Origin of the sequence: Novosphingobium sp. TCA1 (genome assembly GCF_009811895.1) — a bacterium.
Lineage (GTDB): Bacteria > Pseudomonadota > Alphaproteobacteria > Sphingomonadales > Sphingomonadaceae > Novosphingobium > Novosphingobium panipatense_A.
This window is the reverse complement of record NZ_BLJH01000017.1, coordinates 57,672-115,342: the sequence shown is the minus strand read 5'-3', so window position 1 is coordinate 115,342 and position 57,671 is coordinate 57,672. Positions and strand designations below refer to the sequence as shown.

At 65.2% G+C, this 57,671-nt stretch carries 39 protein-coding genes (2 of these 39 cut by a window edge); 23 read left to right on the top strand and 16 right to left on the bottom strand.

The window, feature by feature from the left end:
• Positions 1–901, bottom strand: partial view of a glycogen/starch/alpha-glucan phosphorylase gene (locus tag NTCA1_RS18425; protein ID WP_201282541.1) — the 5' end (the start) only. The gene continues 1,481 nt to the left of window position 1, outside the view; 901 of the gene's 2,382 nt are visible here — the first part of the coding sequence; its start codon is at positions 899–901; the stop codon falls past the left edge of the window.
• 277 nt (positions 902–1,178) lie between these two features.
• Between NTCA1_RS18425 and NTCA1_RS18420 the strand changes: the two genes are divergently transcribed.
• Both NTCA1_RS18420 and NTCA1_RS18415 read left to right on the top strand, forming a co-directional pair.
• The gene (locus NTCA1_RS18420; RefSeq protein WP_159831331.1) at positions 1,179–2,834 is read left to right on the top strand and encodes an alpha-amylase family glycosyl hydrolase; all 1,656 of its coding nucleotides are present in this window, start codon (positions 1,179–1,181) and stop codon (positions 2,832–2,834) included.
• A 50-nt stretch (positions 2,835–2,884) separates the two neighbouring features.
• Entirely contained in the window at positions 2,885–3,430 is a 546-nt protein-coding gene (locus NTCA1_RS18415) for a nucleoside 2-deoxyribosyltransferase domain-containing protein (RefSeq protein WP_159831330.1), read from the top strand.
• 91 nt (positions 3,431–3,521) lie between these two features.
• Here the strand turns inward: NTCA1_RS18415 and NTCA1_RS18410 are convergent, their stop codons facing one another.
• Positions 3,522–5,081 carry a carbon-nitrogen hydrolase family protein gene (locus tag NTCA1_RS18410; RefSeq protein WP_159831329.1) on the bottom strand — a complete coding sequence of 520 codons (1,560 nt, stop codon included), beginning with the start codon at positions 5,079–5,081 and terminating at the stop codon, positions 3,522–3,524.
• Positions 5,082–5,197: 116 nt separating this feature from the next.
• Between NTCA1_RS18410 and NTCA1_RS18405 the strand changes: the two genes are divergently transcribed.
• Positions 5,198–5,464: a hypothetical protein gene (locus NTCA1_RS18405; RefSeq protein WP_159831328.1), complete on the top strand. Its 267-nt coding sequence runs from the start codon at positions 5,198–5,200 to the stop codon at positions 5,462–5,464.
• 120 nt (positions 5,465–5,584) lie between these two features.
• On the opposite strand, the gene queF is transcribed toward NTCA1_RS18405, so the two are convergent.
• Positions 5,585–6,046, bottom strand: a complete 462-nt coding sequence (gene queF, locus NTCA1_RS18400) for a preQ(1) synthase (protein WP_201282538.1) — start codon at positions 6,044–6,046, stop codon at positions 5,585–5,587.
• 194 nt (positions 6,047–6,240) lie between these two features.
• On the opposite strand from queF, the gene NTCA1_RS18395 reads away from it, so the two are divergent.
• The 3 genes from NTCA1_RS18395 (at position 6,241) to NTCA1_RS18385 (ending at position 10,034) form a co-directional block, all read left to right on the top strand.
• A complete protein-coding gene (locus tag NTCA1_RS18395; protein ID WP_159831327.1) occupies positions 6,241–7,614 on the top strand; it encodes a hypothetical protein in 1,374 nt (457 codons plus the stop codon).
• 111 nt (positions 7,615–7,725) lie between these two features.
• Entirely contained in the window at positions 7,726–8,940 is a 1,215-nt protein-coding gene (metC, locus tag NTCA1_RS18390; protein ID WP_159831326.1) for a cystathionine beta-lyase, read from the top strand.
• 8 nt (positions 8,941–8,948) lie between these two features.
• Complete coding sequence (locus NTCA1_RS18385; protein ID WP_159831325.1) at positions 8,949–10,034, top strand: mechanosensitive ion channel family protein; 1,086 nt, start codon at positions 8,949–8,951, stop codon at positions 10,032–10,034.
• A 182-nt stretch (positions 10,035–10,216) separates the two neighbouring features.
• On the opposite strand, the gene NTCA1_RS18380 is transcribed toward NTCA1_RS18385, so the two are convergent.
• Together NTCA1_RS18380 and NTCA1_RS18375 are read right to left on the bottom strand one after the other, a co-directional pair.
• Positions 10,217–11,791, bottom strand: coding sequence for an amidase (locus NTCA1_RS18380; protein WP_236549442.1), 1,575 nt, complete (start codon positions 11,789–11,791; stop codon positions 10,217–10,219).
• A gap of 108 nt (positions 11,792–11,899) precedes the next feature.
• Positions 11,900–12,946, bottom strand: coding sequence for an ornithine cyclodeaminase (locus NTCA1_RS18375; protein WP_159831324.1), 1,047 nt, complete (start codon positions 12,944–12,946; stop codon positions 11,900–11,902).
• Between the two features lie 147 nt (positions 12,947–13,093).
• On the opposite strand from NTCA1_RS18375, the gene NTCA1_RS18370 reads away from it, so the two are divergent.
• Both NTCA1_RS18370 and NTCA1_RS18365 read left to right on the top strand, forming a co-directional pair.
• Positions 13,094–13,534: an Lrp/AsnC family transcriptional regulator gene (locus tag NTCA1_RS18370; protein ID WP_159831323.1), complete on the top strand. Its 441-nt coding sequence runs from the start codon at positions 13,094–13,096 to the stop codon at positions 13,532–13,534.
• 118 nt (positions 13,535–13,652) lie between these two features.
• A complete protein-coding gene (locus NTCA1_RS18365) occupies positions 13,653–16,934 on the top strand; it encodes an amidohydrolase family protein (RefSeq protein ID WP_236549441.1) in 3,282 nt (1,093 codons plus the stop codon).
• Between the two features lie 85 nt (positions 16,935–17,019).
• Here the strand turns inward: NTCA1_RS18365 and NTCA1_RS18360 are convergent, their stop codons facing one another.
• Entirely contained in the window at positions 17,020–19,710 is a 2,691-nt protein-coding gene (locus NTCA1_RS18360) for a TonB-dependent receptor domain-containing protein (protein ID WP_159831322.1), read from the bottom strand.
• 270 nt (positions 19,711–19,980) lie between these two features.
• Here NTCA1_RS18360 and NTCA1_RS18355 point away from each other — a divergent pair, with 270 nt between their 5' ends.
• Both NTCA1_RS18355 and NTCA1_RS18350 read left to right on the top strand, forming a co-directional pair.
• Positions 19,981–21,669: an amidohydrolase gene (locus NTCA1_RS18355; RefSeq protein ID WP_159831321.1), complete on the top strand. Its 1,689-nt coding sequence runs from the start codon at positions 19,981–19,983 to the stop codon at positions 21,667–21,669.
• On the top strand, positions 21,666–22,259 hold the full coding sequence (locus tag NTCA1_RS18350; protein WP_159831320.1) for an FMN-binding negative transcriptional regulator: 594 nt from the start codon (positions 21,666–21,668) through the stop codon (positions 22,257–22,259). Before NTCA1_RS18355 ends, NTCA1_RS18350 begins: the two co-directional genes overlap by 4 nt.
• 166 nt (positions 22,260–22,425) lie before the next feature.
• Here NTCA1_RS18350 and NTCA1_RS18345 read toward each other — a convergent pair whose 3' ends face one another.
• Entirely contained in the window at positions 22,426–23,961 is a 1,536-nt protein-coding gene (locus tag NTCA1_RS18345; protein ID WP_159831319.1) for a CehA/McbA family metallohydrolase, read from the bottom strand.
• An 82-nt stretch (positions 23,962–24,043) separates the two neighbouring features.
• Positions 24,044–26,521 carry a TonB-dependent receptor gene (locus NTCA1_RS18340; protein WP_159831318.1) on the bottom strand — a complete coding sequence of 826 codons (2,478 nt, stop codon included), beginning with the start codon at positions 26,519–26,521 and terminating at the stop codon, positions 24,044–24,046.
• A 97-nt stretch (positions 26,522–26,618) separates the two neighbouring features.
• Here NTCA1_RS18340 and NTCA1_RS18335 point away from each other — a divergent pair, with 97 nt between their 5' ends.
• Positions 26,619–27,251 carry a TetR/AcrR family transcriptional regulator gene (locus tag NTCA1_RS18335; RefSeq protein WP_236549440.1) on the top strand — a complete coding sequence of 211 codons (633 nt, stop codon included), beginning with the start codon at positions 26,619–26,621 and terminating at the stop codon, positions 27,249–27,251.
• Positions 27,252–27,256: 5 nt separating this feature from the next.
• On the opposite strand, the gene NTCA1_RS18330 is transcribed toward NTCA1_RS18335, so the two are convergent.
• Positions 27,257–27,868, bottom strand: a complete 612-nt coding sequence (locus NTCA1_RS18330; protein WP_159831317.1) for a YceI family protein — start codon at positions 27,866–27,868, stop codon at positions 27,257–27,259.
• A 349-nt stretch (positions 27,869–28,217) separates the two neighbouring features.
• On the opposite strand from NTCA1_RS18330, the gene NTCA1_RS18325 reads away from it, so the two are divergent.
• The 5 genes from NTCA1_RS18325 to NTCA1_RS18305 all read left to right on the top strand — a co-directional run bounded on the left by NTCA1_RS18325 (position 28,218) and on the right by NTCA1_RS18305 (position 38,708).
• Positions 28,218–30,944, top strand: coding sequence for a TonB-dependent receptor (locus NTCA1_RS18325; RefSeq protein WP_159831316.1), 2,727 nt, complete (start codon positions 28,218–28,220; stop codon positions 30,942–30,944).
• A gap of 55 nt (positions 30,945–30,999) precedes the next feature.
• Entirely contained in the window at positions 31,000–33,957 is a 2,958-nt protein-coding gene (locus NTCA1_RS18320) for a glycosyl hydrolase 115 family protein (RefSeq protein WP_159831315.1), read from the top strand.
• A 53-nt stretch (positions 33,958–34,010) separates the two neighbouring features.
• Entirely contained in the window at positions 34,011–35,981 is a 1,971-nt protein-coding gene (locus tag NTCA1_RS18315) for a glycoside hydrolase family 2 protein (RefSeq protein WP_201282537.1), read from the top strand.
• Positions 35,982–36,356: 375 nt separating this feature from the next.
• Positions 36,357–37,493 carry a cellulase family glycosylhydrolase gene (locus tag NTCA1_RS18310; RefSeq protein WP_086489905.1) on the top strand — a complete coding sequence of 379 codons (1,137 nt, stop codon included), beginning with the start codon at positions 36,357–36,359 and terminating at the stop codon, positions 37,491–37,493.
• 42 nt (positions 37,494–37,535) lie between these two features.
• Positions 37,536–38,708: an SGNH/GDSL hydrolase family protein gene (locus NTCA1_RS18305; RefSeq protein WP_159831314.1), complete on the top strand. Its 1,173-nt coding sequence runs from the start codon at positions 37,536–37,538 to the stop codon at positions 38,706–38,708.
• Between the two features lie 51 nt (positions 38,709–38,759).
• Here the strand turns inward: NTCA1_RS18305 and NTCA1_RS18300 are convergent, their stop codons facing one another.
• The 3 genes from NTCA1_RS18300 to NTCA1_RS18290 are packed head-to-tail and all read right to left on the bottom strand — an operon-like array spanning position 38,760 to position 41,271.
• Positions 38,760–39,776: a family 43 glycosylhydrolase gene (locus tag NTCA1_RS18300; protein WP_159831313.1), complete on the bottom strand. Its 1,017-nt coding sequence runs from the start codon at positions 39,774–39,776 to the stop codon at positions 38,760–38,762.
• Positions 39,773–40,408: a 2-dehydro-3-deoxy-6-phosphogalactonate aldolase gene (locus NTCA1_RS18295; RefSeq protein WP_159831312.1), complete on the bottom strand. Its 636-nt coding sequence runs from the start codon at positions 40,406–40,408 to the stop codon at positions 39,773–39,775. Before NTCA1_RS18295 ends, NTCA1_RS18300 begins: the two co-directional genes overlap by 4 nt.
• Complete coding sequence (locus NTCA1_RS18290; protein ID WP_159831311.1) at positions 40,405–41,271, bottom strand: 2-dehydro-3-deoxygalactonokinase; 867 nt, start codon at positions 41,269–41,271, stop codon at positions 40,405–40,407. The genes NTCA1_RS18295 and NTCA1_RS18290 overlap by 4 nt, the downstream gene beginning before the upstream one ends.
• Before the next feature lie 416 nt (positions 41,272–41,687).
• Between NTCA1_RS18290 and NTCA1_RS18285 the strand changes: the two genes are divergently transcribed.
• The 4 genes from NTCA1_RS18285 (at position 41,688) to NTCA1_RS18270 (ending at position 47,990) form a co-directional block, all read left to right on the top strand.
• Entirely contained in the window at positions 41,688–42,425 is a 738-nt protein-coding gene (locus NTCA1_RS18285) for a FadR/GntR family transcriptional regulator (RefSeq protein WP_086490006.1), read from the top strand.
• A gap of 71 nt (positions 42,426–42,496) precedes the next feature.
• Positions 42,497–44,056, top strand: a complete 1,560-nt coding sequence (locus tag NTCA1_RS18280) for a glycoside hydrolase family 32 protein (RefSeq protein ID WP_236549439.1) — start codon at positions 42,497–42,499, stop codon at positions 44,054–44,056.
• A 254-nt stretch (positions 44,057–44,310) separates the two neighbouring features.
• Positions 44,311–47,025 carry a TonB-dependent receptor gene (locus NTCA1_RS18275; RefSeq protein WP_159831310.1) on the top strand — a complete coding sequence of 905 codons (2,715 nt, stop codon included), beginning with the start codon at positions 44,311–44,313 and terminating at the stop codon, positions 47,023–47,025.
• Positions 47,025–47,990, top strand: coding sequence for a family 43 glycosylhydrolase (locus NTCA1_RS18270; protein WP_236549438.1), 966 nt, complete (start codon positions 47,025–47,027; stop codon positions 47,988–47,990). The genes NTCA1_RS18275 and NTCA1_RS18270 overlap by 1 nt, the downstream gene beginning before the upstream one ends.
• Positions 47,991–48,047: 57 nt before the next feature.
• Here NTCA1_RS18270 and NTCA1_RS18265 read toward each other — a convergent pair whose 3' ends face one another.
• Genes NTCA1_RS18265 through NTCA1_RS18255 form a run of 3 tightly spaced genes read right to left on the bottom strand, consistent with a single transcriptional unit; the run spans position 48,048 to position 51,946 of the window.
• Positions 48,048–50,447 (bottom strand): TonB-dependent receptor, encoded by a 2,400-nt coding sequence (locus tag NTCA1_RS18265; protein WP_159831309.1) that lies wholly within the window; start codon positions 50,445–50,447, stop codon positions 48,048–48,050.
• Entirely contained in the window at positions 50,428–51,390 is a 963-nt protein-coding gene (locus tag NTCA1_RS18260; RefSeq protein WP_159831308.1) for a FecR domain-containing protein, read from the bottom strand. Before NTCA1_RS18260 ends, NTCA1_RS18265 begins: the two co-directional genes overlap by 20 nt.
• Positions 51,380–51,946 (bottom strand): RNA polymerase sigma factor, encoded by a 567-nt coding sequence (locus NTCA1_RS18255; protein WP_159831307.1) that lies wholly within the window; start codon positions 51,944–51,946, stop codon positions 51,380–51,382. Before NTCA1_RS18255 ends, NTCA1_RS18260 begins: the two co-directional genes overlap by 11 nt.
• 207 nt (positions 51,947–52,153) lie before the next feature.
• Between NTCA1_RS18255 and NTCA1_RS18250 the strand changes: the two genes are divergently transcribed.
• Complete coding sequence (locus NTCA1_RS18250) at positions 52,154–52,948, top strand: MipA/OmpV family protein (RefSeq protein ID WP_159831306.1); 795 nt, start codon at positions 52,154–52,156, stop codon at positions 52,946–52,948.
• Positions 52,949–53,178: 230 nt separating this feature from the next.
• On the opposite strand, the gene NTCA1_RS18245 is transcribed toward NTCA1_RS18250, so the two are convergent.
• Positions 53,179–54,537: an MFS transporter gene (locus NTCA1_RS18245; RefSeq protein ID WP_159831305.1), complete on the bottom strand. Its 1,359-nt coding sequence runs from the start codon at positions 54,535–54,537 to the stop codon at positions 53,179–53,181.
• Between the two features lie 64 nt (positions 54,538–54,601).
• Between NTCA1_RS18245 and NTCA1_RS18240 the strand changes: the two genes are divergently transcribed.
• Together NTCA1_RS18240 and NTCA1_RS18235 are read left to right on the top strand one after the other, a co-directional pair.
• The gene (locus tag NTCA1_RS18240; RefSeq protein WP_159831304.1) at positions 54,602–55,762 is read left to right on the top strand and encodes an ROK family transcriptional regulator; all 1,161 of its coding nucleotides are present in this window, start codon (positions 54,602–54,604) and stop codon (positions 55,760–55,762) included.
• 76 nt (positions 55,763–55,838) lie between these two features.
• On the top strand, positions 55,839–57,671 hold the 5' portion of the coding sequence (locus NTCA1_RS18235) for a TonB-dependent receptor (RefSeq protein WP_201282536.1). The gene runs 657 nt beyond the window's last position; the window shows 1,833 of its 2,490 coding nt (coding positions 1–1,833); it begins with the start codon at positions 55,839–55,841; the stop codon falls past the right edge of the window.

Here is a 57,671-nt window from a genome sequence, read left to right as displayed (position 1 = left end):
TCGCCGCCTTGTCCGGCAGGGTGCGGATATCGCCTTCGTACTGGACGTGGCGGCGCACGATGTCCTGGATCGAGGCGGCGGTGAAGAAGTACTCCTGCCGCAGCCGCAGTTCCTGCCCGGCGGGGCTGGAATCGGCGGGATAGAGCACGCGCACCAGGCTGTCCGCCCGCACCTGCCCCGCCAGCGCGCCGAAATGGTCGCCCGCGTTGAAGGCGTCCAGCCGAAGCGGGTCGATCGGGCTCGCCGTCCAGAGGCGCAGCGTGTTCACCCGCTTGCCGCGCCAGCCCACCACCGGCGTATCCATCGCGGTTGCGTCGACTTGCTCGGCCGGATGCCAGAACACCCCGTCGCCCTCGGCCACGACCTCTCCGCCGAAACCGATGCGATAGGTGCTTTCCAGGCGCTCGAATTCCCACGGATTGCCATGGGCGAGCCAGGTTTCGGGCAGTTCCACCTGCCAGCCGTCATCGATGCGCTGGCGGAACATGCCGTTCACGTAGCGGATGCCGTAACCGTAGGCCGGGATGTCGAGCGTCGCGAGGCTTTCCATGAAGCAGGCCGCAAGCCGCCCAAGGCCACCGTTGCCCAGCGCGGCGTCGGGTTCCAGTTCCTCCAGCGCGGCAAGATCCAGACCATGGGCGCGCAAGGCCGCCTCGAACTCGCGGGTCATGCCCATGTTCGAAAGGGCATCGCGCAGCAGGCGGCCTATCAGGAACTCCATCGAGAGGTAATAGACCCGCTTGCCACCGGAATCGTAAGTGCGACGGGTGGAATCGATCCACTTCTCGATGATCTCGTCGCGCAGGGCGAGGATCGAGGCGGTGTACCAGTCATGCTGCTTGGCCGCGCGTTCGTCCTTGCCGACGCGCTGGCGCAGCACCCGCACGATATGCTTGTCCATTTCCGAGGGAACCGCAGCCGTGCTGCTGGAAACAGGATCGCTAGCCACGGGCACACTCCTGGTCTTGCCGCCGCCTGTACCTTGGAAAAAAGCCGAGCGATCAGCGTAGTTTAGAGCCGGGACAGTGCGAAGCGGGCTTCGTGCTTTCCCGTGCTTGGCCATCATGGCTAGCACAGCATCGCCTTGCGGCAAGCACCATTGTGCAGCGCCGCAAAAAATTCGCGCGGCGACCACGGCAATGGTATGCATGGGTCGAACCGCTTCGCAGAAGGTACGCATGAGCCTGACCGAAACCCAAGACGGCCCGCTTCCCTCCACATCGTTTGCAGGCGCTTCCGGCGAATGCGGCACGCCCTGGTGGAAGGGCGCCGCGATCTACCAGATCTATCCGCGCAGCTTTCAGGACAGCAATGGCGACGGCGTGGGCGATCTCGCCGGAATCACCCGCCGCCTGCATCATGTGGCGCGTCTCGGCGTGGACGCGATCTGGATATCGCCCTTCTTCACCTCGCCGATGCGCGATTTCGGCTACGATGTGGCCGACTACTGCGGGGTGGACCCGATATTCGGCACTCTGGCGGACTTCGACGCGCTGGTGGCCCATGCCCATGCCCTGGGCCTCAAGGTCATCATCGACCAGGTCTACGCCCATACCTCGGACCTTCACCCCTGGTTCGCGGAAAGCCGCTCCGATCGCGGCAATCCCAGGGCGGACTGGTATGTCTGGCACGATCCCAAGGAAGACGGCACGCCGCCCTGCAACTGGCAATCGGTATTCGGCGGCCCGGCATGGACCTGGGACGCCCGCCGCCGCCAGTACTACATGCATACGTTCCTGAAAGAGCAGCCGCAGCTCAACATGCACAATCCCGCCGTGCAGGACGCGGTGCTCGGCGCGGCACGGTTCTGGCTGGAGCGCGGGGTGGACGGCTTCCGCCTCGATGCGCTCAACCATGCCATGCACGATCCCCTGCTGCGCGACAATCCGCCCGCCCCCGCCGACGGCCGGGTCCGCACCCGGCCGTTCGATTTCCAGCTCAAGACCTACAGCCAGTCCCACCCGGACATGACCGGCTTCGTCGAACGGCTGCGCACGCTTTGCGACCAGTTCGGCGCCGTCCATACCGTGGCCGAGATCGGCGGCGATCATCCGCAGGCAGACCGCCGGGCCTATACCGCCGGAGACCACCGCCTGAACAGCGCCTACGGCTTCGACTTTCTCTACGCCCCCGCCCTCACCGCCGACTTCGTGGCCGGGACGCTCCAGCGCTGGGAACTCGCGCCGCATGAGACCGGAGGCTGGCCGAGCTGGGCCTTCGAGAACCACGACGCCCCGCGCGCCGTCTCACGCTGGGGCCCGTCCGATCCCCGGCAGCGCGACCTTTTCGCGCGCGTGAAGATGGCCCTGCTCATGGCCCTGCGCGGTAATGTGATCCTCTTTCAGGGCGAGGAACTCGGCCTCGGCCAGGACGAGATCCCTTTCGAACAGCTGCAGGACCCCGAAGCGATTGCCAACTGGCCGCTCACGCTCTCTCGCGACGGTGCCCGCACGCCCCTGCCGTGGGACGACGCGCCCCTTGGCGGTTTTACCGCAGGCACGCCCTGGCTGCCGCTTTCGTCCGGGAATCTTGCCCGCGCCGTAGCAGTCCAGGAGAGCGATCCCGCCTCGCTGCTCCATTTCACGCGGGAACTGCTGGCCATGCGCAAGGGCCATCCGGCCCTTCGTCATGGCCCACTCACGGACTGCAAGGCCGAAGGCGCCCTGCTGTCCTTCGAGCGCGCGCAAGGCGGTCAGCGCCTGCGCTGCCTGTTCAACCTCTCGCCCGATCCGATTGCTCTTTCCGAGCCGCTCACAGGTGAGGTATTGCTGGCAGTCAATGGCGCGACGCCCTCCACCTTGCCCACCTATGGCGCGCTCTGGATTTCGCTTTGACGCAGCGTTTTTGCTGGCCGCGGGCGACCGATGGTGGCTAGAGGCGCGCCATGAACCGTGCTTTCGCTCTTGCCGCCTCCCTCGGAGCCGCCCTGCTCCCCGCCTCTGCCCTGGCCGACGCGCGCGTCGTCACCTCACCCGAGGCGCTTCCTTCAGGTCACGAGCGCCCGCGCGTATTCCTGGGCGGCAGCATCGACATGGGCTCGGCTCCCGACTGGCAGAAGCAGGTGATCGAGGCGCTGCACAGTGAAGAAGTCGTCCTGCTCAACCCCCGCCGCGCCGACTGGAATCCCGCCTGGAAGCCGGAAGCGAACGAGCCGGAATTTCGCCGCCAGGTCGAATGGGAACTGGCCGCGCTCGATAGCGCCGACGTCATCGTCCTGTACCTGGCGCCCGGTTCGCAAAGCCCGGTGAGCCTGCTTGAACTCGGCCTTCACGCCCGCTCCGGCAAAGTCGTGCTGCTCTGCCCGCCCGGCTTCTGGCGCAAGGGCAATGTCGACATCACCGGCGAACGCTACGGCGTGAAGCAGGTCCGCAGCCTCGACGAACTGATCGCGGAGACGCGGCGGCGCGTCGCAAACCTCGCCCGAAAGTAACCTTCACAACGCCGCTCAGCCTGAGCTTGTCGAAGGCCGCTCAGGATGAGCGGGCCTTGAGAGGCTTGAAACGGGCGGGACGGCGGAACTCCTACTGCTGCGTCCATTCCACCCGGTAGAGGTCGAAGCGCCGGTCCTTGAGGTTCTGCACCGCGCCGGACTGGCGCGCCGTCAGCAGGGCGTCCAGGCTGAGGTCGGCAATCGCGATTGTCTCGGTATTGGGCGCGGTGTCTGCCGCCACGCCGTCGCGCGCGAAGGGGAAATCGGAAGGCGTCAGGATCGCGCTTTCGGCATAGTGGACGTCCATGTTCTCGACGTTCGGCAGGTTGCCCACCACGCCAGAGGTCACCACGTAGCACTGGTTCTCCACCGCGCGGGCCTGGCAACAATAGCGCACGCGCAGGAACCCGCGCCGCTCGTCGGTGCAGAACGGCACGAACAGCATCAGCGCCCCCTGGTTGACGAGATGGCGCGAGAGTTCGGGGAACTCGCTGTCATAACAGATCATCACCCCGATCGGTCCGCAATCGGTGGGGATGACATTGGCACCGTAGCCGCCCTTGATGTTCCACCAGCGCCGCTCGGAAGGCGTGGGGTGGAGCTTCTGCGTCTCGTGAACGGCGCCGTCGCGCAGGAAAGTATAGGCGATGTTGCGGATCTCGCTCTTGCCGCCGCCCAGCTTCACGCGCGTGGGGTGCGAACCGCCGATGATGTTGATGTTGTAGCTCACCGCCATGCGCTGCATGAATTCCACGAAGCGCTCGGCATAGTCCGCGATCTTCTCGATGGCGGCGGCAGGCTCCAGCTTGGTCTCCTCGATCGAGAGCAGTTCCAGCGTGAACAGCTCGGGGAAAACCACGAAGTCGCTTTCGTAATCGGCCGCCACGTCGATCCAGTATTCGACCTGCTCCTCGAACTGGTCGATCTTCTCGATCTTGCGCATCATGAACTGGACGGTGGCGACGCGCACGTTCGAGGGCACGCGTTCCTTGAAGCCCGGCACCGCCTTGCCCGTATCGCGCGGGGCGAGCGGGTTGGTCCAGTACATCAAGACCGCATTGCCACCGCTTTCCTTGTCGTTGGGGATGTAGTCGGGCAGGATCTCGCGCGGTTCGTATCCCTCGTTCATCTGGAACTGGATCACCTGATCGCGGACCTTCTTGTCGCGCACCGCCTGGAGATAGTCCGCCGGATCGGGATACTGGCGCCTGCGGCGTGAATAGCCGGGCATCCGTCCCGCGAAGGCGATCCCCTTCAGTTCGAAATACTGGCAGACTTCCTTGCGCTTGCGATAGAGTCGCTGGCCGATCCGCAGGCGCCGATAGTCCGGGTCCACGCAGACCTCGAACCCATAGAGCACGTCGCCGTCGTCGGCGGGAGGACGGCCATAGCCGCCATTGCTGATTTCTTCCCAGGTATGGGGCCGGAAGGCCTGGCCGGCGGTGACGATCATCGTCGCGCAGTGCCCCACGACCTTGCCGTCGTACTCGGCGACGAATTGCCCTTCCGGGAAATTGATGATCTGCCCCCGGATCTCGGCACGGGTGAAAGCATCGGCCTTGCCGTAGACCTTCACCGAAAGACGCGCGATGGCCGGCGCATCGGCGACGACGGCGGGGCGGATGATGAGCTTGGCTTTGGTCTGGTCCATGAGGCAGATTTACGCATGGCGCGGCCAAGGGTTCCAGCCCTGAAAATGACTCTTTTCCGCCGCTTGCGGGATATTTTCGGCAAGGCGCTCGTTATCTCCCTTGAAAGGAGAGAAGAATGAGCGCCACACTCATCGCCCTCGCCCTGTTTGGTTGCAGCGACGATGGATCAGCCTGCGAAAGGCTGTCCGCGCCCGTCCAGACCTATGAATCCCGCGCGGCCTGCACGGCTCGCCTCGAAGATGCCCTGAGCACCGAGGCGGCGATGAAGGCGGAAGCGCCGACGGTCTACGCACAGTGCCTTTCGAACCGCCAGCTTGCCTCGCTCGGCAAGGGCACGGTCGACCTCAGGCGTGTGAACGGCATCCAGTTAGCGGCGAATTGACGAGATACGTATCCCGGCACGGACTTCGGGAAAGCGGGTTTCGCGCCTGCCATCGCCTGAAGGAAAGTCCGGGGGCACAGGGGCGTCGGCACAAACCGGCGCCCCTGCTTATGGAAGCGATCAGCCGCGGCCGCGGTAGCCCTGGACGCCCTGGTCAGGGACCCAGAGGCCTTCCGGTGCGGCGCCGGACTGCCAAAACACGTCGATGGGGATACCGCCGCGCGGATACCAGTAGCCGCCGATGCGCAGCCAGTGCGGCTTCATCTCGTCGAACAGGCGCTGGCCGATGCCGACGGTAACGTCTTCGTGGAAGCCATTATGATTGCGGAAGGAACCGAGAAAGAGCTTGAGGCTCTTCGATTCCACGATCGTCTCGCCGGGCGCATAGTCGATCACCAGATGCGCGAAGTCGGGCTGGCCGGTAACCGGGCAGAGCGAGGTGAATTCCGGCGCGGCGAAACGCACGAGATAGAGGCTGCCCTGGCGCGGATTGGGAACGTAGTCCAGCACGGCAGCTTCAGGCGAAGCCGGCAGGGCGCTGTTCTGGCCGAGATGCAGCGGAGTCATGGAAGTGTCAGTCATGACCGCCTTGATAGGTGGCCGAGGTTCAAGCTTCAAGCAAAGAGGCTGCTCGTCCTGCGGGAAAGCGGCTGCGGCGACATTGCCCGAAGGGCATGATTTCGGCTATGATCGCCCACGTCTCGCCGCGCGGACCTTCGGCATTAACGCCGGGTTCAGCGCGTAGTCCATTGGGGATCAGATCAGAGGCTGGGAGCTTGATGCGGGGCATTGTGACGAAATACGCGACACCACTTTCACGCGCAGCGCTTGTTATCGGCCTTCTGGCGGGACCGACGACGGCTTTTGCGCAATCGACCTGGAGCCTGCCGCCCGGCCAGCAGGAAGGCCAGAGCCCGCCACGATCGCAAGGCCCGGTCGATCCGCAGAACCCCACCGTCAATTCGCGCGACACCGGGGCTGCTCCGGCGCCTGATGCACCGGCTGCCACGCCCTCTACCCGTCCGGCCCCGGTTCAGATCCCCGCTCCGACCATCGCGGCACCCCCTCCGCCGCCTCGGGCCGCCGAACGCCCGGAGCCTCGCGCCGCCGCGCCGGTCCCGGCTCCCTTGGCCACGCCGACCCGTCCCGCGCAGGCTCCGGTTCAGGAGGCGACGGTCGCCGCGCCCTCATCCGCAGCGACGCCATCGCCCGAGCCGATGCCATCCCTTCCGGCGCCCAGTGAGACGGCCTCGTCCCAACCTGCGCCTTCCGCGCAACCCGAGATTAGCCAGCCCGAAATTAGCCAGCCCGCAAGCGCCGCACATTGGCCGGAATGGTGGCTCGCCATCCCCGCTGCGCTGGTCGCGGCAGGTATTGGCGTCTTCGCCCTGCTGCGCCGACGCCGCGCCCCGGCCACCGCCTGGGAAGAAGCCGGCCTGGAGCCCGAAGCCGAGCCGGAGGACGAACTTGTCGATGACGCGGCAGACGCCACGCTTACCGCCGAAGCCGTCGCCGCGCTCGATCCGGTTCCTACCGTCTCGCCGATCCCGCGCGTGCAGCCGCCCCGCAATCCCGACCCCCAACGCAATCCCGAGCCGCAGCCACGCCCTGCGCCGCTGCCCGCACCTTCCGGCCCCGGCGTCATCGCCGTCCATTTCGAGCCGGTCAGCCTGCGACTTTCGCTGGTCTATGCCACGCTGCAATATCGCCTTACGCTCTCGGGGCCGAAAGCAGGGCTTTCGCAGGCATGGAGCGTGCTCGGAGACATGATTTCCGCGCACGCCTCCCTGTCTCAGGCAGAGCAACTCGCGCCCGATCCGTCGAGCCTGCCGCTGCGCCACAGCCTCGACGGCCTTGCCCCCGGCGAAACCCGCGCATTCAAGGGCGAACTGCAATTGCCGCTGAACGCCATTCGCGTCATGCGCCAGGGTCAGGCCAGTCTATTCGTGCCGCTGGTGCGCCTCTGCCTCGCCGACGGACAGGGCCATCTGGAACGCCGCGTCTTCACGCTCGGGGTTCCGGGCGAGGGCTCGGGCCTTGCCCCGATCCGCCTCGACACCGGCCCGCGCGACCACGCCGAACTGGCCGTGCGCGAAATCGAAGCCGCCCGAACCATCGGACACGGCCCCAATTCGCCCATCGCAGCGTAGAAGGCGCCCCGTTCTTTCCTCATTGCCAAAGTCAGGACCTTAAGGGGGAAAAAGCATTCGACCCTGCCCCCCCACCGCGTTAGGTCTACCCGCTCAGGAGCGGAGAGCACTTTGAGCGATTTGGACAATTTTGACGACCTTGCCCCCCTTACCAAGCTGGTAGGCGGGGGACGCCGCAAGGAATGGACCGGCGCGGTCGTCAATCCGCCGGTCTGGCGCGCCAGCACCCACCTTTACGAGAATACCGCCGCGCTGGCCGAAGGGCCGAGCCGCAACGAGGACGGGCGGTTCTTCTACGGCCGCCGCGGCGCACCCACGCAATGGGCGCTCTGCGATGCCCTGACCGGGATCGAGCCCGGCGCCCACGGCACCGTCATATATCCTTCGGGCGTCGCCGCCATCGCCGGTGTCATGCTCGCCCTGCTGCGGCCGGGCGACGTCGTGCTGATCACCGACAACGCCTATGACCCGACCCGCTCGATGGGCACGGGAATGCTTACCGATTTCGGCATCGAGACGCGCTTCTACGATCCGCTGGACCTCACCACCTACGAAACGCTGTTCTGCGAACGTACCCACGCCGTACTGATCGAAGCGCCCGGCAGCCTTTCGATGGAAGTCTGCGACATACCCGAACTTGCCCGCATCGCCCGTGAGAAGGGCGCCGTCTCGGTGCTCGACAATACCTGGGCCAGCCCGCTCGGCTTCGCCGGACTGGAAAAGGGCGTGGACGTGACGGTCATGGCGCTCACCAAGCACGTCGGCGGCCATTCGGACCTGATGATGGGCAGCGCCAGCGCGAGGGAGGAACTCTACGGCAAGCTACGGCGGCGCGCGCAGGACCTCGGCATCGTGGTCTCTCCCGATGACGCCGCCCTCGCCCTGCGCGGCCTTCGCACTCTGGGCGTGCGGCTGCGGCAGGAAGCCGAATCCGCGCTGAAGATCGCGCGCTGGCTGGAGACCCGACCCGAAGTGGCGCAAGTGCTCTGCCCGATGCTGCCCGGTTCGCCCGGTCACGATATCTGGAGCCGAGACTTCACGGGCGGCTGCGGCCTGTTCAGCTTCGTGTTCAAGAGCGGCACCATGGCCGACCGCAACCGCTTCATCGATGCCCTTCGCCTTTTCGCCATCGGCTATTCCTGGGGCGGCTTCGAGAGCCTCGTCGTGCCGATCGAACCGACCCGCCACCGCGACATCATGCCCTGGCCTCCGGGCGCGCGCGACCCCGCCGACCGCTACGGCGTGCGACTGGCCATCGGGCTGGAAGACGCGGACGACCTCATCGCCGACATCGAACAGGCGCTCGCCGCCATGAAGCGGGGCTGATAGGCGGAATGAGCAACCCGGTCGCCCGCATGGTCATGGCCAGCCCGACGCCGTCCGCCACGGCGGATGCGGCGGCGCATCGCGCCGTGCCGGGCCATGCGGCCGACCAGCCCCTAGCGGGCGCCGACGGGCTGAAGAACGCCGTCACCTCGCGCGGCGGCTTCCTCAGCGATCTCGTCGATACGCTGGACCGTCTGGCGGTGCAGGTCGGATCGAGCCGGGTTTCGGTGTGGGACTTCGTGGTCCTGCTCTTCGTGCTGGCGCTCGTCGTCTCGGTGGCCTGGGGTGCCAGCAGGCTGTCCAGCCGGATCCTGCGCTCCGCCACCGGCCTCGACCAGACCCAACGCTTGCTGACGGAAAAGATCGTCAGCCTGCTGATCTGGACGATCGCGATCCTCGTCGGCATCGATGTTCTGGGCATCGACCTGACCGCGCTGACGGTATTCTCCGGCGCCTTCGGCCTTGCCATCGGCTTCGGCCTGCAGAAGACCTTCGGCAACCTGATCGCCGGGATCATCCTGCTGATGGACAAGTCGATCAAGCCCGGCGATGTCATCACCATCACCGATGCGGGCGGCATGTCCACTTTCGGGCAGATCCGCAGGATCGGCATCCGCGCCGTTTCGCTGACCACGCGGGACCAGAAGGAATATCTGATCCCGAACGAGAACCTGATGATCAATCAGGTCGAGAACTGGTCCTATTCGAGCAAGAACGTGCGTATCCAGGTGCCGGTCGTCATGCCCTACGCAGCCGATATCGAGCGCGTGGAACAGTTGATGCTGGAGGCCGCCAGGTCCGTCAAACGCGTCCTGACCGCGCCTCCCCCGACAGTCTGGCTAGACAGTTTCGCCGAGCGCGGCGTCAGCTTCGTCATCCACGTCTGGATCACCGACCCCGAGGAAGGCGTAGGAAACGTGCGCTCCGACGTACTCAAGACTCTCTGGCGCCTCATGCGCGATCAAGGCATCGAAGTTCCCTACCCCCAGCGCGACCTAAATCTCCGAGATACAGAAACAATGCGCCATGTGATTGAGGCGCTGCGTGGAACACATCAGGCGCACATCCCAACCGACCCTCCGATTTCAACCTGATCTCGGGCCTTCAGGCAAGCAACTCTTTGTATCCTGTCCTGAATGTTGAGCGGATCAGGATTCAATCAGGATACCCTTTTTATGGCGAACAAACCGGAGCTTGCAGACAGTCGCAGCCCCGACATGACGAGCTTGGACCGCTATCGGCAGCAACACGGACGTCAGGGACATGAGAGGCGCGCCTAGAGAGCGGAGGGAAGACTCCTAGCGATCGAGGGAGAGGCCATCTCATAGGCACGCCCGACCTGCAGCACTGCCATATCCGCATGACGTCTGCCGATGATCTGTAGCCCGATCGGCAGCTTGTGTACGCCGCCGAAGCCGGCTGGTACCGCAAGTGCGGGTAGCCCGGCCATCGTCGCTGGGAGGGTGACTTCCATCCAGCGATGATAGCTGTCCATGGTTTTTCCGGCGATCTCGGTCGGCCAATGCTCGCTGACATCGAACGGGAAGACCTGTGCGCTCGGAAGCACGAGGAAATCGAACTTCTCGAAAGCGGCGGCAAAGGCATTGTAGATGCGGGTGCGGCCCTCGGATGCTTTGGCGAGCTGTGGCCCGGTCAGCTTCATGCCGCCTTCCACTTCCCAGATCGCTTCGGGCTTCATCAGCGCGCGCTTGGCGGGATCGTCGTAGAACGCCTGGAGATCGGCGCCCACCGACCAGTGGCGCAGCGCCACTGCCGTACGCCACATCTCCGATGCGGGCTCAGCCAGCGTCGCTTCGCCAACGTGCATGCCTGCGGCCTCGAACGCCTTGAGCGCCCTGGTGCAGGTCTCCATCACCCCCGCTTCCATCGGCAGCGCTCCGCCAAGATCGCCGAGCCAGCCGATCCTCGCGCCCTTCCAGTCCCTTTCCAGCGAACCCGCGAACATCGCCGGATCGTCGCCGAGGGAGAACGGCGAGCGGGGATCTTCTCCCGCCTGGACCGACAGCAGCATCGCGAGGTCCGCCACAGTGCGGCCGAGCGGCCCCGAAGTGGCGAAGTTCTGCCAGAACAGATCGCTGTTGGGCACCGAAGGCACCCGGCCGAAGGATGGGCGCAGGCCGAAGACGTTGTTCCAGCCGGGCGGGTTGCGCAGCGATCCGCCGAAATCGCTGCCGTCCGCCACCGGCACCATGCGCAGCGCCAGCGCGACCGCGCCGCCGCCGGTGCTACCCCCCGCCGCGCGGCCATAAGCATAGGCATTGTGCGTCGTGCCGAAAACCGGGTTATAACTGTGCGAGCCCAGCGCGAATTCGGGAACGTTGCTCTTGCCGATGAAGATCGCACCCGCATTGCGCATTCGCGACACGACGAGGCTGTCGGCGGTGGGAATGTTGTTACGCAGGATCGGCGAGCCCTGGGTGCTGGCGATGCCCTTGACCGGGGCCGTATCCTTCACCGCATGGGGAAAGCCGTGGAGCGGGCCGTGGAAGCGCCCCGCCGCGGCGTCCTCGTCCATCGCTGCCGCCTGCCGCATGAGCGCATCGCCGTCCACGCGCGAGACGATGGCGTTGAAACGTGGGTTCAGCCGGTCGATCTGCTTCAGGTGGGCCGTCATCACCTCGCGGCTGGACAAGTCGCGGCGATGGATCGCGGCAGACAGGTCGGTTGCATTCATCATGACGATGTCGCTCGACGCCGCACCGCGCGTGGCGGCCCGGGCAAGGCCCGGTGCGGCGGCAGAACCCAGCGCGGCGGATGCGGCGGCCAGCACCGTGCGGCGGCTCGTGGTGACGCGGCCCGTGTTCATGCCTTCGCAGGTCGGTACGCCCATCGTCTTTGATCTCCTGTTTGGAATGCGGACCGCTTCTTCACTGCGCCCGCTCGATGGTAAAGATCCAAGTTCACTTGCGGCGCGGGACCACTCCCGCGCCGCATCTCGTCAGGCGGCGCGCTGCAACATGCCGAACAGGTCGCGCGGATCGTCGGGATCGGCGATGATGTCGAGCTGCTGGAAGAACTGGGTCCCCTCGAGCTTGCCCACCAGGTAACGCAGCGCCGAGAAATCCTCGATCGCGAAGCCGACGCTATCGAACAGCGTGATCTGGCGGACATCGGTGCGCCCTTCGGCCTCGCCGCTCAGCACCTTCCAGAACTCGGTGACCGGATAGGCGGGGTCCATCTGCTGGATCTCGCCTTCGATGCGGGTCTGCGGCTCGAATTCGACGAAAGTGGCCGCTCGGTCGAGAATGTCGCGGTGCAGCTCGGTCTTGCCCGGGCAGTCGCCGCCGATCGCGTTGATGTGGATACCGGAGCCGACCATGTTGTCCGACAGGATCGTCGCATAGGCCTTGTCGGCGGTGCAGGTCGTGATGATCTGCGCGCCCTCGATCGCATCCTGCGACGTATCGCACGACACGACCCGGATGCCGCAGCCCTGCAGGTTGCGTGCGGCCTTGCGGGTAGCCTCTGGGTCGATGTCGTAGAGGCGCACTTCCTCGATACCGACGATGGCCTTCATGGCGATGGCCTGGAATTCCGCCTGCGCGCCATTGCCGATCATTGCCATGACCCGCGCGTCCTTCGGGGCAAGCCGCCGCGCCACCATCGCCGAGGTCGCGGCGGTACGCAGGGCGGTCAGCAGCGTCATCTCGGTAAGCAGCAGCGGGTAGCCGGTATCCACCCGCGCCAGCAGTCCGAAGGCCGCGACCGTCTGCAGGCCCTTCGCGGTGTTGCTGGGGTGGCCGTTGACGTATTTGAAGGCATAGGCCTCCCCGTCCGAGGTGGGCATCAGTTCGATCACGCCCTCCTGCGAGTGCGAGGCCAGCCGGGGTGCTTTCTCGAACAGGGACCAGCGCAAGTAGTCGGCCTCGATCGCATCGGTCAGCTCATGCAGCACCGTCTCGATCCCGAAATGATGGACGAGGCGCATCATGTTCTCGACGCTGACGAAGGGAATGAAGGCAAGCGGGGAAGGCGGCGGCGCCATGGTCTGGTGTCCTGATGGTGAATGAACCAGACGATCGTAGAGCGACGTCCCGCTGGTAAAAATTGCCATACCGCCTTGCAAACAGACTAACTTTGGACAATTTTTACAGTGCGTTTGCACAACCTGCTCAGATAATGGTCTTCCGCGATGTCCTCTTCCGCCAAGTTCATCCCTGACGACCTCGACCGCCGGATCATCGCTCACCTTCGCGCGGACGGACGCGCCTCCTTGTCGAAGCTGGCCGATGCATTGGGTGTGGCGCGCGGCACGGTGCAGAGCCGGCTGGACCGCCTGATCGACACCGGGACGCTGCTGGGTTTCACGATCCGGGTCCGCGACGATTACGAAGATCTGTCGGTACGCGCCGTGATGATGATCGAGATCACCGGCAAATCCACCACGCAAGTGATCCAGAAACTGCGCGGCATGGTCGAGATCCAGACACTCCACACCACCAACGGCAACTGGGACCTCGTCGCCGACATTCGCACGCGCAGTCTCTCCGAATTCGACCGCGTGCTGCGGCAGGTGCGCATGATCGACGGTGTGCTGAACAGCGAAACCAGCCTGCTGCTCAGCACCGTTTGAGCGGCACTTCGAGGAGCATCGGCGCAGTGGACCCGTCCAGCTGCGCAAAACTGGATGTTTCGTCCCGGAGGGCGACGCACGATGCATCCTTCATGGATAATTGCGAAAAGGTGACGCAGTGAGCAAGTGGCTGGCAGGTTCGGCGGTTCTGGCATGTGCGGCAATGGCCATGGCGCCTTCGGCCTGGGCGGACACCCTGCCGCCCCTGACGGGCCGGGTCATCGAATACGACACCCGCGAAGTCACCTGGCCCGCGTTGGACGTCTCGCCGGATGGGAAGACCATCCTTTTCGACCTTCTTGGCGACATCTACGCCCTGCCCTCTGGCGGCGGCAAGGCGCAGCCGGTGATGACCGGCGCGGCGTTCGACACCCAGCCGGTGTTCTCCCCCGACGGCCGCCACATCGCTTTCGTCAGCGACCGTGACGGGCGTGAGAACCTGTGGATCGCCGATGCGGACGGCAGCAATGCCCGCCGCGTCTCAAAGGAGACTGGCGGCGCACCGCACTATGGGTCGCCGGCATGGTCGCCGGATGGCAGGACGCTCTACGTCTCGCGCATGATCTGGGGTGTGCTGGCATTCGAACTGTGGTCCTTCGACGTCGCGAGCGGCAAGGCGGACGTACTGGTCAAGGCCCAGCCCCATGGCGACGATCCGCATCCCCAGCGGCGCAATGCGATGGGCGTGGTCGCCTCCCCCGACGGCAAGAGCCTGTACTACGCGACCAAGGCAGGGACGACCTGGACCAGCGGTGCCCTGCCGCACTGGACGATCGCACGCTTCGATCTCGCCAGCCGCACCCAGCATGACGTCGTGACCACGCCGGGCGGCGGGATGCGGCCGGTGCTCTCGCACGATGGACGCCTGATGGCCTATGTGACGCGGGAAAACGAGCGGACGGTGCTGCGCCTGCACGACCTGACCGACGGTACGGACCGCCTGCTGCACGGCCCGCTCGACCCGGATGGCCAGTCTGGCGGGTACTACGTGGACCTGATGCCGCGCATGGTCTTTTCCGCCGATGACCGCAGCATCGTGCTCGGCCTGGAGGGCGGACTCAAGCGCATCGCCGTCTCTGATGGCACCGTCACCGATATCCCGTTCGAGGCGCATGTGCGGCACGAAATGCCGCTGCCGCTGCGCAGCCAGCACCGGGTCGATACCGGCCCGGTCCACGTCCGCGTGATCCAGACCCCGCGCCTGTCGCCGGACGGCAAGCAAGTGGTCTTCGGCGCGGTGGGGCGTCTCTATCTGGCCGCCAACCGCAAGGGCGCGAAGCCGCGCCGCCTCGACGTGCCGGGCGCGGCATGGCAGCCCAGCTGGTCGGACGACGGACGCTTCATCACTTATGTCACGTGGACCGCGAAGGACGGCGGCCACGTCTGGGTCGCGGCGGCGGACGGCAAGACCGCCCCGCGCCGGATCACGACGCAGGCGGCATTCTATTCCGAGCCTTTGTTCCTTGCCGACGGCAAGGACGTGGTGGCCTTCTCCGCCAACCAGCACGACCGGCTCTACCGCTCCGCCGAGAGCCTCGGGCCGACGCCCTCGACGCTGGTGCGCGTTCCCGTGGACGGCGGCGAGATGCGCGCGCTCGGCGATGTCGGCGCGGCCATGGACCTGCGGCGCGATCCCGATCCGGCGCGCGTGCGCTATTACGCCGATGGCTGGATTTCCTCGCAGGCCGTCGATGCCGAGGAACCCGCGAGGCACCTGGTCAAACTGATCGCCCGGCCCGACAGCCAGTACTTCGATACGCCCGCCCCGCTGAAGAACGCGCAACTGAGCGCCGATGGCCGCACTGCGCTGGTGCGGTTGGCTTCGCAGCTCTACCTTGTGCCAATACCCGGTGCGAAGGACGGCGCGGCGCCGACCATCACTGTCACCGATCCTGCGGCGAACGCCCGGCGGATCACCGCGATCGGCGCGGATTACATGGACTGGGCGCCGGATATGCGCTCGCTCCTGTGGTCGGTCGGCTCGACGGTGCGGCAGTTGCCGGTGACGTCCGCGCAGAACGGTGCTCCGGCCGCGATCGAGAAGCGGGCGGGCGGGATCGCCATGGAGGTCGTGCTCCCGCGCGACGTACCCAAGGGCAGCCTCCTGCTGCGCGGGGCCAGGGTCGTGACCATGAAGGCCGATCAGGTCATCGACGATGCCGACGTCCTGATCGTCGATAATCGCATCGCCGGGGTCGGTCCGCGCGGCTCGTTCAAGATACCGCCAGGCACGCAAGTGCGCGACATGACCGGCAAGTTCATCCTGCCCGGCTTCATCGATGCCCATGCGCACTGGTTCGAGACGCGCCGCCGCATTCTCGACATCGGGCATTGGGATTTCTCCGCCAACCTCGCCTACGGGGTGACCGCCGGGCTCGACGTGCAGACGTTCGATCCCGACGTGTTCGGCTATGCCGACATGATCGACGCCGGACTGATGGTGGGCGAACGTGCCTTCTCCACCGGCGAGGGGGTGTTCCGCAACAGCCCGATGGCCAGCCGCGAGGAGGCGATCGCCACGCTGCGGCGCTATTCCGACTACTACCGGACACCGAACATCAAGCAGTACATGGTCGGCGACCGGACCGAGCGGCGCCACCTGATCGAAGGCGCCCAGGCGCTGGGGCTGATGCCCACGACGGAGGGCGCCAGCGACTACCGACTGGACCTGACCCAGATGCTCGACGGCTATGCGGGCAACGAGCATAGCCTGCCGATCGCGCCGATCCACGACGACCTGAAGCAGATGCTGGTGCGATCGCGCATCTCGACGGTGCCGACGATGCTGGTGCTTTACGGCGCGCCGGGGCCGCTGGGCGCGATGACGGTGGGCCATCAGGAGGACTTCGACGCAAAGCTCAGCCGTTTCGTTCCCGAAGCGGTCTTCGCGGGCAAGCGCGATTCCGCGCAGTGGAACCGCGCCGACGGGCAAGGCTTCGCGCTGTTCGCGAAGCAGGCGAGCGATGTGGGGAAGGCAGGCGGTCTGCTGGGCGTCGGCTCGCACAGCGTCGTGCAGGGACTGTCCTACCACTGGGAGCTGGAAGCCATGGCATCGGGCGGGGCCGACGCCACGCAGATCCTGCAGGCGGCGACGATCGGCTCGGCAGAGGTGATCGGCCGGGCGCTCGATCTCGGTTCGATCGAGCCGGGCAAGCTGGCCGACCTGCTGGTGCTGGACCGCGACCCGCTGGAGGATATCCGCAACACCCGTTCGCTCTCGCTGGTGATGCAGAACGGCCGCCTCTATGAAGCCGCGACGCTCAATGAACAGTGGCCGCGCATGCAGCGCCGCGAGGCGCAGTGGTTCGAGGGCATGTCGAAGCACGAGGTCGCCCGGGCGATCAGCACGGCGGCCGCGTTCGAGGAAAAGCAGGGCAACGCCGCGTCCTTCGAGTACTGACGCGGCAGCGCACTTCACTGCGGACATGAAAAAGGCGGCGGGTGCGAAACCCGCCGCCTTTTTGTTTGCGCCCTCGGGCTCCGCGTCAGAATTCCAGACGCGCGCCCACGGTCATGTAGCGGCCGATGACATCGTAGTACGGCGAGAAGTTCGAATAGAGCGGCGGGCCCTTGTCGAACAGGTTTGACACGTTCCCGTACAGCTCGAAGTGCTTGCCGTCACCGAAGGGCACCTTCTGGCTGAGCTGCAGATCGATATAGGTATAGGCCGGGATGCGGCCGTTGGTGATCGTCGGCCGCGTGCCGTCCCACAGGCCCGAAGACGTGTAGCGCGCACGCACGAGGCCGCTGAAGCCGTCGCTGGCGTAGCCGACCGAGGCATTGGCACGGATGCGCGGCACGCCGTTGACGAAGGCATAGCCTTGCGACTTCACGTAATCGACCTTGGTGACGCCGTCGTCGGTCGAGAAGCGGTTCACCCAGGTGCCGACGAAGCGGAAGGTGACCCGGCCATTGGCGTCATTCTCGACCGGCATCGTATAGGCCACTTCGGCATCGATGCCGTCGGTCTTGAACTCGGACAGGTTGACCGAGGACGAGGCCACGCTCTCGATCCTGCCGTCGCTGCCGCGGGTAATGTAGTTGCACAAGCTGGCGTTGCCGCTGTTGCAGCGATCCACCAGGACCTGTGCGCCGATGCTGGTGATGACGTCCTTGATCGAGATGTTGAAGTAATCGATCGAAGCCGTCAGGCCGCGCAGCGGAGCGGCGGTGATGCCCGCAGTCCAGGTATCGGCCTTTTCCGGGCGGAGCGAGGCATTGCCGCCGCCGTAGACCAGCACGTTACGGCTGCCGTCACCGGTGTACAACGGATCGATCACGCCGACATAGCTTACAGTCCGGTTGGAATAGAGTTCGCTGATGTTTGGCGCGCGGATGTCCCGCGAACGGGTGACGCGGCCGATAACGCCGGGCAGGAACTCGTTGGTGGCGCCAAGCTTCCACGACCAGACGCTGCCGGTGGTGCTGTAGTCCGACACGCGCACGGCGCCGTTCAGCTCCAGCTTGCGCAGCAGCGGCACGTCGCGGATCACCGGCACGACGACTTCGCCGAAGGCCTCCTTCACGTCGTACTTGCCCTGAAGCGAGGTGAAGTAGAACGTCGAGAAGGCACGGGCGGCGTCCAGTTCGCCGATCGTCGAGCTGGTTTCCAGATTGCGCCCTTCCGCACCGATCGCGATCGAAACGGGGCCAGCGGGCAGCTCGAACGGCTCGCCGCGCAGCGAGACGCCGTAAGTGTCGAGCCGGTTCACGCTGTTGGAACGCGGGGTGCCGGTGACGTAGTCCATCGCCTCCGGAGAGGGCGCACCTTCGCCGAACAGGTTGAGCGGCACGCAGCCCGCCGCGCCCGAACGGCACACCGCCTGACCCGTCGCCGGATCGATTACCGCATCCACCGCATTGGCGAAGTTGCTGGCGATCAGGAAGCCGGGGGTATCCATCTTGTTGCGGTACTGGCCGTGGCTGTAATAGGCCGTGTAGCGCCAGCGCCCACCACCGAAGCTGCCGTCGAGGGCCAGCGTGCCCTGGATGCTGCGGCGGTCGAGGTTGATCGTGCTATACGAAAGATCCGCGTTGTAGCGTGCCATCGTGAAGCTGCTGGCATTCGCACCGGCAAGGATCTGCCTGACCTCGTCATTGAGGAAGGCATTGTCGGCCTGGATCGTCACGCTGCTGGTGTGATCGCCGAACCAGGTATAGCTGTTGTAGTACCGCGAGTAGCGCAGGTCCGCGCTCAGCTTGAGCGTGTCGGTCAGTTCGTAGGAAGCCTTGGCCATCGCAGCATAGCGCTTCTGCGGTGTGATCAGCGGGCTGCGGTCGTCGTCCGAGGTGCCTTCGCCGCCGATCATGTTGGTGCCGACCACAGTGCCGATGTCGGGCGTGCGCAGACTGCCGTCAGGGTTGAAGCCCATGCCGCGCAGCCCTGCCGGGCCGGACGTGACGTAACCGCCGACCAGGCGCGTGGCCGAACCGACGTCCGAAGTCAGCGTATTGTTGATGATGGCGAAGCGGCCGGTGTTCTTGCGGTCGGTCTTGCGGAGGATACCCTTGTTGTCGAGGTATTCGCCGCCGATCACGAAGTGGCCTCGGCCGCCCGCGAAGCTGGTGCCGTACTTGCCCTCGAACCTGACCTGCCCGGCGTCACCGCGCGACGAGATGCCGCCCTCCGCGCCAAGGCGCACGCCTTCGTACTCGCTGTCGACGATCATGTTGACCACGCCGGCAACCGCATCCGAACCCCTGGCCGCCGATGCGCCGCCGGTGACGATGTCCACGCTCTTGACCATGATCGAGGGCACGGTGTTGAGGTCGTTGTCGCTGACCAGGCGGCGGCCGTCGACGAGGACCAGCGAGCGCGTCTCGCCAAGGCCGCGGATATTGACGGGGAAACGGCCCGCCTGCGCATTGGTGCCCGAGGTCTGCGGCGACTGCGAAGCCTTGAACTGAGGCAGGTCCGCCAGTGCCGCGCCGATGTTGGGGCGGCTCACGATCTGCAGGTCATCCTGCGACATGTGCAGCAGCGGCGTCGGCGATTCGTAGCCGGGGCGATCGATGCGCGAGCCGGTGACCACGATGTCGCCCTGGGGCGATGCAGCGCGGTCTTCGCCTGCCTGCGCGTCCGTCTGGGAAAACGCCGGACTGGCCGACATGCTCAATGCGATGAGCGCAGTGCCCGTCAGTATCGACCGGCGGCGTGCTCGGAGAAGCTGTTCCATCAATGTATCCCTGTTCGCGGTCGCCCTCGGGAGCGATCTGTCAATGCTGCGACGTTGGGTCTCGCGGCAGAAAAGGGTGAAGCGTACGCGCGGCCCCGGCGGAACATCCACTTTGAGGAAGCCGAGGGGTCCAATGCGCTAGGTGGGAGGCGGCAGCACTGAACGGCACCTTGCGCGCATTGGTCCCTTGCTTGTGTGTGCGATTGGATGTTGGCGGGACCGGGCGGGCGGGCGAATGGGGCATCTGCACGCATAGGCAAAGGGAGCGTCATGTTCGATCGTCGTCTATTTCTGGGTTCGGGCGCGGCGCTGCTCGGAACGGCCGCGTTTGCGCGTCATGCCTTCGCGAGTTCGGCGCCGCTTGACGTTGCGCTGATCGGCGGCTCGGTCTGGACCGGGGCCGGGCTCGGAGGTGGGGGCGCGCGCGCCGACGCCATCGGTATCGTCGGAGACCGCATCGTCGCGGTGGGAGCAGGCGCGGTCAAGGCGCGCACGGCTCGCTCGACGCGGGTGGTCGACCTCAAGGGCGCCTTCGCCCTGCCCGCCTTCATCGACAACCACACCCACTTCCTGATGGGCTCCAACGCCCTCACCCGGCCCGACCTGCTCAGCGTGAAGAACCGCGCCGAGTTCGTCGCCCGGATCGCCGCCGCCGTGAAGGCCGAGCCCGACCATTGGCTGCTCGGCGGATCGTGGGACGAACAGCGCCTTGGCGGCCAGCTCCCCACGCGCGCGTGGATCGACGCGGTCAGCCCCAACACCCCGGTCGCGGTGCCGCGCACCGACCTGCACAGCTACTTGTGCAACTCGGTTGCGCTCAAGCTAGCCGGCATCACCCGCGACACGCCCGACCCGGAAGGCGGCGTCATCGTGCGCGACGACAAGGGCGAGCCGACCGGCGTGGTCAAGGACAACGCCAAGGAACTGGTAAACCGGGTGATCCCGCCGCTGACGTCCGCGCAGCTGGAAGCGTCGCTGCGCGGCGGCATCGCCCACGGGCTCAAGCACGGCTTTGCGCAAGTCCACGTCCCCGATCCCTTCGACTGGGACTGCTTCGACGCCCTGCGCCGCCTGCGCGCCAAGGGCGAGACGGACATGCGCTTCTACAATTTCGTGCCGCTGCGCGACTGGGACAAGATGGCGGCGCTGATAAAGGCCGAAGGGCGCGGTGACGGCTGGCTGCGCTGGGGCGGCGTCAAGGCGCTGGTCGATGGCTCGCTGGGCGCGCGCACGGCGCTGTTCCACGATCCCTACACCGACGATCCGCACACGCGAGGCGTGCGTGTGATGCCGCTGGCCGAACTGCGCGAGAAGGTGATCGCCGCCGACCGCGCCGGTTTGCACGTCACCGTCCACGCCATCGGCGACGAGGCGAACGATGATATCCTCGACCTCTACGCCGAGGTGGAGCAACTACACGGCAAGCGCGACCGCCGCTTCCGCGTGGAGCACGCGCAGCACATCGCGCCTGCCACGATCCCGCGTTTCGCCAAGCAGAACGTGATCGCCTCGGTCCAGCCCTATCACGCGGTCGACGATGGCCGCTGGGCGGTCAAGCGCATCGGCGAGAAGCGGCTGAACGGTACTTACGCCTTCGGCTCGCTGATCCGCAGCGGCGCCACGGTGACCTTCGGCTCGGACTGGCCGGTCGCGCCGTTGAGCGCGATGGAAGGCATCTACGCCGCCGTCATGCGCGAGACCATCGACGGCGCGAACCCGCAAGGCTGGCTGCCCGACCAGAAGGTGACGGTGGAACAGTCGCTGCACGCCTATACGGTCGCCAATGCCTATGCCGGCTTCCAGGAGGACAGGCTGGGCCGGATCGCGCCCGGTTTCCTCGCGGATATTACCGTGCTCGACGCCGACCCCACCGCGATCGATCCCGAAAAGCTGCCCAGGGTCGAAGTGCTGCGCACTTTCGTGGGCGGACGCGAGCGCTTCACGGCGGCGGCGGCGTGAGCGTCTGGTCCCCGCGCCATCCGGCGGAAGTCGCAACGCTCGTTGCGCGCCATCCGCTTGCCTGGGTGGTTTCCAGAGCGCCCGCGTTCCACGCGACGCCGCTGCCGCTGGTCGCCGATCTCGACGAAGAGCGTGCCGTCACCGCGCTCGTCGGCCACTTCGCACTGCATAACGCCCAAGTCGAGGCGCTGAAGGCGCAGCCGCGCGCGCTGATCCTGTTCCAGGGTGCCGAGGGTTACATCTCGCCAGAACTCGTTACCCAGCCGCAGTGGGCACCAACCTGGAACTACGCCGTCGCCCGCTTCGAGGTGGAAGTGGAATTCGCGCCGGAAGAGAACGGGGCGGCACTCGAACGCCTGATCGCGCATGTGGAAGGCGAACGCCCGGACCGCTGGAGCGTGGCCAGGATGGGCGAACGCTACGAACCGATGAGCCGCCACATCATCGCCTTCAGAGCCAGGGTGCTGTCCTGCAACGCGACGTTCAAGCTGGGTCAGGACGAGCGGCCCGAAAGCCTTGCGCAGATCCTCGCCGGACACCCCGACGCCGAGCTGACGGCGGCGATGCGCGAGGCCAACGACGCGCGTTAATTCGACAGCACCCCCGCGCGCTTCTCGCCCGTTCAGGTGATCCGGGGCTCACTTTGTGGGAGAGGCAACGGTTCGGGTCGATCTGACGGACGCGGAACGGGATGTTATCGCGGGGCTGCTACCTTCGGAGCGAGGCCGAAAATCTCGGCCTCGCTCATGCTCCACTTCAATAGTTCACGTAGACCGGATTGGTCATGAACAGGCGCTGCTTTCCGTCACGCAGTTCGAAACGGATCCAGTGCCGCGCGCCGTCCGAAGTCCAGTTCAGGGTGACGGCATCCTTGTCGGACAGACCGTCACGGGAAAGTCCGGGCATGGGTTTGCCGTCGAGGAAGCCCACCAGGCTCCGGCCTTTCGCGCCCGAAACCGTCAGCGACATCCGCAGGTTCTGTCCCTGACCGAGGCGGAAAGTATCGCCGACGGTGCCACTTCCCGCTTCGCCTTGCGCTTCGAGTTCGAAACCGAGGCCCGGCTTGCCGGTCATGTCGATCATGACGTGGCCTGCCTTCACCGCGTCCAGAATGGCACGTTCCGAAAGTTGCGGGGCGCGAACCAGCGTGGTCGGGAAGCCTACGCCCAGGCGGCCGAGATTGACGTCATGATTGTCGCTTCCGCCGATCGCGGTGATGCGCCGGCCCTGTGCGAGCTGTTTCTCCCAGATCGCCACGTCGTCCCCGGCATCACCCCCGCCAAGCTGCTTCCAGAGATTGCCGCTGTTCATCACTTCCATGGCGTCGGTCATGGCGTAAGTCGCCTCGGGCGCGGACCAGCCGCAGCCGCGGCAGCGGAAATCCGTAGGCGATCCGGGATGATTGATCGAGAACAGTCCTCCCGCGGCATGGGACTGTTCGATCATCGTCGCCATGTCGGGCATGGACTTCTCGCCGAGGCGATGATCGATATATTCGGTCGTGCCGAAGACATTGGCGTGCCCCTGCTCGGTCGTCATCTCGCGGCCGGGGATCAGCAGGATATCGTCGTAGAAGGGCTGGAGTTCGCGCATCGAGCCGTAGAGCGCGACGTTGTTGTGGTCGGTGATCGCCGCGAAATCGAGATGCGCGGCCAGCGCGGCATCGACGGTGCGATAGAGCGGGCAAGGCACGTTGCGCCCCTTCCGGCTAGTACAGAAACCGTCGCTATGCCCGGTATGGAGATGGAAATCGCCGCGATACCATTTGTCGGCCACTTCCAGCGGCTCGGGCGAGAATGTCGAGACGGCAGGCATCTCGCCCGGCCGCCAGAACCAGATGCGGGCGGTGTAGCGCGAGGTCACGCCCTCGCCGATGTACGACACGCCCAGATCGAGCGACCAGCGCCGTCCGCCCACCGGACCGGCGATGAAGGAGGGCGTGGCATTGTTCTCGTCGATCACCACCGTGTGCTTGTTGCTGCCGCTCCAGCCGCGGAAGGTCTTGCCGTCGAACAGGCCGAGGTTGATCACGGTCTTCCCGTCCGGGCGGGTATATTCGTACTCCACGCCGATGCGGGTAACCCCTCCGGGGACGTCGAACGAGACCGGGACGTTGCGCTGATAGTCGGAACGATCGACGGTTCCGGTCAGCACGAGGTCCGGCTTCTCATGCCCTTTCGCCAGAGGCACCTTGTCCCATTCCGGCAGGTCCTGCGCGATTGCCTGGTGCGACCCGAGGGCAGAAGCGAGAAGGATGGCGAGCGAGGCGAGGCGGGAAAAGGTCTTGGACATGTCGGAAATCCCCGGAGGAGAGTGTTCCGGCAGGCGCGGCCGTGCCGCGCCTGCCGGTTGGGAGAGGATCGAAGGCGGGTAATCAGAACCTGAACGTCACCGCGCCGCGCACACTGCGGCCGAAGATCGAACGGGCGATGTAGACGAGATCGCCCACTTCCTCGTTGTCGATCGATCCGGCGCGCGGGTTTCCTTCGGTCAGGCCGATCGTGTTGGTGAGGTTGTTGACGTAGAGGTTGAAGGTCAGCCTGTCGTTGACGTCGAACTTCGCGTTGAGATCGATCGTCGAATAGGCGGGCAGGCTGATCTGGTTGGCCACTTCCGCATAGCGCTGGCCGTAATAGGCGAAGTCGGCCTCCACGCGCAGGCGGTTGTCCATCAGGTTGATGCCCGGGGTGATGCGGAAGCTGTGCTCGGGCACGCGGATCAGGCGGTTCTTCGAGTAATCGACGACCTGCCCGCTGGAATTCGTATAGACGAAGTCGGTGAAGCGCGCGTCCTGCCATGTCCAGTTGGCGTGGATGTCGAACCACTTGACCGGGCGCCAGGTCGCCTCCAGTTCCGTGCCCCAGGTCTTGGTATCGCCGTAGACCGTGTTGAGCACATATTGTCCGGCCGCGTTCTGCCGGTAGTCACTGATCTCGTAGCTCTTGTAGACCGAGTTGAAGCCGGTGAGATAGACGTCAAACGTGGGCGATGCGTACTTCAGGCCCACTTCGTAGAAGTCCATTTTCTGCGTGACCGGGCTGGCCGCCGCATTGCCGAGGAAGCTGGAGACGCTGGGCAGGCGGAACGTGGAAGTGAAGCGGACGAAGGCGCCCATGCGCGGATGGAGCTGGTAATTGGCGCCCAGGGTCCAGGCCATGTGATCGTACTTGCGCGAGAACGGCGCGAACGTCCCCGAGCCGACGAGTACCGCATCGTCCGCCGCCGTGTCCGACTGGTTCAGGTTGACGGTGCTCTTGCCCTCGACCTGACCGCTGGTCTTGATCTGCTCCCAGCGCACGCCGCCGTCGATGCGAAGGCGGTCGGTCAGCTTCCACTCGTCGCTGGCATAAAGGGCGATAGTGTCGGACTTGCCGAAGGCGTTGTTGAATTCCGAACCGTAGCTGGCGATGCCGTCGTTGGTGAACTGATAGAGCGTGTTGCCCGCCGCATCGCGCAGGACGGCATCGAGCAGTGCGGCATTGTCCTTCACGTCGGTGAAGATCGCCGCCGAGTTCGAACGGTAGGTTTCCTTGACGTGGGCATAGTAGAAGCCCAGCGCCAGATCGTGATGGCCGCCCAGTTCCAGGTCCTGGAGGAAGCGGGTGTCGGAGACGAACTCGTCCTCGGGAATGGTGAAGGAGCGGGCGAGGTTGAGCAGGGCGAGACCGTTACCATTGGCATTGGCAAGGTCCATGGCCCCGCTGCCGTTGGTATAGTTGAAGCCGAGCGACTGCCCGGCGGCGGTGTCCACGTACCTGCCGTAAGTCGATGACAGCAGGTCGGCAGCCGAGGCCACGGTGCGCGGGGTGATCGAGTTGCGCTTGGTATAGCTGTCGCGGTAGCGCATCTTGTGCTCGACGCGCAGGCCATCGGTCAGTTCGTAGTCGAATTCGCCGGTCAGCTGGGTCAGCTTGATGGTGGTGCCGATGCCGTTGTCGAACTTCTCCACGCCGTCCGGCGTCAGGAAATCGAAGTAGCGGGTTTCCTTGCCGGCGATGATGTCGCGCTTGGCATTGAAACCGGGAACGCCCACCGGATCGCCGTTGCTGTCGTTGATGCAGGGCGTGACCATGGCGTTGCCGATGCGCTCGTCGATACGCTTGACGCCCAGCATGAGCGAACCGCGCTCGAACTCGCGCGAGATCGTGGCACGTACCTGGCCGCCTTCGTCCTGGCGATAGCCGGTGTGGCGCTGGCCGTCCGAGAGGCGATAGTAACCGCCGACAAGGAAGCGCCAGTCGCTATTGCCGATCGGGCCGCCGATCCAGCCGTCGACGCGGTGCGAGTTGTAGCTTGCGCCTTCGTAGCGCACCGAGCCTTCGAGGTGGTCGCCGCCGCGCCGGGTGATGAAGTTCACGACCGCGCCTGGCGCGTTCGAATAGAAGATCGAGGACGGGCCGCCGCGCACCACTTCGATGCCTTGGATGGTCTGGTCCATGCGCAAGGCCTGGTCGCCGTTCAGCCAGCCGAGGCCCGCATCGTGCTGGATGGTGATGCCGTCTTCCAGCAGCGAAAGTGCGGAAAATCCGTCAGTCGGGATGCCGCGCACGCGGATATTGCCGCTGGCCTCGCCCGAGGAGCTTTCGACCCAGAAGCCGGGCACGTTCTTCAGCGCCTCGCCCACGCCGATCGGCGCCTTCATCTGGAGTTCCGCTTCGGAAATGGTCGAAATGGCATAGCTCGCCTCGACCTTCTTCTGTGCGCTGCCCGCACGGGCGGTGACGATGATGTCGTCGCCGGAACCGGCGGCGGGAGTGGGCGATGCTTCGTCGGCATGGGCGATGCCCGAAGCGCAGGCGAACATGGCCATCGCGCAGGCCGAGGCCTGCACGCGGAAACGGGACTTGATCATGGAAGCGACCCCTGTATTGGCTGTGCGGGCCGCATATGGTAGCGATAATTATCATTTTTATGACACCGCGTTGAATTCACGGTGTCAGGAGAACGAGTTGGACGCCGAGAAGCCCCCCTACCGCAAGCCTGTGCAGGAAAGATCACGCAAGACTTTCAATGCCTTGCTGGATGCGGCGGCCCATCTTCTGGGGGATGTCGGGATCGAGCGGATTTCCACCAACCTGATCTGCGAACGGGCGGGAATGACCCCGCCCGCCTTCTATCGCTATTTCGACGACAAATACGCGATTCTCCATGCCCTGGCCGAACGCTTCATGGAGCGGCAGAACGTGGCGCTACAGGCGTGGCTGACGAACTATCGCGATGCCGGGCTGGATGTGATCGAGGGGAAAGTCGTGGAACTGATCCGTACCATGCACGAGATCACCGCCAACGAACCCGGCGCGCTCTGGATCATGCGCGCGCTTCGGGCGATTCCCAGCCTCACGCCAATCCGCCTGTTCTCGCACAATTACGTGTCCGACCTGCTGACGGACATGTACATGCCCTATCTGTCGCACGTCCCGCGCGCGCTGGTGCTGAGGCGCACGCGCATGTCCGTAGAGATCGCCTACTCGCTCGACGAGATGCTGAAGGAAAAGGAAATGGACGCCGAAGCCTTGTTCGCCGATGCCGGCCACGTCTTCAGCGCCATGTTCCATTACCCAGAATACATTCGGCCGGAATAAGCCGGTCAGTTCACCTTTTCGAAGGCAGCCGTGATCCTGATCGCCACTTCGTCGCTGACGGCGGGCACGTATTTGGAAACGCCGAAGTCGGAACGCTTGAGCGTGCCGGTGGCGGAGAAACCGATCGTATAGGCCTTGTCCATCGGATTGACCCCGGCCCCGCCGAAAGTGGCGTCCAGCACCATGGGCTTGCTGACGCCGTGCATCGTCACCGTGCCCAAAATACGCGCCGTGCGCGGGCCGGTCTGCTCCACTTTCTGCGAGACGAAGCGGATCGTGGGATAAGTGGCGGCATCGAACCAGTCGGCGCTCACCAGTTCGGCGTCGAGCGTGTCATTGGTGGTGGAGATGCGCGAAACAGGCAGCGACACGTCGAGCTTCGCCGCGCCCAGCGCCTTGGGGTCGATCGAGAGCGAGCCGGTGGCGCCGGGAATGGTGCCGAAATAGTCGTTGAAGCCGAAATGGTTGACGCCGAACTGGGCCAGCGTGTGGTTGCTCTCCACTTTGTAGGTCCCGGCCTGCACGCTCTCGGGCGCGGCAGGTGCCTGGGCCACGAGGAAGGAAGGAGCGGCCACGGCGGAGGCGAGCAGTACGGCGGCGAAGGAAAGTGCTTTCAAGGGAAACTCCAGTCGGAACGTTCGTCACGCCTATATCCTCCGGCAAGTGACCGGATAATCGCCATTTTCATTGGATGACTTTCAACTGCGGGTTGCAAATGGGACGGGCCTGCGCCCGCTTTTTCCCAGCAAAACAACCTGCACTAGTCGATGAAGATTGCGCCCGATCCCGCATCCCCGATCTAATCGGAAATTATTTATCGTAATTGTACGATAAATATGTTGCCTCTCCGCAAAATCACAAATACGAAGACTTCAAAGCTTCGCTAAGCAGCTGAAAAGGGGGATTATGCAAAAGGCACTCTGGGCCACGACTGCGTCTGTCGTGAGCTTGATCTCGGCTTCCGCCGTGGCGCAAACCCAACCTCAAGCCGGAGAAACCACCAGTCTCCATGGCACCGCCACCCCGGAGGACGGCGCGGGCGCCGACGCGGTTTCGCTTCAGGAGGACATCATCGTCACCGGGTTCCGGCGCAGCCTGGAAAGCGCGCAGGACCTCAAGCGCAACTCCGAGGGAATCGTCGATTCCATCGTCGCCGAAGACATCGGCAAGTTGCCCGATACTTTCGCCTCTTCCGCCCTTGCGAGGATCAGCGGCGTGCAAGTGACGCGCGGCGGCGGCGAAGCGGCGAACGTGCGCATCCGCGGCCTCCCCGATCTCAGCACGACCTACAACGGGCGCGAGATCTTCAGCGCCGAAGGCCGCTCCGTGGCGATCCAGGATTTCCCGGCCGGAACCGTGGCGGCACTGGAAGTCTACAAGTCCGGTCTGGCCAACATGATCGAAGGCGGGATCGGCGGACAGGTCAACGTTCGCGGTCGCAAGCCTTTCGACTTCAAGGGCCTCAACGTGTCCGGCTCGTTCAACGGGGTCAACTGGGAGCAGTCGGACGGGCTGACGTGGAACGGCAACCTTCTGGTCAGCGACCGTTGGGACACCGGTATCGGAGAGATGGGCTTCCTCGTCAACGCATCCTATACCGGCATCGACTTCTTCGACGCCACGCGCGAACAGTCCACGGTCATTGCCACAACGACACCAACCAACGCGCCGGGCACGGCCGGCGGCGTTCGCTATCCCGACGCCCAGGGCCTGTTCCATGCACGCGGCAAGCGCTGGCGTCCTTCGGTCAACATGGCGTTCCAGTGGCGGCCCAGCCCGGATCTCGAAATCTACGCCGACGGTCTGTTCCAGGGCTACCGGGGACGCGGACGGGAACGCTACATGTTCTTCCCGATCTACGGCAACGGCATGCAGTTGACCGACCTTACACTGCGGGACGGCACCAATGTCGCCCAGAGCGCCACCGTTACCGGCGCATCCGCACCCAACGGCAACTGGCGCACGTCGAAGGCCGAGACCAATACCTACCAGTTCGGCGCCGGTGCGATCTGGCACCGGGACCGTCTGAAGATCTCGGCAGACGTGGCCTATACCAACAGCAAGTTCACCTCCGAAGTGGTCAACATCGACTTCGCGCTGAAGGATTCCCCCGTACGCAACGTCGTGTTCGAGGCGCCCGGCAGCGTCGGCGGCCCGACCTGGTCGGTGGAGGACTACGATCTCACGGATCCGTCGAACTATCTCAGCCGGGGCCTGTTCCAGGAATATCTGAAAGTCGGCGGCAAGGACATCCAGTCGCGCCTGGACCTGGAATATACCCTGGACCAGGGGTTCCTGGAGCGCATCCAGATCGGCGTGCGCTACAACGATCGTGACGCAAACCGCGATCGCGGCGCGCCCTATATCGACAATCTGTCCGCCCGCATTCCGGTCACCGCGCTGCCGGTGGAATTCGAATCCACCCGCCCCGGCTTCGTCTTCGACAACGTGTTCCCGATCAGGACCTTCGCGGCGATCCCTTACGGCAGCATCCGCGAGAACCTGGATGCCCTGCGCGCCTTCTACGGCGCCCCGGAAGGCCTGCCCGCCTTCAATCCCACCGAGAACTTCCGCGCCAACGAAAAGGCCCTCGCGGGTTATGGCCAGCTGAAGTACCGCTTCGACCTTAACGACACGATGGCCATCGACGGCGTGGTGGGCCTTCGCGCCGTGCGCACATGGTCGCGCATCAGCGGATTCCTGCGGGACGACAGCGTCGCTGGCAGTCCCAGCTACTCGCCGATAACCGCGCGCAAGGCCTATACCGACTTCCTGCCCAATGCCAGCGCGCGCCTGATGTTCAACCCCCAGCTGCAACTGCGCCTCGCCTATACCAAGACGCGCACCCGCCCGAATTTCTTCGACCTCAACCCGACGCTGACGGTCGGCCCGCCGCCGGTGATCGATCCGAACAATCCGCCCAACCCGAACAATCCCAACAGCAACCTCCGCAACATCAGCGGCGGCAACCCGGATCTCGATCCGCTGACCTCGAACAATTTCGATATCGGCCTGGAATGGTACTTCTCGCGCACGGGCTCTCTGACCGGCGGCCTGTTCCGCCGCGATGCGAAGGGCTTCATCGCGCGGCCAACGGTGACGGTTGACGATCCGGTCTACGGCCCGGTGCGGCTGACCCGGCCGGAGAACATCGGCGACAGCCGCTTCCAGGGCGCCGAGATCGCCTTCACCAGCTTCCTCGACATCGAAGGCCTGCCGGAATGGGCCAAGGGCTTCGGCTTCCAGGCGAACCTGACTTATACCGACGCCATGGGCGATCTTGCTGGTCCCATTGCGGTGTCGGCCAATGTCGCGGGACGGCAGCAGCGGTTCAACGGCGTGTCGAAGTGGTCCTACAACCTCGTCGCCCTTTACGAACGGCCGTTCTTCTCGACCCGACTGGCCTACAACTACCGCTCGGACTTCGTGACTTCCTACAGCATCGAGGCGCTCGACCTCGACAGCAATGGGCAGGCCCGTACCGGCGGGGTCATCGAGAAGGGACGCGGGCAGCTGGACTTCGCCGCTTCGGTTACACCGATGCCGAACGTCACCATCGCATTCGACGTCGCCAACCTGCTCGGCAATCCGATCCGTCGCTATCGCGAGTTCGGAGACGGTGGCGATAGTTTCTCTCGCCAGTACATATACAACGACCGCGTCTATTCGCTGGGTGTGCGCTTCCGGCTCTGACCGGCAGCACATCGGGCAGGCCCCGCCAGGAACAGGCCCACGGGAAAGGAAACAGATGTCACGCAGCACATGGCGCTATCGCAACCGGGCCCTTGCCCCGATCCTGGGCGGGGCCCTGCTGGGCCTTTCGGCAGGCGCTGCACTGGTCATGCCTGTCTCCACCGCCGAGGCACGCACCGCGGGGAAATTCACGCTGGCCGCTGCCGGGAAGGCGCCGCCGATCTATGTCGATGCGAACGACGCCAAAGTCGTGGCGATCGCCGCCAGAGCCTTTGCCGCCGACGTGCAGTCGGTCAGCGGCGCGCTGCCCAGCGTGGAAACCGGCAGCCCCTCGGGCGAAACAGCGATCGTCGCGGGAACCCTGGGCCAGTCCGCGGCGATCGACCGGCTGGTGGCCGAGGGCAAGCTTTCGGTCTCGGCGATAAAGGGCCAGTCCGAGGGCTATGTCGTCGCCGTGGTGGAAAACGGCGTGCCCGGCGTCGCGCGGGCGCTGGTGATTGCGGGGGCGGATCGGCGCGGCACGGCCTATGGCATCTTCCAGCTCTCGCGCATGATCGGGGTATCGCCCTGGACCTGGTGGGCGGACGTGAAGCCCCAGCAGCGCTCCGAACTGGAAGTGTCGACCGACCGGATCGAGCAGAAGTCCCCCTCGGTCAAGTATCGCGGCTTCTTCATCAATGACGAGGACTGGTCGATCCGGCCCTGGGCGGAAGAGCACGATCCGACCGGCACGATCGGCCCGCAGACTTATGCGCGTGTCTGCGAGCTTCTGCTGCGCCTGCGCGCCAACCTGCTCTGGCCGGCGATGCACAAGGTGACTGTCGCGTTCAACCTGGATGCCGACAATGCCAGGGTGGCGGACGATTATGCCATCGTCATGGGGGCCAGCCATGCCGAACCCATGCTGCGCAACAATGTGGGCGAGTGGAACCACGCCCAGCGCGGCGAATACAACTACGATTCCAACGGCCCCAACGTGCTGCAATACTGGCGCGAGCGGGTGAGGACGAACGGCCGCTACGAAAACCTCTATACCATCGGCATGCGCGGACTGCACGACAGCGCAATCGTTGCCGGACACGAAGCGGACGGCGTGAAGCTGCTGGAAAAGGTCGTGGCCGACCAGCGCGCGCTGTTCCGGGACGAACTCGGCCGTGATCCCGCCACGGTGCCGCAGGTCTTCGTGCCGTACAAGGAAGTGCTGGACGTCTACCGCAAGGGCATGACCGTGCCGCAGGACGCGATCCTCGGCTGGGTGGACGACAACCACGGCTATATCCGCCAGCTCTCCACCCGTGCCGAGCAAAAGCGCCCTGGCGGCGGCGGCGTCTATTACCATATCTCCTATTGGGGCAGACCGAACGACTATCTCTGGCTGGACAGCACCCCGCCCGCGCTGATCGGCGAGGAGATGGGCAAGGCCTTCGCCACCAATTCCCGCGCGATGTGGATGCTCAACGTGGGCGACATCAAGCCCGGCGAGAAAGGCACCGAGTACTTCCTGGACCTCGCCTACGATTTCGACGGCACCAGCAAGCTTTCCCAGCGCGAATGGCTGAAGGCATGGGCGGCGCGCACGTTCGATCCGGCCCAGGCCGATGCCATCGCCGATCTGCTCGGTGCCTATTATCGCCTGAACTTCGCCCGCAAACCCGAGCATATGGGCTACAACGACGAGGAACTGGGGATCGAGGGAACGGACATGTCGCCGGTTTCCTATGGCGACGAGGCCGGACGGCGACTGGCCGCCTATCTGGCGCTCGATCACAAGGCCGCGCAGATCGCCGCCGACCTGCCCGCCGGCAAGCGCGACGGCTTCTTCCATCTGGTGCAATATCCCGTTCGCGGCAGCGCGAAGATGAACGAGAAGATCCTCAGCGCCGACCGCAGCTTCCTCTACGCCTGGCAGGGCCGCGCGAGCGCCAATCTTTACGCGCAGGAGGCCGTGAACGCCTTCCGCGAAGTGAAGGGCGCCACCGCCACCTACAACGCGATCGGCAACGGCAAGTGGGCCCGCTTCATGGACGACGCCCCCCGCTATCAGTCGGTGTTCAGCGCGCCGCCGGTCGGCCGGGTAAAGCCCTCCGCCACGCCTTCGCTCGGCGTCGCGGTGGAAGGTTCGGTGGATGCCCTCGTCACCTCTCCGGCGATCGCCGCCGAGGACTACGGCCTGCGCCTGAACCCCTGGCGTAACGAGGGTGCGGTCAAGGATCGCCTGCCCGTTTTCGTGAAAGCAACCGACCGGCGCCATTTCATCGATGTCTTCTCTACCGGCGCGGCGCCTGCGGACTTTACCGCGACGGCGTCCGAGCCCTGGATCCGCATCGACCGTTCCGACGTGCGCCTGGGCGGCGACGTGCGCCTGTGGGTCTCGATCGACTGGGCCCGGTTCAGCCGGAACAGGCCGCGCGAAGGCAGGATCGTGATCGCCGGAATGGGCGTGGAGCAGACGATCACCGTGGTCGCCGATCCCGCCACCGCTTCGTCCGGCACGCTGGTCGAGGACAACGGCGTGATCGCGGCGGACCCGCACCGCTATGCCGCGCTGCGCGATGTCGGCGCGGGCGGCTGGCGCCATGTTCCCGGCCTCGGCCGCAGCGGCCATGCCCTTGAAAGCGGCGCCCGAACCGCCAGCGCTGCGGACGCGGCATCGGCCCCTTATGCGGAGTACCGGTTCCTCACCCGCAGCTCGGGCAAGGCGCAGCTCCAGCTCGGCTTCGTGCCCACTTTCCCGCTGAACGGCGAGCACAAGCTGCGCTATGCCGTGTCGATCGACGGTGCCCCGCCTCAGCTCGTCGATGTAGAGGCCAACAAGAACTGGAGCGACGCAGTGCAGCGCGCCACGAGCGTGACCGCGACTGACTGGGCACTGGCCAAGCCCGGCCGCCATGTCCTGCGCGTCTATGCCATGGATCCGGGCCTCGTGCTCGATTCCATCGTTCTCGATCTCGGCGGCCTTCAGAAATCCTACATGCCGCCGCCGGAAACCCTGGCGGGCAATCCACAGCGCTGAGCCATAACACCCTGTTTCCGGCACCCTCCCCCCGACTTTGCAACAAGGATACGATGCGCGTGCGCAACCTGAAGCTCCTCGCCTCCACGCTGCTGCTTTCCGGCATGACCGCTCCGCCTGCGCTCGCCCAGATCCAGGGCGATCTCGACCAGACCGGCCCGGTCATTCACGAAACCGACCTCATGACCAGTTGGGGCCGGGCGGTCACCGCGCAGAACGCCTGGCGCAGCTATCCCCGCCCGCAGATGGTCCGTTCGCAGTGGCTGAACCTCAACGGTCAGTGGGACTATGCCATCGCCAAGGATGCCGCCGGCAAACCGAGCGCGGCGCAAGGCAAGATCCTGGTGCCTTTCGCGGTGGAATCCCGCCTTTCGGGCGTGCGCAAGCCGCTGATGCCCGACGATCGCCTGTGGTATTCGCGCAGCTTTACCGTGCCGTCCGACTGGTCCGGCCAGAACGTGCTCCTCCATTTCGGCGCCGTGGACTATGCCGCCGAAGTCTGGGTGAACGGCGCTCTCGTCGGTTCGCACAAGGGCGGTTTCACGCCCTTCAAATTCGACGTGACGCACTACCTGAAGCCCGGTGACAACACGCTGGAAGTGCGCGTGGCGGACCCGACTTCGGAAGGGAGCCAGGCGCGCGGCAAGCAGGCCCTCAACCCCCACGGCATCTGGTACACGCCGGTCAGCGGCATCTGGCAGACCGTATGGCTCGAACCGGTGCCCGCGCTCCATATCGCCGAAGTGCGCGCGGTGCCCGATATCGACAAGGGCCGCCTCGATGTGGAAGTGGCGCTCAGCGGAGAGGCGCGCGACGGAGACGCCGTCCGCCTTACCGCCCGAGCGGGCGGCAAAGTGATCGCCACCCGGATCGTGCGCGCAGGCCGCCACGCCGCGCTCGACATTCCCGATGCCCACTTGTGGTCGCCGGACGATCCCTATCTCTACGATCTGGTGGCCGAACTGGTCACCGTCGAGCCTCCGCTGGGCGGCGAAGACAAGGAAGCTGCAGCGCAGCGGCGCAAGATCCGCTTCACAGAAAAGGAAGCACAGGCCTATGCCGCGCTGACGCCGCGCGGCGGCGCGCGCGATACGGTCAAATCCTACTTCGCGATGCGCAAGATCTCGATCGGGCGCGGCCCGGTCGAAGGGCAACCGGCCATGCTGCTTAACAACAAGCCGCTGTTCCAGAACGGCGTGCTGGACCAGGGCTGGTGGCCCGACGGACTGCTGACCCCGCCTTCGGAAGAAGCCATGCGCAGCGACATCGTCTTCCTCAAGAAGGCGGGCTTCAACATGCTGCGCAAACATATCAAGATCGAACCCGCGCAATACTATGCCGATGCCGACCGGCTGGGCATCCTCATCTGGCAGGACATGCCGATGGCGGGCCGCGAGGGCCAGTTCGTGGTCGGCGCCAGCCAGTCTCAGGCGGTCTTTTCCAGCGAGGACATGGCGCAACAGCAGTTCGAACTCTCCAGCATGATCGGCCACTTGCGCGCCTTCCCCTCGATCGTCACCTGGGTGGTCGATAACGAGGGCTGGGGGCAGTACGACAGCCGCACCCTCGCCCGCTTCGTCAAGGGCATGGATCCCAGCCGCCTGGTCGATGCCGACAGCGGCTGGCTGGACGTTGCCGCGGATTCCTCGGACCTACGCGATATCCATACTTACGAGGAAGTGCCCAATCGTCCGGGCCGGGATTCCGCCCGGGCCATTGCCATCGGCGAATATGGCGGCATCGGCCTGCCCATGCGCGAGCACCTCTGGCGTCCGGGCGAGCGCAACTGGGGCTACCAGTCCGCCACCGACGCCGCCGACTATCAGGCACGCTATCGCCAAAAATTCGCCGAGATCGTCCGCCAGGCCAAGGAAGAAGGACTCAGCGCCGCCGTCTATACCCAGACCACCGACGTCGAGGACGAAATCAACGGGCTGCTGACCTACGACCGCGCTAAGTCCAAGATCCCGGCCGAGGAATTCGCCAAGCTGGCCGCTCCCCTTTACGCGCCGCAGAAGCGTTAGGTTGCCCTGACAAAAGAGGCGGGACGGTAGTAACCGTCCCGCCTTTAGGCCGACAGAGCATGGGAGGGTTTCAGCCGCTTGCGCACGGCCTGCCCGCCGGAGATCGCAGCCTATCAACGGCGCTATAGTCATACAAGACGTATTTGTAAGATAATTAGATTGCCAGTGAAAATGCCCGATGCTAGCGGCTATGGCGTAATGCTCCCGCGACGATGCCTTGAGGCCGACGACGGGATGGAGCGCGGATCTGGGAGACGGCGAATCCTTCTGACGACAGCCATCGGGGCGAAGCCCACCCTGCCCCGCGCGAACGCGACGCCCGCCGACGAAACCCGGCACAACTCATTCCTTGCCGCAGAACAAGAGGGAAATCCTTTGAAAGCTCTCGCAACCGCCCTGCTCGCAACGGTCGCTGCCCTGGCCGCCGTTCCCGCAGAAGCCCGCCCGCAGTGGACGCCCGCACAGGCCAAGACCTGGTACGACAAGCAGCCTTGGCTGGTCGGCTCCAACTTCATGCCTGCCAACGCGATCAACCAGCTGGAGATGTGGCAGGAAGCCACCTGGGATCCCAAGCGCATCGACTATGAGCTGGGACTTGCCGAAAGCACCGGCATGAACACCATGCGCGTGTTTCTGCACGACCAGCTCTGGCAGCAGGACCCCGAAGGCTTCAAGAAGCGCATCGACGAATTCCTGACTCTCGCCGCGAAGCACAAGATCAAGCCGCTGCTGGTGCTGTTCGACAGCTGCTGGGACCCGAACCCGGTGCTCGGCCCGCAGCATCCGCCGATCCCCGGCGTCCACAACTCCGGCTGGGTGCAGGGCCCCGGCCTTCCCGCCATGCGCGATCCCTCTCAGGAGCCGCGCTTCAAGGCCTATGTTCAGGGCGTGATCGGCGCTTTCGCCAAGGACGACCGCGTGCTGGGCTGGGACTTGTGGAACGAGCCCGACAACGGCGCGGACCAGTACAAAGGCCAGGAAGGCAAGACCGAACTGGTGCTCGGCCTCCTCACCAAGGTCTATGGCTGGGCGCGCGAGGCCGAGCCCATGCAGCCGCTGACCTCGGGCGTGTGGCAGCATGACGACTGGAAGACCCAGAGCGCGCTGACGCCGATGGAGAAGCTGCAGCTCACCCAGTCGGACGTGATCTCGTTCCACGACTACAGCTGGCCCGAGAAGTTCCTCGAGCGCGTGAACCAGCTCAAGACCTATGGCCGCCCGATCCTCTGCACCGAATATATGGCGCGCGGCAACGGTTCGACTTTCGACGGCTCGCTCCCCATCGGCAAGCGCGAAAACGTGGCGATGATGAACTGGGGCTTCGTTGACGGCAAGACGCAGACCCGCATGCCGTGGGACTCGTGGAAGAAGCCCTATGTGCTGGAAGAGCCCACGATCTGGTTCCACGACGTGTTCCACACCGACGGCACTCCCTACCGCCAGGCCGAAGTGGACCTGATCCGCTCGCTGGCAAAGGCGCCGAAGGGCGTCGTTCCCGCGCCGAAGAAGTAGGACTGGACAAGAGCGGGACTACTCCGACAAGAAGGACGGCATATGCGTCACCTCATCTTTCTTGCCGCGTTCGGCGGTCTCGCTCTTTCCGCCCCGGCTCACGCGGCACCGACATGGGCCGGTGCTTGGGGCTATGCCCCGGCCGACAGCGGCGCGAACGAGCCGGAACAGCCCGCCGGAACCTACCGCTACCGCGTCCGCCTGACCCAGGCCGGGGACGCGATGCAGCTTACCCTCAGCAATGCGGAAGGCGACAAGCCGCTCGGCGTCGCGGGCGTGACCATCGCCAGTCCCACCGGCCCGCTGGGAACCGAGATCGGCACCAACCCCGTCCATGCCATCCGCTTCTCCGGCCTCCAGTCGGTAGCGCTGCCGAAGGGCGGCACGGTGCTGAGCGACCCGATCAACGCGCCGTTCCATATCGGGCAGGACGTGATCGTCAGCGTCAGCTTTTCCACCCCGACGCGGCCCGGAAGGACCAATCTCGGCATGGAGATGGCCTTCGCGCCGACCACGCCGGGCGCAAGCTTCACGCCGATCAAGGCGCGGCCCTATCTTTCGCTGGTCTCGATCCGCGCGGCGCAGGCGCCCTGCACCGTGGTCGCCTTCGGGGATTCGATCACGGACGGCTATCTCGGCCTTTCGCCGCAGACCCGCGGCTGGCCGGGCCGCCTGGCCGAGCGCCTGGCCGCTCTCCCCGCCGCGCAGCGCTGCGGCGTCGTCAACATGGGCATCAGCGGCAACCGCGTGCTCAAGGCGGGCCGGGCGACCTCTGCCCTCGACCGTTTCTGGCGCGATGTCGCCAGCGTGCCCAACGTCACGCACGTGATCTTCCTGGAAGGCATCAACGATATCGGCGCGGGCAGCGAAAGCGGCCCCGATGCCGTTACAGCCGACCAGTTGCTCTACGGCTACCGCCAGTTCGTGGCCCGCGCCCATGCCCTGGGCATCAAGGTGATCGGCGGTACCATGACCCCTGCGCTGCACGCCGGCTACATGTCACCCGCCAAGGAGCAGACGCGCCAGACGGTGAACGCGGCAATCCGCAGCCGCACGATCTTCGACGGGGTGATCGATTTCGACGCCGCCGTGCGCAATCCTTCGGCCCCCGGCGATCTCCGGCCGGAATTCGATCCCGGCGATCATCTCCACCCCAACGACGCGGGCCTGCGCGCCATGGGCGATGCCGTGAACCTCTCGCTTCTGAGGCCCTGACACCGATCTAAGGCCATCCCTCTCTCCCGGCGGGAGAGAGGGATGGCTTGGTTACGGTTTCGGTGCCGGAACCGGATCGCCCGCGCGGGCGGGAACCGGGAACACCGGCTTGCCGTCCTTGCTCCATTCCATGCGCTGCACGCGCGGCGAGCGGGCACCGGTACACTTGCGGTCGGCCCCGTCGTTGGCATGATAGACGATCCAGGTCTGCCGTCCGCCGTCGGTTGTGAAGAAGCCGTTGTGCCCGGTCGCATAGACGTTGTTCTCAGGCGACTTGGCCAGCACAGGGCGCGGCGACTTGGTCCAGCTCGCCGGATCCAGCGGGTCGCTGCCCGGCCGGGCATGAAGCAGGCCCAGCGCGTAGTCGTCGGACCAGCAGGCGCTGGCCGAGTAGGCCAGAAACAGATCGCCTCGGGGGCCTTCCAGAAACTCCGGCCCTTCCAGAATCTGCCTGCCGCCCTGCCGCTCGAAAGGCTGGTCGGGCCGCGCGATCACCGTTTCTCCGGGGCCAAGAGTCCAGGGGTTCGTCATCGGCGCAATGGCCAATACGCTGTCGGGGCCGTCATAGGCGGAATAGACGAACCAGCGCTTGCCGCCGTGCTCGAAGACCGTGCCGTCAAGGCCGGTCATGCGCGTATTGACGCGGCCACGGTCGATCCACTCGCCCTTGAGCGGGTCGGCACCGGCATTCTCCAGCACGAAGACGCCGCGATGGGCATCATCGTTGTGACCGTCCTGCGCGGCGGTATAGTAGACGTACCACTTCCCATCGAGACGGTGCAGTTCCGGCGCCCAGATGCCCTCGGCATTGGGGCCGCTCGCTGGTGGCGTCCAGATCGTATGCTCGGGCGCTTCGGCCAGCTTCGACAGGTCGTCGGTCTGCCGGATGGCGATCCGGTCGCCCTTGGTGCCGAGGAAGTAGAAGGTCTTGCCGTGATGGACGATCCACGGATCCGGCCCGCTGGCCAGCAGCGGATTCGTCAACGTAGCGGCGCCCTGCGGACCAGTGGCCGCGCAGCCGCCGAGCGCCATCGCCAGACAGGCTGTAGAGACCAGTGCGCGGATCATGCCCGCCCCTCCATCTCCGCCCAGGCCTGCGCGAAGGCGCGCGCATTGGCGGCGATTTCCTGCGTCGTCAGCCCCGCCTTGTAGAGCGCCGAACCCAGGCCGAAGCCGTCCGCCCCGGCCTGCCGCCACGGAGCCATGTTGTCGGGCGCGATACCGCCCACCGCCAGCAGCGGCACGTCCTTGGGCAGGACCGCGCGCTGCGCCTTGACCACGGCAGGGCTGGCGGCTTCCGCCGGGAACAGCTTGAGGCCGCTCGCCCCCGCCGCCAGTGCGGCGAAGGCCTCGCTCGGCGTGAAATAGCCCGGCAAGGACACCAGGCCGCGCTTCGCGCTTTCCGTGATCACGGCCAGATCGGTGTTGGGCGAGACGATCATCGCCCCGCCCGCATCCTCAACTTGTGCCACTTGCGTGGTCGTCAGCACCGTGCCCGCGCCGACGATGGCACTGTCCCCCACGCGGCGCGCCAGCTTCTCGATGCTGGCAAGCGGGTCCGGCGAATTGAGCGGCACCTCGATCAGGCGAAAGCCCGCCTCCACGAGGACGTCGGCAGCGGCTTCGATCTCGTCGGGGCGAATGCCCCGCAGGATAGCCACGAGCGGAAGCTCAGCCAGCGCGGTAGAAAGGTCGATCATGATGTCATGTCCCATATGCGGGTGATGCCGGCGACGAAGGAGACATGGCTGTCGACGACGACGGCCTCTCCTCCGACAATGGCGATGGCGGTGGAATAGAGCCTTGCAAGCAGGCCGTCGGCGAGGAGATGCACGGTCCGTCCCGGCACGATGCGGGCACGGCAGTCGCTGCCGAGCAGGAGGCCGCTGACATAGGCCTTGGCCGTTCCCGGTGCCCGCCTGTCGAGTACGGCGGCGGCGCGCACACCGAACAGCGCGGCCAGCAGGTCCTGATCGGCGCTCGCTTCGACGCCCTGGCGGAAGTGCTCCGTGGCATCGACTTCGCCCGTCATCTCCGGGCCGATCAGCGCATGGGCCTTTAGCAGGGCGAACATCTCTCCAGTCATGGCCGTGGTGAAGTCGGCCAGACTGCCGCCGCGCATCTCCGCCCACTTGGCATGGGTGCCGGGCTGACAGAGCAGCGCGTCCGCAGGCGCCAGCCCCGCGGCAACGGCGCCCAGCAGCTGCACTTCCTCGCCCCGCATGACATCCTGGCGGTGCTCGTCGTTCCGGCAGACACCCGGCACGATGGCGACGCCCGGTTCGGGTGTGGCCAGTCCTGCCGCAAGGTCCGCGATCCCGGCCGGTGCCGCAACATAGCCCGCATCGTGCCAGCCCCGATTGGATCCGACCATGCCCGCCAGAAGCATCGGCAAGCCGCCATGCCTTTCGCGCAGCGCCGCGACGGCAGCCGGAAAGCCGCCTGACGGGACGGAGAGGATGCCCATGTCGTCGCGCTCCGTGGCAACGACCTCGCCGCCATCCACCACATAGGCGCGGCGGTTGGTGGTGCCCCAGTCGACCGCGATGAAGGCGCCGCTCACTGGGGTCCCATGATTTTCAGCTGCGCGTCGCAGCTGGGGCGGGCCTTGTTCGGCACAAGGCAGTGCGGACCGATTGTCGCCAGTTTCATCTCGTCTCCCCGGTTCTCGGCTTCGCGATGCCGGAGCCACGTCTTTTTCGCGGCCCGCGAATCATCAAGGGTCACCTCTTAGCGACTGCCAGGCCTATTTATAATATCAATCATCACAATAAGGGGTCTATGAGGCCCTCAGGCACGAAAGCGGCCGAGCGCAAGGTGAGAGGCCAGGCGGCACGATCCGCGCTCCGCCGAATAGTATACTCAGATAAAGGTTATCACGGTCGAGCAATTATCATATCAAAGGCCACTGCCGGGCGGGACAGGGTGCGACACCTCTAGCTTTGCATAAGCAATAAAACGAAAAGGATATCCAGGTTGGTGGCACGGTCATCGCATCTCATCGTTGAGGAACCCGTTGCACAACTGGGCCGGAATCTGACGTACGGCCTGCTCGATACGATCGGCCGCGCCATCGTGACCGGCAAGTACGAGAATGCGGTCTTCCCGACGGAGGCGGAACTGGCCAGCATTCACGGCGTCAGTCGTTCCGTCACCCGGGAAGCCGTGAAGATGCTGACCGCCAAGGGCCTTCTGAGCGCCCGGCCGCGGCAGGGCACTACCGTCCAGCCCACATCCTCGTGGAACCTTTTCGATACCGACGTCCTGCGCTGGATGCTGGAGCGCAAGCTCTCGGTCGATCTGCTGCGGCAATTCAACGAACTGCGAGTCGCCGTCGAACCGGAAGCCGCCGCTCTGGCTGCCCAGGTCGCCAGCGAGGAGGACATCAAGCGCATCGACGAAGGCCTGCAGCGCATGGTTGCCGCAGAACGAGGGCTCGACGATCCGCTGGAAGCAGACATCGCCTTCCATGTCGCCGTGCTGCGCGCCTCGAAGAACCCGTTCTACATCCAGCTACGCGAAATCGTCAGCACGGCGCTGCGCACGTCGATCCGCTTCACCAATCGCATCAAGGGCCGCACGGCCGACGTTTCCGAGCACTCCAAGGTACGGACCGCCATCGCCTCCCGCGACGTCGAAGCCGCGCGCATCGCCATGCGCCGGATCATCGGGGACGTGCTGGTACTGATCGAGGAACGCGAACCCGAAGCGGAATAGACCCCGATTCCCGATTGATAATCGTCACATCACGCCATAAGAATGATAAATATTATAAAAGGGAGCGTGATGTGAAAACGGTCGGTTCGCGGGCATCCGTATCGGCGCCCTGGCGCCTTGCCTCGGCTATTCCCGCTGCCGTGCTCCTGGCACTGGCGACCAGCGCGCCCGCCCAGGCGCCGTGGCCCAAGGCAGATCCCGCACCGACATTCCATTTCGCGCCGCAGCGCAACTGGATGAACGACCCCAACGGGCTGGTCTATTACGACGGCGAGTATCACCTGTTCTTCCAGTACAATCCGCATGGCGACCGCTGGGGCCATATAAGCTGGGGCCATGCCGTAAGCCGCGATCTGGTGAACTGGCAGGAATTGCCGGTCGCCATTCCCGAAACCGAGGTCATGGCGTTTTCCGGCAGCGCCGTGATCGACTGGAAGAACAGTTCCGGTTTCGGGAAAGATGGCAAACCGGCCATGGTGGCGATCTACACCGGCTTCGACCCCAGGACGCGCAACCAGTCGCAGTTCGTCGCCTACAGCAACGATCGCGGCCGCACTTTCACGCCTTTCGGCAAAGTGCTGGATATCGGGTCCACCGAATTCCGGGACCCCAAGGTCTTCTGGCACGAACCGACGCAGCGCTGGGTCATGGTCGTGGCGAAAGCGACTGAGAAGAAAGCCTCGATCTACAGTTCCGCAGACCTGAAGGACTGGCGGCACGAAAGCGATTTCGGGCCGACACCGTCCAGTCGAGGAATCAACTGGGAATGTCCCGACCTGTTCGAACTGCCCGTAGAAGGCGGAAAGGCGGGCGAGAAGAAATGGGTTCTCAGCGTCAGCCAGGGCAACGATGCTCCCAATGGCTCGGGCGGACAATGGTTTGTGGGCAGTTTCGACGGCCACCGGTTCTCGCTGGAACCCGGCTGGACGGACGCACCGGTCTGGACCGATCAAGGCGCCGATTTCTACGCCTCCGCATCCTGGAACGGCGTTCCCGACGGTCGCCGGGTCTGGATCGGCTGGGCCACCAATCTGCGCTATGCCCATGCCATTCCTACCTATCCCGCGCGCGGCCTGATGACGGTTGCGAGAACCCTGTCGCTGCGGCGGGAAGGAACCGCATGGCGGCTCGCACAGGCGCCGGTGCGGGAACTCGAAAAGTATCGGGGCGCCGTCCACCGCGTCACGAACCTCAAGGTCACGCAGGAACCGAAAGTGCTTCCCCTCGGCGAAAGCCTGGATATGCGCCTCACGCTGGATCCGATGACGGCGCAGCAGGTGACGCTGAACCTGACCGACGCAAAGGGCTATCAGTTGGTGATCGGCTATACGCCCGCAACGCGCGAGATCTTCATCGACCGCACCCGTTCTGGTCCCCATGTCCATGACGCTTTCGCCGGACGGCATATCGCGGTCCTGCCGCCGGGCGAGCGCGAGATATCGTTCAGGTTGATCGTGGATCGGTCGATCGCCGAGCTTTACGCAGAAGGCGGAACCCGGACGATAACCGACCGGTTCTTCAGAGGCGAAGGCGCCCTCACCTGGAGCGTCAGTGCCTTGGGAGGCGAAGCGATGATCCGTAGTCTGGAAGCATGGCCGATCGAGATAAAAAGGCCTCTGTCGCAGCAATAGGGCGCTTTCCGAAGCACAGATATCGAGCGTTTTCTAGAACTTGCTGCATTGTCGCTGACAAGGCCACGCGCCCGCCCGTCGCGCCTTTACAATCGATTTCCAACCACTCGGCGGCACTCGCGGTCAACTCACCTCAAATCGCTACATTCGGATAAATAAGATAATTAGTTGCAACGCCGCACGGGTTCGGACTAGAGACCCGCCGGCAAGCCCCGCAGCGTCGCTGCGACCGGGCGAGAAAAGGGAGAAGATCTGTGAAGCGCCGTTCGGCAATCCTCTTGAGCTCGGTTTCGCTCCTGTTCGTGGTGCCCGCGCAGGCACAGGACTCGCAATCGGCCCCGGCAGACGACAGCGCGGCCGACGCCGCGCCGGCGCCGGGCAACGAAGCACCGGGCAACGAAATCGTGGTGACCGGCATTCGCGCCAGCCTTTCGCGCGCGGCCGACATCAAGCGGGACGCGCCGCAAGTAGTCGAATCGATCGTCGCGCAGGATATCGGCAAGTTCCCGGATCCCACCACTGCCGCCGCGCTCCAGCGCGTTCCCGGCGTCCAGGTGACGGTCGGCGGCAACAACGAGATCGTCAACCCGCTGATCCGCGGCCTTGGCGACATCATGACGACGCTGGACGGGCGCGAAATCTTCACGGCGGAAGGCCGCGGCTTCGCTTTCCAGGACCTGCCCGCCGAAGCGCTTTCCCGCGTGGACGTGTACAAGTCCAACACCGCCAACCTGATCGAAGGCGGCGTGGCCGGCACGATCGACCTGAAGCTCAACAAGGCCTTCAACTACAAGGACCCCACGCTCGCGATCAGCGGCAAGCTGAACTACGCATCCAATGCGGAGAAGCTGGGCCCCCAGGTCAGCGCGCTCTGGACCGATCGCTGGGATACCGGCATCGGCGAAATCGGGCTGCTGGTGAACGCCTCGTGGTACAACATCAAGTTCAACCGCCCGACCAACTACGTGGCGGAACGCCGCGCCGGTAACGTGCTGGGCGGCGAAGCCACCGGCATGGCGATCCCGATCTCGACCGGCGGTCTCAATGAATATGGCAGCTATTCGCGTCCGCAGCTCAATGCCTCGTTGCAGTGGCAGGCCGCGCCGAATCTGGAAGTCTATGTAGACGGGCTCTATTCGGCCTATCGCGGCAAGACCGCCACGGCATTCTACGAATACCAGCTCTTCAATTCCGACAGCGTCACCGGCGTGACCACGGACGGCAACTGCTTCACCGCCAACCTCGGGACCGATGGCTTCAAGGGCGATGCCTCGCAGCAGGAACTGTGCAACCTTACCGGCGGCACGTTCAACAACGTCAGCTCCTTCACCTCGATGCAGGCGCGGAACAACAAGACCGACAGCTTCGTCATCGCGGGCGGCACGAAGTACGACGGCGATCGCCTGAAGCTGGGCCTCGACGTGTCGTACCAGGAATCGCTGGTCCGCAACGAGACCTTCATCGTCGATACCGGCAAGAAGGTCGGCCAGGTCAATGTCGACTTCGACAATCCCGACCATACGGCGCGGGTCACCGTTCCCGGCAATCCCATGGCGTTCCCGGACGACTTCACGTTCGTCAACGGCCTCTATCAGGAATACACCCGCTCCAAGGGCGATCTCTTCGCGGTCAAGCTCGACGGCTCCTATGAGACCGACACTTTCCTCAAGACGATCGAATTCGGCGGCCGCTACGCCGATCGCGGCGCGCTGTTCCAGCAGGTCCAGCTGAGCGTTGCGCCTCCGGGCGGATCGGGCAACACGCCGGCCAGCGCCGCAGGCCTGCCGGACGACTTCTTCATCCTGGCGCCGGGCATTCCGCAGATCAACAAGGGCGCGCCCTTCGCGGTGGCCGATCGCGGCTACCTGCTCTCCGACGAAGGCCAGGAAAACCTGCGCGCCTTCTTCGGCGCACCTTCCGGCCGTCCACCCTTCGATCCGACCCGCCGCTTCGAAGCGAACGAGAAGACCTATGCCGCCTATATCCAGGGCGGCTACGAGATCCCGCTCGGCTCGCTCACGCTCGACGGCAAGGTGGGCGTCCGTTACAGCCGGACCGACCGCACGATCAGCGGCACCGGCAATGTCGACGGCCAGCCGGTCCTCAGCACGTCCGACACCAGCGACACCGACTGGCTGCCCAACGCCAGCGCCCGCCTCCAGTTCGGCGGCGGCCTCCAGGCCCGCGCGACTTATGCCAAGACGCTGGCCCGCCCGGCATTCGGCTCGCTCAATCCGGGCCTGAACTACATCGTCTCGACCAACCCCAACATCCGCAACGGCGGCTCGGGCGGCAACCCGAACCTCAAGCCGCAGATGTCGGACAGCTTCGACGCGACGCTGGAATACTACTGGAAGTCGGGCTACTTCGCCGTGGGCGCCTATTACCGTGACATCAGCAACCGCGTGGTCAACGACGTGGCGGCGGAAACGATCGACGGCGTCGTCTACAACATCTCCCGCCCGCGCAACGTGGGGCAGGCGAAGCTCAAGGGCATCGAGGTCAGCGGCCAGACGTTCTTCGACTTCCTGCCCGGCGATCTCGCAGGCTTCGGCGTCTTCGGCAACTTCACCATTGCCGACAGCGAGATCGGCGGCAGCGATCCGCTGGCAGGCTACACCCTGCAGGGTGTCTCGAAGTACAACTTCAACGCGGGCCTGCTCTACGACCGCAAGGGCCTGTCGGCACGCGTGGTCTATACCTACCGCTCGAAGTACTTCGACGAAAACCGCACCGGCGCGGGCGACGTCCGCCCGGTCGAAGATCCGGTCTGGCTCAACTACGTGCGCCCCAACGGCCGTCTCGACTTCAGCCTTTCCTATGACGTGACGCCGAACCTGACCTTCACGGTGGACGGCACCAACGTGCTGCGCTCGCGCTATCGCAGCTATATCAACGACAGCTACTTCATCCGCGACACCCGCACGGATGACAGCACCTACTCTGTCGGCTTCCGGGCGCGCTTCTGATGAAGGGTCGGCTTCTCCTCGCCGGTTCCCTCGCCATGGCGGCGCTTGGCTTGGGCGCTCCCCTGCTTGCGGACAATCCGCAGTTCGAGGGCGCCGACCCCCATGCCGTCGTCATCGGCGACGCGCTATGGGTGTTCCCCACGGGCGGTCCCGGCGGAAGCTGGTCCGCCGACCGCTTCGGCGCCTTCTCGACCACCGACCTCAAGACCTGGCAGGATCGCGGCACCGTGATCCGGCGCGACGCGATCAAGTGGATCGGAGACGACGGCGCGAAGGATCACTTCCTCTGGGCGCCGGGCGTCGCCCAGGCGAACGGCAAGTGGTATCTCTACTACTCGGTCGGCCCGCAGAACCCCACGCCGAGCCGGATCGGCGTGGCCGTGGCGGACAAGCCGGAAGGCCCCTACCAAGACGTGGGCAAGCCGCTGCTGACCGGCGGCAACGGCTTCGAGGCGATCGATCCGATGGTCTTCATCGATCCCAAGACGAAGAAGCCCTATTTCTACGCTGGCGGCAGCGCGGGTTCGACCCTGCGGGTGTTCGAACTGAACAAGGACATGACCTCGATCCGCCGCGAAGTGAAAGTGCAGCAGCCGCCGCACTTCACCGAAGGCGCGTTCATGCATGAGCGCGGCGGCATCTACTACCTCTCGTACAGCCACGGGAAGTTCAACGGTTCGAGCTACTCGGTCCACTACGCCACGGCGTCCTCGCCCACCGGCCCCTGGACCTATCGCGGCGCGATCCTGACCAGCGATGCCACGCATCAGGGCCCGGGCCATCACAGCTTCGTGCAGCACAAGGACGGACGATGGTTCATCGTCTACCACCGCTGGGACCGCGCAGCGGGCAAGGAGCCCTTCGACGGCGAGCGCCAGATCGCCATCGAGGAAATCCAGTACGACGCCAAGGGCGACATAATGCCCATCACGATGACCGACGGACCACCGGCGAAGCCCTGGTAACCGTCATCGGCACTTTCCCCTCCTTGTCGAAACGGGGCGGGGAAAGTGCATGTCGTTTCAGAAAGCCGCCCGCGCGGTGATCTTCACGGTCCTCGGCCTCAGCGGCGTCCACTGGTTGCCCTGCCCGACCCCGACGGGATTGCCGTAGCTGAACGTATTGCCGCGGGAATCGAGCAGGTTGTAGACATCCAGCGAGAGGCCCAGCCCCCGCCGCTCCACGCCCGCGGAAAAGTCGCAAACGAGATAGTCGCCCTGCGGGATGTCGAGATAGGATCCCACGCCCAGCCGCGACGGGCCGACATAGCGAAGCGCGGCATCGAGCCGAAAGCGCGCATCGCGGCCGACCGCCTGTTCCCAGGCCGATGACAGCCTTGCCCCCCGGCGCGGAACGTTCGGAAGAGCATAGGCCGTGCCCCCTTCGGCTTCGTCAAACACGGTCACGCTCGCATTTCTCAGACGGCTGCGATTGAAGAAGCCGGACGCCTTGAACGTCAGCGAAGCCAGCGGGCGAACGACGATTTCCGTATCCAGCCCGTGGATCACGCCCCGGCCGATGTTGGTCGTGTAAGGGATGGCATATGGTCCGACGAGGTCCGCCTGGATGTTCCGCCAATCCACCAGGAACATCGTCGCCTGAAGCTGGACGGGGCCGGATGCTCCCCAGCGCAGGCCCCACTCGATCATCCTGAGATCGTCGGGTGCATATTGCCTGGTCTGAACGGTATTGCCGGAAACGGCAAAGCCCAGTCCGCCGGGTCGGTAGCCCTGCCGGAAATCGGCAAAAAGGCTTGCCTGGGGAAACGGTTTCCAGACCAGACCCAAGGTCCCGGAAAGGCGCCGGGTATTGCCGGTCCTGCCTGCCAGCCCCTCGACGTCGATATGGAATGCCCGGCGCTTGCTGTGTGAAGTGGTCAGGCGCAGACCGGCCGTTGCGGTGAGGTTGGCAAGGAGCGGGCGTGACGCCTGCGCGAAGACCGCCGTTTCCAGCTGGTCGTCCTGCAAGCCCGCGCTGTCCGTCCAGTCCGTGGGCGTGCCGATCGACAGGTCGCGCCGGTTGGTACTGCGGGCCAGCGCGAAACCCGCCACCCAGGGTGCGGCCCCGCGCCCTCCCGAAATCCGCATTTCCTGCGAAATGAGCGTGACCGTCTGATCCTCTCCCAGCCGGTAGGCATTGTCCGAACCGTCATAGCCGGTGGCGTCGAACACGGTCGAAAGATCCTGCCGCACCGCCGATGTCACGCTCGTCAGGTCGACCGCCCCGAATCTACGTGTCGCGGTGACGAAAGCGAGGCGATAGTTGTTCTCGTAAGGCTGCGGCACGGTGCCGGACCGGGTCAGGGCTGGCTCTCCGCGCAAGAGGTACTGTCCGTCGCCGCTGCGGAAATTCTGGAACACCGTGCCAAGGTCGATCGTCCAGCCGCCAAGGTCTTCGAAGCGCAGTGTCGTGCGCTGACCGTAGTTCACGGTGGCGTTGACGTTCCTGCGCCCCTGCTGCGGCGCATCGATGTAGCCTCCTGCCCGCCCGCCGAACAGGACCACGCGAAGCGCCTTGTCCGCATCGACCGGGACATTGGCCATGACCGCACCTTCGAAGCTGGCCCCGCCGTGGCGCGTGAAGCCGAGGCCCGTGCTGGCGCTAAGGGAGAGCGCCTGCACACTCGGCCTGTTGGGCTCCAGCCGCAGAATGCCGCCAAGGGAGCTGGGTCCGTAAAGCGTGCCCTGCGGCCCGGCCAGGACTTCTATACGCTCCATGTCATAGAGATTGAGATCTGGATCCGGTGCGTTGTAGGTGAGCCTTACATCGCCCAGATACTGTCCGGTGGTGGTCTGGGTCGGCCCGCTGAAGCTGCTGTCGGCAATGCCGCGAATGAACAGCTTGTTGCGCCCCCGCCCCAGGTTGGTCGCACCCAGCGCCGGAGAAAGCCGCGTGATCGCCGCACTGCCCTCCCCGGCCTGCGAGGCAAAGCCGCTTTCGTCGAGACGGATCACCTTGGCGGATCCCGGATAGGTGTCGAGGGCCAGTCCCTGCTTGCTCGCGGTCACGAGGATGTCGGCGCCGACGGGTGCTGGAACGAGCGCTGTACGCCGGACCTGTCGAGGCTCGCCCTTGCCCGTTTCGACACGGATCCGAATGACCGAAGGCGTGATGAACACCGCTTCGGCACCGGTCCCGCGCAAGGCCTGCCGCAGCGCCGCGCGCAAGGGCAGCGTGCCGGAAACGCCCGGAGACGGGCGGCCCGCGACTTGCGGGTCCGCGAGCACGATCGTCGCCCCTGCCTGCCGTCCGATCTGCGTTATCACTTCGCCCAGCGGGCCGGGCGCAACCCGGAATGTCTCGGCGCGAGCCGGTGCGGATCCACCTGCCACCAGAGCGGGCAATGCGATGAACGGGGCAATGAACGGGGCGATGGACAGGCACAGGACCCGGCTGCGGCGGCTAAGGTATTCCATCGCCATGGGGCTTCATGGTGATCCCGTTCCCATCGGAAACCGCCTCAACATCGAGCGCCGCCATCAGCGCCTGCAACTGCGTGGCATCGCCCCGCCGCAGCAGGATGGTCCCGAAATAGGGCCGCGCGGCGATTGCCGGATCCACCCGCACCGCCACGCCGAGCAGGCGGGAAAGGTCTGCGGCCACCGCCGACAGTGGCTCGCCCTGATAGGTCAGTTCGCCCTGCCGCCAGCCGCCCACCGACTCCTTGCGGACGGCGCCGATGACGACGTTCGTTCCGTCCGCCGAAGTCTCGAGGCCCTCCCCGGCCTCCAGTTCGGTCTGGCCCGCTCCCGGAGCATAGATGACCTTGCCCTCGGCAACGGCCAGGCGAAGGGAGCTGCCCTCGTAGGCCAGATTGAAAACCGTACCGGCATCCTCGACGATTCTGCTGCCGACAAGGACACGGAAAGGACGGCGGGCATCATGGCGCACTTCGAACAGCGCCTCTCCCGAGGTCAGTTCCGCAAAGCGTGGATCTTTCCGGTCGAGGATGATCCGGCTGTTTCCATTGAGCGTCACCCGCGTGCCGCCTTCCAGCAAGACGATCCGGGTTTCGCCCTTGCCGCTACGCACTTCGTAGCGATCATGCAGAAACTGCGGAACGATCGCCAGGGCCGCCAGCACCATCGCCGCCAACGCGCCGCCACCGACAAGCCACCTGCCCCGGGTCCGGCCCGGCCGCCCGGCAAGCGCGTCGTCATTGGCCGCACCCTGGAAATCGACCCGGTCCAGCAAAGGACCGATAACGATATCGAGGTCCTCGATCTCCCGATAGGCGGCGGCTTGGCCAGAATTCTGGGCCAGCCATTGCTCGAAATGCAGCCAGTCGGCATCTTCCGCATCGCGCAGACGGACAAGCCAACCGATCGCTTCGCGCCGCATGGCAAGGTCGATATCACTGTCCATGGCGGCCCTCCTTGCTCATGAGATGCCGCGCGCCCCATGCCGCCCCATCGATTTTCCGCCGCCTAACGGCGATCGCCTCGTAGGCCTTGGCCAAATGCTTCTCCACGGCGCTGAGACTGATCCCCAGTTCCGCCGCGATCTGCCGCTGCGGCACGCCGTCCAGGCGGAAGCGCCGAAAGATCGTCCTGGTCCGCTCGGGAAGCGCGCTGATCGCACTTTGCAGGATGGCCAGTTGCTCGCGCGCGATCAGCCCCGTTTCGGCCGAAGGCGTCTCGTCCATTTCCGGCGGATCGCCGCTATGAACGCCTGCCCAGGCTTCGTCCCGCCGCGTTCGGCGGCTGGCGGTGCGCCGGTGCAGGACAAAGAGATTGTGAACCATCCGATAGAGATAGGCGCGCGGGTTCTCGATGGATGACAGCGATTTCTCGGCCAGTTTCACACCGGCCTCCTGCAGGATATCCTCCGCCTCGTCCGGCGATGCGCCCTGCAAGGACAGATATCTGTGCAAGGCCGCCCGAAGGGCCAGAAAGGCCTCGAGAAGACCGCTGCTTTCCATGACTTCTGCTTGCTCAATCCCCGAGGTGCGGCCGCCGGGACGCTAGCCATGCACGCGCCGTCGAACAACCGCTTTTGCGCGCTGCCGCTGGCAAGGTTTCCGCCTATGCAACTTTTCGATGAGGAAGCAGGCCCTTGCGGCATCTCATCAAGAGAGAGGCGGAAGTTTGCCTCCGTCGACACGCAACCAGAATGGATCAGTATCAGGATGAAGTTTCACAACGGCGCCAGCGGCCTTGCCATCGGCCTGGCCGCAGCCTTGTTCGGTAACGCCGCCCACGCCCAGAACAGCAATGACGAAGCCCCGCAGGTCAGCGCCGATCGCGTGATCATCGGCATGGGCGCTGCCGTGGTCCCCGTCTACCAGGGCGCCGACGACTACCGCGTCCTGCCCCTGCCCGCTCTCGATATCGTCTCCGGCCCGTTCTTTGCCAACTTGCGGGACGGTATCGGTGCCAAGGCCATCGAGACGCGCGACTTCACGATCGGCGCCAGCATCGCCCTGACCCCGGGCTACCGCCGCCGCGACGTTCCCGACGGCGTCAGAGGCGTGGACTTCGGCGCGGGCGCGCGCATCTTCGGTTCCTTCAGGGCGGGCGGCGCCATGGCGACCATCGGCGGAACCCAGGGCTTCGTGGGCGGCACCGGGGGCGTTACCGTGGACGCGAGCCTGGCCTATCCCGTCCCCGTCTCGCCGCGCCTCACCCTCGTGCCCGCCGCCGTGGTGACCTGGGGCGACCGCAAGAACAACGACCGCTATTTCGGCATTACCGCCCGCGAGGCGCAGGCATCCGGTCTTTCGCAGTTCCGCGCCGGCAGCGGCTTCAAGGATGCCTCCGCCAATGTCACGCTCGTCTACCGCCTGACCAACCGCCTCTCGGCCAGCGCCACGGCCGGGGTCACGACTCTGCTGGGCGACGTGAAGGACAGCCCGCTGGTGGAAAAGAAAACCCAGCCCACGGGATTTTTCTCGCTGACCTATCGCATGGGCAAGCTCTGGTAGTGCGCGCGGGGAAGCGAAAGATCGACAATATCGCTTCCCCCGCGATTTTCCGATGAGGGTTTGCACCTAACCCGGCGTCTCAGCGTCGAAGGTGCGCGAGCCTTGTGGACAGCCTGGTCTTCTTTCGTATCCCGAAGAGCCCCCGGGTCGCCCCCGGCTGATCCTGATCGGCGCTTCGACGAACCCGCGCGCAATGCGGGGCGCCGAACGCCGGCATCGCTCGCGCATCTTCACCCCGGCGAAAGGTGCGCCGGGGCTTGCGCCCGCCTGCCGGGAGCATTGGCAAGGCAATGGGCGATCAGCAGAACGACCGAGCCGGCCATCGGTATGCCCACGCTTGCCAGCAGCGCCGCTTGCGCGCTTTCTCCCGCACCATGCATCGGGTCGATGCCCGCCGCCGCCAGCAGGGCCGAAAGAACCATCGTTCCCATGCCGGAAGCCACTTTCAGCGTCGCCAGGAACAGGCCCACAGGCAAAGCCTCTCCCCCGTCATGCCCCGGGCCGCGCGATCTGATGCTCGATGCCAGCATGGCCCAGACAGCCATGCCCATTCCCGCCTGGCTGACACCCAGAAGCGCGAGGAACCCGGTCGCTGTGGCATGCCCGAACGTGAGCGCGAAACCGGCTAGCGCCAGCAGCAGTCCGAGGTGCGCGAAAGCCATCAGGTCCCGCGAACCACGCCGCCGTGCTGCCAGCATCCAGAGCGGAAGCGACAGGCTCTGTCCCAGCGTGATCACGCTCAGCGCCCATCCCGGCCAGGCAGGATCGGCCATGATCGCACGGCCCAGGAACGGCAAGGCGCGCGTGAAGAACGGAATCAGCGCACTCTGGACCGCGATGATGCCCAGCACCGCGCGGTAGTCGCGGTTGCTCCACAAGTTGCGGGCCATCTGCAAAGCGGATCCGCGCACAGGTTCGCTGGACGTAGCCGGTAGATGACGGGTCACTCCCCGCGCGACGAACAGGGTTACGAGATACAGCCCGCCCCCCGTCAGCCCGAATGCAATGAAGGCGCGGCCCTGGTCGGCCATGTCCTCAAGCGACAGAACCCGCGCCAGCGCCAGTCCCGCGCAGCCGGCGCCCAGGGCGCTGAAAATCAGCCGAAGCGCCGAGACGCCTGCGGCATAGCGATCCGCCGCCGCGACCCGCACCAGCAAGGTGTTATGCCCGACATCGCAGAGCGTATAGCCGACCCTGCTGGCGACGACCGCCATCACGGCAAGCACGGTGCCGACAGTACCGCTTCCCGCCAGCAAAGGCGCCGCGTAGACCAGCACGAAGAAACCGCCGCACAACGGCGCACCGATCAGGATCAGCCGCGCCAACCCGTCACGCCGCCCGGTTCGATCCGTGCGATAGGAAACCCCAAGGTCGGCAAGTCCGTCCCACACCATCAGAACTGTCAGCAGGCCTCCCGCAAATACCACCGGAACGCCCACGTGCAGAACCAGGAAATAGAGCAGTACGCTTTCGAAGCTGGTCCAGACGAAACTCTTGCCGAGATTTCCCGAACTGTAGCCGATCCGTACCACATGGGTCAGGCCACTTTCGGGCCTGATCTCATGCGGGGATTGGGGCGAGCGGGACATGGCCAAGCCCCTAGCTCCGGTTGCCTTCATTTTTTTGACGCAATGAAAATATATGGGCCGCGGCATGCCGGTCCCGCCACGTTCCCAGCTCCAGCTCAGCGATACCCAGCGCCGGGTGGTGCAGCATCTGCGCATCCATGGTCCCACCGCCCGCGTCCATCTTGCCCAGGCCCTGGATATCAATGCCGCCACGCTGACGCGCCTGACGCAGCAGCTTGGCGTGCTCGGGCTGATCGAGGAAAATCCCGCGAACCCGCTGACCGTCCGAGGTCGCCCGACAATCCCGGTTGCCATCGCCGGACATGGTGGATGGTCGGTCGGCGCCACGATCCACCCCGGCTGGATGGAGCTTGTCGTCATAGACTTCCGGGGCGAGATCCTCTTCGAGGATTCCCGCCCTTTCGCGCAAGGCGACCCGAAAGTATTCGCCCGCACCCTCGATGAGCGGCTGCGCGCGCTGGCCGCCGAACGCGGGTTCATGCACGGCCGGTTCCTCGGTCTGGGCGTTGCCGTCGCAGGATATGCCATAGGCGGCGACCGTAACCGGCGCAGCGTGGTCGACTGGATCGCGCCGTGGAACGACATTCCCTTGCAGGACGTGCTGGAAGGCGTCCTCGACATGCCCGTCTGGATCGAGAACGACGCCGCGGCGGCTGCACTGGCCGAATATTACCGCCCGGAGATCATGCGCCGCCACCGCTCCATCCTGGTCTTCTTCCTGGGCCACGGCGTCGGCGGCGGGCTCATCGCCGAACGGGACCTCTTCGCGGGCGAATTCCACAATGCCGGGGAGGTCGGCCGCCTGTTCCCCGGCGATATGCCCCGCCCTTCCGGCATCGATCTGCTGGCAACCTTGCGCAAGGCCGGAGCCAAGGCCGATTCGATGGCCGATCTGGAGGGGGTGATGGAAAGCCACCGCGGCGTTTTCGAAGCCTGGATCGAGCGCGCCTCCGGGCAATTGGCGATGGCCGTCCACAGCGGCGTCGCCTGGCTCGATCCGGGCGCCGTGGTCATATCCGGCGCCCTTCCCGAAGCGGTACTGGCCCAGCTTGCCGCGCAAGTCGATGCCCACTGCAACCGGCTCTTTTCGGGGTATCAGGCACCGATCCCCCGCATCTGCGCCTCGTCTCTCGGCAGCAAGGCCGTGGTTCTGGGCGCGGCGCTTACCCCACTGCACGACGTTCTGGGAACCCGGGACCGAGAGTCCGCGCGGCATTCCATTTAATTTCATGAAAGCAATTAAAACCGTCACGAAACGCGCCGAGAGCGCCCCTCACGAACGAAAGCTCATGAGGGTCTCCATGCATATCAAGTCATTTCTGCTGATGAATGCCGCTGCCGCCGCACTGCTCTCCAGCGGTGCCGCATTCGCCCAATCGGAAACGACCGTCGCCGCGAACGGGGAAGCGCAGCCGACCGACATCATCGTCACCGGCTCCGCCCGCGCACAGCGCCGCTTCGACGTGTCTTACGCCGTCAACACCCTTGCCGAAGACGACATCAAGAAGCTGGCCCCGCAGAGCATGGCGCAGCTTCTCAGCGTCGTTCCCGGCGTCCAGGTCGAATCGACCGGCGGCGAAGTGCAGAACATCACGCGTGTCCGCGGCATTCCCACCGACCGCGGCTACCTCTACTTCCAGCAGGACGGCCTGCCGCTGTTCCACGATCTGGACGGTTACTTCTTCAATTCCGGCGACGGCATGAACCGCAGCGACCTGATGACGCAGCGGGTCGAAGTGGTGCGCGGCGGCCCGGCGCCGATCTACGCCAGCGGCGCGGCGGCGATTGCCAACGTCATCACCCGCACCGGCAGCGACACGCCGCAGGGCCAGGCGCAAGTGATACTGGGGACCAGTGGTCTCTACCGCCTCGACGCCTATCAGTCAGGCCCGCTGGGCAAGGACACCTACTATGCCGTCGGCGGCTTCCTTCGCCAGAACGACGGCTATCGCGACCCCGGTTTCCCCTCGGACAAGGGCGGCCAGATCCGGGCCAACCTGAAGCACGATTTCGAGAACGGATCGATCAAGGTTTCGGGCCAGTACACCAACGATCACAATATCTTCTATCTCTCGCTGCCCACGGCCGACCCACGCGATCCTTCGGTCAGCCTGAACCCCTACCTCAATTCGCTGACCGGCACGCTCGACACGCCGGCGCTGCGCGCCGCTAATATCGCCTATCGCGACGGCAGCGGACAGATCCAGAGCGACACCTACGACCTCGCCAATGGCCGTCACATGCGCTTCGGCAATGTGCAGGTCGATTACGAAGGCGATTTCGGCGAGTGGCATGTCTCCGCCAAGGCCGGATATACGCAGGGCCGCTCGACTTTCGATGCACTCTACACGACATCCAACCCGGTGGACGCGGACACATTCGCCGCCGGCTATCTTTCGGCGGCGCAGTCCGCATTCGGAAATGTCGCGTCGCTGGGCTATGCTATTGCCGGCACCAACGGCGCGACCGTCTACGATCCGAACAGCCAATCTGGCCTCGTGCTGTCGGCGCAGTATCGCCATACCGACGCAAAATTCTATTCCGGCCAAGGTGACCTGAGCGTCACCCGCAAGTTCGAGACCGGCCTCGGCAGCCACGATATTCGCGTGGGCGTCTATGGCGCGGCCTGGGGCAGCACGATCTTCGGGGTCTATCAGAATTACCTGATGCAAGTGGCCGATCAGCCGCAAGTGCTCGACCTTGTCGCTTATGGTTCGACCGGCTCAGTCAGCGGTTACGTTACCGACAATGGCGCCTTGACCAATGCCGCCTCGCTCATCGGCGGCAAGTACGACGCCAGGATGATCGCGGTCTACGGCACCGACAGCTGGGACGTGACCGACAGGCTGCGCATCGATCTGGGCCTGCGCCAGGAATGGTACGATTACACCGGCTTTTCACGCAACACGGCAGCCTATGACCTGGGCGATGCCACCACGCTGGCGGACAATGCCACGCGCGGCTTTACCGGCACGATCGTCAACACAACGTTCAAACCCAAGGCGACCAACTGGACGGTAGGCGCGAACTATGACCTGACGGACAATTTCGGCCTCTACGCCCGCGCCTCGCAGTTGCAGGTGCCTGCCAACGGATCCGTGGTAGGCTCGGCTGGGGCTTCGTACACGGCATCG

What these genes read in the sequence shown, in the direction of transcription:
- NTCA1_RS18420 (WP_159831331.1), top strand. Translation starts at nt 1,179, where the DNA reads ATGAGCCTGACCGAAACCCAAGACGGCCCGCTTCCCTCCACATCGTTT.
- NTCA1_RS18415 (WP_159831330.1), top strand. Translation starts at nt 2,885, where the DNA reads ATGAACCGTGCTTTCGCTCTTGCCGCCTCCCTCGGAGCCGCCCTGCTC.
- NTCA1_RS18410 (WP_159831329.1), bottom strand. Translation starts at nt 5,081, where the DNA reads ATGGACCAGACCAAAGCCAAGCTCATCATCCGCCCCGCCGTCGTCGCC.
- NTCA1_RS18405 (WP_159831328.1), top strand. Translation starts at nt 5,198, where the DNA reads ATGAGCGCCACACTCATCGCCCTCGCCCTGTTTGGTTGCAGCGACGAT.
- queF (WP_201282538.1), bottom strand. Translation starts at nt 6,046, where the DNA reads ATGACTGACACTTCCATGACTCCGCTGCATCTCGGCCAGAACAGCGCC.
- NTCA1_RS18385 (WP_159831325.1), top strand. Translation starts at nt 8,949, where the DNA reads ATGAGCAACCCGGTCGCCCGCATGGTCATGGCCAGCCCGACGCCGTCC.
- NTCA1_RS18380 (WP_236549442.1), bottom strand. Translation starts at nt 11,791, where the DNA reads ATGGGCGTACCGACCTGCGAAGGCATGAACACGGGCCGCGTCACCACG.
- NTCA1_RS18375 (WP_159831324.1), bottom strand. Translation starts at nt 12,946, where the DNA reads ATGGCGCCGCCGCCTTCCCCGCTTGCCTTCATTCCCTTCGTCAGCGTC.
- NTCA1_RS18370 (WP_159831323.1), top strand. Translation starts at nt 13,094, where the DNA reads ATGTCCTCTTCCGCCAAGTTCATCCCTGACGACCTCGACCGCCGGATC.
- NTCA1_RS18360 (WP_159831322.1), bottom strand. Translation starts at nt 19,710, where the DNA reads ATGGAACAGCTTCTCCGAGCACGCCGCCGGTCGATACTGACGGGCACT.
- NTCA1_RS18355 (WP_159831321.1), top strand. Translation starts at nt 19,981, where the DNA reads ATGTTCGATCGTCGTCTATTTCTGGGTTCGGGCGCGGCGCTGCTCGGA.
- NTCA1_RS18345 (WP_159831319.1), bottom strand. Translation starts at nt 23,961, where the DNA reads ATGTCCAAGACCTTTTCCCGCCTCGCCTCGCTCGCCATCCTTCTCGCT.
- NTCA1_RS18340 (WP_159831318.1), bottom strand. Translation starts at nt 26,521, where the DNA reads ATGATCAAGTCCCGTTTCCGCGTGCAGGCCTCGGCCTGCGCGATGGCC.
- NTCA1_RS18320 (WP_159831315.1), top strand. Translation starts at nt 31,000, where the DNA reads ATGTCACGCAGCACATGGCGCTATCGCAACCGGGCCCTTGCCCCGATC.
- NTCA1_RS18315 (WP_201282537.1), top strand. Translation starts at nt 34,011, where the DNA reads ATGCGCGTGCGCAACCTGAAGCTCCTCGCCTCCACGCTGCTGCTTTCC.
- NTCA1_RS18305 (WP_159831314.1), top strand. Translation starts at nt 37,536, where the DNA reads ATGCGTCACCTCATCTTTCTTGCCGCGTTCGGCGGTCTCGCTCTTTCC.
- NTCA1_RS18300 (WP_159831313.1), bottom strand. Translation starts at nt 39,776, where the DNA reads ATGATCCGCGCACTGGTCTCTACAGCCTGTCTGGCGATGGCGCTCGGC.
- NTCA1_RS18295 (WP_159831312.1), bottom strand. Translation starts at nt 40,408, where the DNA reads ATGATCGACCTTTCTACCGCGCTGGCTGAGCTTCCGCTCGTGGCTATC.
- NTCA1_RS18270 (WP_236549438.1), top strand. Translation starts at nt 47,025, where the DNA reads ATGAAGGGTCGGCTTCTCCTCGCCGGTTCCCTCGCCATGGCGGCGCTT.
- NTCA1_RS18265 (WP_159831309.1), bottom strand. Translation starts at nt 50,447, where the DNA reads ATGGCGATGGAATACCTTAGCCGCCGCAGCCGGGTCCTGTGCCTGTCC.
- NTCA1_RS18260 (WP_159831308.1), bottom strand. Translation starts at nt 51,390, where the DNA reads ATGGACAGTGATATCGACCTTGCCATGCGGCGCGAAGCGATCGGTTGG.
- NTCA1_RS18255 (WP_159831307.1), bottom strand. Translation starts at nt 51,946, where the DNA reads ATGGAAAGCAGCGGTCTTCTCGAGGCCTTTCTGGCCCTTCGGGCGGCC.
- NTCA1_RS18250 (WP_159831306.1), top strand. Translation starts at nt 52,154, where the DNA reads ATGAAGTTTCACAACGGCGCCAGCGGCCTTGCCATCGGCCTGGCCGCA.
- NTCA1_RS18245 (WP_159831305.1), bottom strand. Translation starts at nt 54,537, where the DNA reads ATGTCCCGCTCGCCCCAATCCCCGCATGAGATCAGGCCCGAAAGTGGC.
- NTCA1_RS18240 (WP_159831304.1), top strand. Translation starts at nt 54,602, where the DNA reads ATGCCGGTCCCGCCACGTTCCCAGCTCCAGCTCAGCGATACCCAGCGC.